The sequence below is a fragment of the Streptomyces sp. NPDC045695 genome (genome assembly GCF_056432025.1).
Genome location: NZ_JBWKJU010000001.1, coordinates 597541 through 653661, shown reverse-complemented (window position 1 = coordinate 653661; position 56121 = coordinate 597541). Strand labels below are relative to the sequence as shown.

At 72.7% G+C, this 56121-nt stretch carries 52 protein-coding genes (2 of these 52 cut by a window edge); 16 read left to right on the top strand and 36 right to left on the bottom strand.

Going from position 1 to position 56121, the window contains the following annotated elements; translation table 11 throughout:
* A protein-coding gene (locus AC07DU_RS02975; RefSeq protein ID WP_360890049.1) for a DUF4383 domain-containing protein crosses the window boundary here: on the top strand, positions 1-267 show its 3' portion. The gene continues 189 nt to the left of window position 1, outside the view; the window shows 267 of its 456 coding nt (coding positions 190-456); the start codon falls outside the window, past its left edge; the stop codon is at positions 265-267.
* A gap of 12 nt (positions 268-279) precedes the next feature.
* Here the strand turns inward: AC07DU_RS02975 and AC07DU_RS02970 are convergent, their stop codons facing one another.
* Together AC07DU_RS02970 and AC07DU_RS02965 are read right to left on the bottom strand one after the other, a co-directional pair.
* A complete protein-coding gene (locus AC07DU_RS02970) occupies positions 280-1302 on the bottom strand; it encodes a DUF6745 domain-containing protein (protein ID WP_479030537.1) in 1023 nt (340 codons plus the stop codon).
* Between the two features lie 161 nt (positions 1303-1463).
* Positions 1464-1790, bottom strand: a complete 327-nt coding sequence (locus AC07DU_RS02965) for a hypothetical protein (RefSeq protein ID WP_453372138.1) — start codon at positions 1788-1790, stop codon at positions 1464-1466.
* A gap of 203 nt (positions 1791-1993) precedes the next feature.
* Here AC07DU_RS02965 and AC07DU_RS02960 point away from each other — a divergent pair, with 203 nt between their 5' ends.
* From AC07DU_RS02960 to AC07DU_RS02940, 5 genes are read left to right on the top strand one after another with little or no spacing between them, the layout of a single operon-like run.
* On the top strand, positions 1994-2956 hold the full coding sequence (locus AC07DU_RS02960; RefSeq protein WP_479030131.1) for an STM4015 family protein: 963 nt from the start codon (positions 1994-1996) through the stop codon (positions 2954-2956).
* A 10-nt stretch (positions 2957-2966) separates the two neighbouring features.
* Positions 2967-4103 carry an STM4014 family protein gene (locus AC07DU_RS02955; protein WP_479030134.1) on the top strand — a complete coding sequence of 379 codons (1137 nt, stop codon included), beginning with the start codon at positions 2967-2969 and terminating at the stop codon, positions 4101-4103.
* 13 nt (positions 4104-4116) lie between these two features.
* On the top strand, positions 4117-4923 hold the full coding sequence (locus AC07DU_RS02950; RefSeq protein WP_479030540.1) for an STM4013/SEN3800 family hydrolase: 807 nt from the start codon (positions 4117-4119) through the stop codon (positions 4921-4923).
* Positions 4920-6302, top strand: a complete 1383-nt coding sequence (locus AC07DU_RS02945; RefSeq protein WP_479109303.1) for an STM4012 family radical SAM protein — start codon at positions 4920-4922, stop codon at positions 6300-6302. The genes AC07DU_RS02950 and AC07DU_RS02945 overlap by 4 nt, the downstream gene beginning before the upstream one ends.
* A gap of 5 nt (positions 6303-6307) precedes the next feature.
* A complete protein-coding gene (locus tag AC07DU_RS02940) occupies positions 6308-7165 on the top strand; it encodes an STM4011 family radical SAM protein (protein ID WP_479030140.1) in 858 nt (285 codons plus the stop codon).
* Here AC07DU_RS02940 and AC07DU_RS02935 read toward each other — a convergent pair.
* From AC07DU_RS02935 to AC07DU_RS02810, 26 genes are all read right to left on the bottom strand, one after another.
* Positions 7162-7956, bottom strand: a complete 795-nt coding sequence (locus AC07DU_RS02935; RefSeq protein ID WP_479109301.1) for a maleylpyruvate isomerase family mycothiol-dependent enzyme — start codon at positions 7954-7956, stop codon at positions 7162-7164. The genes AC07DU_RS02940 and AC07DU_RS02935 overlap by 4 nt on opposite strands.
* 131 nt (positions 7957-8087) lie before the next feature.
* Complete coding sequence (locus tag AC07DU_RS02930) at positions 8088-9167, bottom strand: polyprenyl synthetase family protein (protein WP_479109299.1); 1080 nt, start codon at positions 9165-9167, stop codon at positions 8088-8090.
* Complete coding sequence (locus AC07DU_RS02925; protein WP_479109297.1) at positions 9164-10537, bottom strand: cytochrome P450; 1374 nt, start codon at positions 10535-10537, stop codon at positions 9164-9166. The genes AC07DU_RS02930 and AC07DU_RS02925 overlap by 4 nt, the downstream gene beginning before the upstream one ends.
* Positions 10538-10539: 2 nt before the next feature.
* Positions 10540-11628: a terpene synthase family protein gene (locus tag AC07DU_RS02920; protein ID WP_479109295.1), complete on the bottom strand. Its 1089-nt coding sequence runs from the start codon at positions 11626-11628 to the stop codon at positions 10540-10542.
* Between the two features lie 93 nt (positions 11629-11721).
* The gene (locus AC07DU_RS02915; RefSeq protein ID WP_360890021.1) at positions 11722-12048 is read right to left on the bottom strand and encodes a branched-chain amino acid transporter permease; all 327 of its coding nucleotides are present in this window, start codon (positions 12046-12048) and stop codon (positions 11722-11724) included.
* Positions 12041-12829, bottom strand: coding sequence for an AzlC family ABC transporter permease (locus AC07DU_RS02910; protein ID WP_479109293.1), 789 nt, complete (start codon positions 12827-12829; stop codon positions 12041-12043). The genes AC07DU_RS02915 and AC07DU_RS02910 overlap by 8 nt, the downstream gene beginning before the upstream one ends.
* A complete protein-coding gene (locus AC07DU_RS02905; protein ID WP_360890016.1) occupies positions 12826-13947 on the bottom strand; it encodes an aminotransferase class I/II-fold pyridoxal phosphate-dependent enzyme in 1122 nt (373 codons plus the stop codon). Before AC07DU_RS02905 ends, AC07DU_RS02910 begins: the two co-directional genes overlap by 4 nt.
* Entirely contained in the window at positions 13947-14585 is a 639-nt protein-coding gene (locus tag AC07DU_RS02900) for a 2OG-Fe dioxygenase family protein (protein WP_360890013.1), read from the bottom strand. The genes AC07DU_RS02905 and AC07DU_RS02900 overlap by 1 nt, the downstream gene beginning before the upstream one ends.
* Positions 14586-14671: 86 nt before the next feature.
* The gene (locus tag AC07DU_RS02895; RefSeq protein ID WP_479109291.1) at positions 14672-16051 is read right to left on the bottom strand and encodes a cation:proton antiporter domain-containing protein; all 1380 of its coding nucleotides are present in this window, start codon (positions 16049-16051) and stop codon (positions 14672-14674) included.
* 157 nt (positions 16052-16208) lie between these two features.
* Positions 16209-17408: an acyl-CoA dehydrogenase family protein gene (locus AC07DU_RS02890; protein ID WP_479030165.1), complete on the bottom strand. Its 1200-nt coding sequence runs from the start codon at positions 17406-17408 to the stop codon at positions 16209-16211.
* A complete protein-coding gene (locus AC07DU_RS02885; RefSeq protein ID WP_479109289.1) occupies positions 17405-19006 on the bottom strand; it encodes an amino acid adenylation domain-containing protein in 1602 nt (533 codons plus the stop codon). The genes AC07DU_RS02890 and AC07DU_RS02885 overlap by 4 nt, the downstream gene beginning before the upstream one ends.
* The gene (locus AC07DU_RS02880; RefSeq protein ID WP_453372153.1) at positions 19003-19767 is read right to left on the bottom strand and encodes a thioesterase II family protein; all 765 of its coding nucleotides are present in this window, start codon (positions 19765-19767) and stop codon (positions 19003-19005) included. Before AC07DU_RS02880 ends, AC07DU_RS02885 begins: the two co-directional genes overlap by 4 nt.
* An 11-nt stretch (positions 19768-19778) precedes the next feature.
* Entirely contained in the window at positions 19779-20045 is a 267-nt protein-coding gene (locus AC07DU_RS02875) for a phosphopantetheine-binding protein (RefSeq protein WP_453372154.1), read from the bottom strand.
* A gap of 20 nt (positions 20046-20065) precedes the next feature.
* Positions 20066-21019: a chlorinating enzyme gene (locus AC07DU_RS02870; RefSeq protein ID WP_360889996.1), complete on the bottom strand. Its 954-nt coding sequence runs from the start codon at positions 21017-21019 to the stop codon at positions 20066-20068.
* A gap of 231 nt (positions 21020-21250) precedes the next feature.
* Positions 21251-22708, bottom strand: coding sequence for an MFS transporter (locus AC07DU_RS02865; RefSeq protein ID WP_479109286.1), 1458 nt, complete (start codon positions 22706-22708; stop codon positions 21251-21253).
* Positions 22708-24069, bottom strand: coding sequence for a UDP-glucose dehydrogenase family protein (locus tag AC07DU_RS02860; RefSeq protein ID WP_479109285.1), 1362 nt, complete (start codon positions 24067-24069; stop codon positions 22708-22710). Before AC07DU_RS02860 ends, AC07DU_RS02865 begins: the two co-directional genes overlap by 1 nt.
* Before the next feature lie 2 nt (positions 24070-24071).
* On the bottom strand, positions 24072-24632 hold the full coding sequence (locus tag AC07DU_RS02855) for a thioredoxin family protein (RefSeq protein WP_361950071.1): 561 nt from the start codon (positions 24630-24632) through the stop codon (positions 24072-24074).
* A gap of 17 nt (positions 24633-24649) precedes the next feature.
* Positions 24650-25120 carry a VOC family protein gene (locus tag AC07DU_RS02850; RefSeq protein WP_360889985.1) on the bottom strand — a complete coding sequence of 157 codons (471 nt, stop codon included), beginning with the start codon at positions 25118-25120 and terminating at the stop codon, positions 24650-24652.
* Positions 25121-25163: 43 nt separating this feature from the next.
* Complete coding sequence (locus tag AC07DU_RS02845) at positions 25164-25493, bottom strand: putative quinol monooxygenase (protein ID WP_453287118.1); 330 nt, start codon at positions 25491-25493, stop codon at positions 25164-25166.
* A complete protein-coding gene (locus AC07DU_RS02840) occupies positions 25490-26671 on the bottom strand; it encodes a hypothetical protein (RefSeq protein ID WP_453372160.1) in 1182 nt (393 codons plus the stop codon). The genes AC07DU_RS02845 and AC07DU_RS02840 overlap by 4 nt, the downstream gene beginning before the upstream one ends.
* Before the next feature lie 67 nt (positions 26672-26738).
* Positions 26739-27209, bottom strand: a complete 471-nt coding sequence (locus tag AC07DU_RS02835; RefSeq protein WP_479109282.1) for a VOC family protein — start codon at positions 27207-27209, stop codon at positions 26739-26741.
* Positions 27206-28474, bottom strand: a complete 1269-nt coding sequence (locus AC07DU_RS02830; protein WP_479030185.1) for a hypothetical protein — start codon at positions 28472-28474, stop codon at positions 27206-27208. The genes AC07DU_RS02835 and AC07DU_RS02830 overlap by 4 nt, the downstream gene beginning before the upstream one ends.
* A 5-nt stretch (positions 28475-28479) precedes the next feature.
* A complete protein-coding gene (locus AC07DU_RS02825; protein WP_360889972.1) occupies positions 28480-28857 on the bottom strand; it encodes a cupin domain-containing protein in 378 nt (125 codons plus the stop codon).
* Between the two features lie 51 nt (positions 28858-28908).
* Positions 28909-29808 (bottom strand): 4-hydroxy-tetrahydrodipicolinate synthase, encoded by a 900-nt coding sequence (gene dapA / locus AC07DU_RS02820; RefSeq protein ID WP_360889969.1) that lies wholly within the window; start codon positions 29806-29808, stop codon positions 28909-28911.
* A 247-nt stretch (positions 29809-30055) separates the two neighbouring features.
* A complete protein-coding gene (locus AC07DU_RS02815; protein ID WP_479109280.1) occupies positions 30056-31150 on the bottom strand; it encodes a pyridoxal-phosphate-dependent aminotransferase family protein in 1095 nt (364 codons plus the stop codon).
* Between the two features lie 385 nt (positions 31151-31535).
* On the bottom strand, positions 31536-32384 hold the full coding sequence (locus AC07DU_RS02810) for a helix-turn-helix transcriptional regulator (protein WP_479030192.1): 849 nt from the start codon (positions 32382-32384) through the stop codon (positions 31536-31538).
* Positions 32385-32516: 132 nt separating this feature from the next.
* On the opposite strand from AC07DU_RS02810, the gene AC07DU_RS02805 reads away from it, so the two are divergent.
* Positions 32517-33977 carry an MFS transporter gene (locus tag AC07DU_RS02805; RefSeq protein WP_479109278.1) on the top strand — a complete coding sequence of 487 codons (1461 nt, stop codon included), beginning with the start codon at positions 32517-32519 and terminating at the stop codon, positions 33975-33977.
* 16 nt (positions 33978-33993) lie between these two features.
* Here AC07DU_RS02805 and AC07DU_RS02800 read toward each other — a convergent pair whose 3' ends face one another.
* The 4 genes from AC07DU_RS02800 to AC07DU_RS02785 all read right to left on the bottom strand — a co-directional run bounded on the left by AC07DU_RS02800 (position 33994) and on the right by AC07DU_RS02785 (position 38978).
* Positions 33994-34917, bottom strand: a complete 924-nt coding sequence (locus AC07DU_RS02800) for an LLM class F420-dependent oxidoreductase (RefSeq protein WP_360889957.1) — start codon at positions 34915-34917, stop codon at positions 33994-33996.
* Between the two features lie 88 nt (positions 34918-35005).
* Positions 35006-36790, bottom strand: coding sequence for a 2-isopropylmalate synthase (gene leuA, locus AC07DU_RS02795; protein WP_479109275.1), 1785 nt, complete (start codon positions 36788-36790; stop codon positions 35006-35008).
* A gap of 197 nt (positions 36791-36987) precedes the next feature.
* The gene (locus AC07DU_RS02790; protein WP_479109273.1) at positions 36988-38376 is read right to left on the bottom strand and encodes a benzoate/H(+) symporter BenE family transporter; all 1389 of its coding nucleotides are present in this window, start codon (positions 38374-38376) and stop codon (positions 36988-36990) included.
* 83 nt (positions 38377-38459) lie between these two features.
* Complete coding sequence (locus tag AC07DU_RS02785) at positions 38460-38978, bottom strand: helix-turn-helix domain-containing protein (RefSeq protein WP_479030204.1); 519 nt, start codon at positions 38976-38978, stop codon at positions 38460-38462.
* Between the two features lie 120 nt (positions 38979-39098).
* On the opposite strand from AC07DU_RS02785, the gene AC07DU_RS02780 reads away from it, so the two are divergent.
* Complete coding sequence (locus AC07DU_RS02780; protein ID WP_453372168.1) at positions 39099-39590, top strand: YbaK/EbsC family protein; 492 nt, start codon at positions 39099-39101, stop codon at positions 39588-39590.
* A gap of 37 nt (positions 39591-39627) precedes the next feature.
* Here AC07DU_RS02780 and AC07DU_RS02775 read toward each other — a convergent pair whose 3' ends face one another.
* The gene (locus AC07DU_RS02775) at positions 39628-40800 is read right to left on the bottom strand and encodes a PP2C family protein-serine/threonine phosphatase (RefSeq protein ID WP_479109271.1); all 1173 of its coding nucleotides are present in this window, start codon (positions 40798-40800) and stop codon (positions 39628-39630) included.
* 251 nt (positions 40801-41051) lie between these two features.
* Here AC07DU_RS02775 and AC07DU_RS02770 point away from each other — a divergent pair, with 251 nt between their 5' ends.
* From AC07DU_RS02770 to AC07DU_RS02750, 5 genes are all read left to right on the top strand, one after another.
* Complete coding sequence (locus tag AC07DU_RS02770) at positions 41052-41987, top strand: cyclase family protein (protein WP_360889939.1); 936 nt, start codon at positions 41052-41054, stop codon at positions 41985-41987.
* A gap of 128 nt (positions 41988-42115) precedes the next feature.
* Positions 42116-44914 (top strand): ATP-binding SpoIIE family protein phosphatase, encoded by a 2799-nt coding sequence (locus AC07DU_RS02765; protein WP_479109269.1) that lies wholly within the window; start codon positions 42116-42118, stop codon positions 44912-44914.
* Between the two features lie 175 nt (positions 44915-45089).
* Complete coding sequence (locus tag AC07DU_RS02760; protein ID WP_479109368.1) at positions 45090-46607, top strand: sugar ABC transporter ATP-binding protein; 1518 nt, start codon at positions 45090-45092, stop codon at positions 46605-46607.
* Positions 46604-47647, top strand: a complete 1044-nt coding sequence (locus tag AC07DU_RS02755; RefSeq protein ID WP_479030217.1) for an ABC transporter permease — start codon at positions 46604-46606, stop codon at positions 47645-47647. Before AC07DU_RS02760 ends, AC07DU_RS02755 begins: the two co-directional genes overlap by 4 nt.
* A 29-nt stretch (positions 47648-47676) precedes the next feature.
* A complete protein-coding gene (locus AC07DU_RS02750) occupies positions 47677-48825 on the top strand; it encodes a substrate-binding domain-containing protein (RefSeq protein WP_479030220.1) in 1149 nt (382 codons plus the stop codon).
* Positions 48826-48865: 40 nt separating this feature from the next.
* On the opposite strand, the gene AC07DU_RS02745 is transcribed toward AC07DU_RS02750, so the two are convergent.
* Positions 48866-49384 (bottom strand): MarR family winged helix-turn-helix transcriptional regulator, encoded by a 519-nt coding sequence (locus tag AC07DU_RS02745; protein WP_479109267.1) that lies wholly within the window; start codon positions 49382-49384, stop codon positions 48866-48868.
* A gap of 40 nt (positions 49385-49424) precedes the next feature.
* Between AC07DU_RS02745 and AC07DU_RS02740 the strand changes: the two genes are divergently transcribed.
* Positions 49425-50048, top strand: coding sequence for a DsbA family protein (locus AC07DU_RS02740; protein WP_479109265.1), 624 nt, complete (start codon positions 49425-49427; stop codon positions 50046-50048).
* Entirely contained in the window at positions 50029-51285 is a 1257-nt protein-coding gene (locus AC07DU_RS02735) for an MFS transporter (protein WP_479109263.1), read from the top strand. Before AC07DU_RS02740 ends, AC07DU_RS02735 begins: the two co-directional genes overlap by 20 nt.
* A 221-nt stretch (positions 51286-51506) precedes the next feature.
* Here the strand turns inward: AC07DU_RS02735 and AC07DU_RS02730 are convergent, their stop codons facing one another.
* Positions 51507-52403, bottom strand: a complete 897-nt coding sequence (locus AC07DU_RS02730) for an NmrA/HSCARG family protein (RefSeq protein ID WP_479109261.1) — start codon at positions 52401-52403, stop codon at positions 51507-51509.
* 418 nt (positions 52404-52821) lie between these two features.
* Here AC07DU_RS02730 and helR point away from each other — a divergent pair, with 418 nt between their 5' ends.
* Positions 52822-54990, top strand: a complete 2169-nt coding sequence (helR, locus tag AC07DU_RS02725) for an RNA polymerase recycling motor ATPase HelR (protein ID WP_479109259.1) — start codon at positions 52822-52824, stop codon at positions 54988-54990.
* 57 nt (positions 54991-55047) lie between these two features.
* Here helR and rox read toward each other — a convergent pair whose 3' ends face one another.
* Positions 55048-56121, bottom strand: partial view of a rifampin monooxygenase gene (gene rox / locus AC07DU_RS02720; protein ID WP_479109257.1) — the 3' portion only. 357 nt of this gene lie beyond the right edge of the window; 1074 of the gene's 1431 nt are visible here — the last part of the coding sequence; its start codon lies beyond the right edge, outside the window; it ends in the stop codon at positions 55048-55050.

The following is a 56121-nucleotide window of genomic DNA, read 5'->3' as shown; positions in this document are numbered from 1 at the left end:
GTCCTGCACAACATCGTGCACCTGCTCTTCGGCCTCGCCGGCATCGCGATGTCGCGCGCCCCGGGCCCGGCGCGCGCTTACCTGATCGGCGGCGGAGTCGTCTACCTGGTGCTGTGGCTGTACGGGCTCCTCGTCGACCGTGGCACGGACGCGAACTTCATCCCCGTCAACACCCCTGACAACTGGCTGCACTTCGGCCTGGGCCTGGCCATGGTCGTCCTCGGTCTGCTCCTCGGACGGAACACGCCGATCCCGCGCCGGAGGTGAGGGGCGCTCGCGTCAGGTCTCCAGGACGGGCGCGTACGCCTGCGCGCCGAGGCCGAAGGTCCATGCCACCCCCTCCCGCGCGGTCCGCGTCTGCGGCGGCACCCGCAGCCAGTACGTGCGGCTCGTACCGTCCGGCTCCGGCGTGGAGTTGACCACCTCCACCATGACGACGTCCTCATCGTCCGGCAGCGGTATCCGCCACAGCACGCCGGTCCCGTCCCGGTGCACCGGCTCGGCACCCGACGCGGTGAGGTAGCGCTCGTAGCCGTAGTGCTCCAGCATCACCCGGCGCAGCTCCGCGTTCTCCTCTTCCCGGATGCGCTCGGGCGTCAGGCCCTCCAGTGCGGCCAGGAAATCCGCCGGCACCGGCATCCCGCGCCACGCGTGCAGCGCGAAGCCGTCCGGGAACGCGAGGGCCGGGCCGTCACCGCGGTCCAGCCGGCCCGCCTCGTCCCGGTGCAGCTCCACCGGGCGCTCGCACACCACGGCCAGCCGCTCGTACGGCCACCACCAGCCCGCCGAGCGGGCCACCGCGGCGAGCCCCGCCAGCGGCGCCCGCTCCCCTGTGTCGAACGCGCACAGCCACGGCGCGTCGTGCTGGCCCAGTACGGCGTCCAGGAGCAGCAGCCGGACCTCGGCCTCCTGCGCGGTGTCCTGCGCCAGCTGCTCCACGAGCCCGGTACGGATACGACCGGCCAGCCGCTCGGTGTTCTCCCAGAGCCGGGCACCCGTCAGGGCCCATCTGCGGCCCCAGCCCTGGGGACCCAGCCGCTCGTGCGAGCGGGCACGCTCGGCCGCCCACGGCGCGCTGCGGACCTCCGCCCGCACGCTGCGGCCCCGCACGTGCGTCCCCCACGGGCCGTCCGGATCCCCCAGCAGGCCCACTGCTGCCCGCGGCGAGTCCGCCCACACGATGCGGTCGGGTACGGCCAGCCCCGCTGCGCGGTAGGCCAGACGCACGCCCGCCTCCGCCGCCTCCCGGTCCGCGGGTCCGGTCGCCGCCGCCACCGCCCGCCACCCGTCGACCCCGTGCACCGCGTCCGCCGCATGCGCCGCGTTCGCCACATGCCCCGCGTCCAGCGCTTCCGTCTCCTGCATCGCTTCCCGTACTTCCGTCACTTCCAGCACTTCCCTCACCTCCGGCCTCCGCATCCCGCTCCCCCTCCTCCGGCCCTGTCACCAGGCGCCCGCCTCGCTCAGTCCGCCACGATCCGCACCGAGCCCGGCACGTACTCCCGCTGGCGCACCACCCGGTACCAGCCCTTGGGGAGGGGTATCGCGGCATGCTCCTCGTGCACCACCCGTCCCCCGTCGGGCAGGTGCAACAGCAGGGGCGCCAACGGTCCCGCCTCACGGACCAGTCGGCCCGGTCCGAGCACGGCGTGCGCGTGCCCGGTCACCTCGCCCAGCGCCAGGACCAACCGCCCGCGCCCGTCCCGCGGTTCCGACGGCGCGTCCACCGCATGGCACGGCACCGCCGATTCCTCGAGCGGCACGATGAGCACGTCCCCCTGCCGGTACATGTGTGTCCCCTTCCCCCGCGCCGCCCGGTGCGCCGCGTCCCTTCCGACGTTACGGCCGGGCTCTGACAACGGCCCTCCACCCGCCCCTGCCTCGTGCGTTGTCAGTGCCGCTTGCTACAACTTGCAGGCACATCGGACGCGGCACATCGACGCGGCACTCCGGACAGAGCACCGGACGAGACAGGCGAGAGACGGCGGGGACCATGAGTTACGCGAGCCATCTGCGGGAGTCGTACGGACTGCCCGTCTTCGACTTTCCGGCGGCCGACGACGCCAAGGGGCTGGAAGGCCTGCCCGAGGCGGACGCCGTCGCGTGGCGGATCTCCAGCGACACCTATGACGCGGAGGAGGCCTGGCCCGCGGCGTTCGCCCGTTTCACCGCGGCCGTCGACACCACCCGCGTCCGCGCCATAGTCGTCGGTGCCTGGGAGGACGCGTACGACAGGGGCCCCCAGGAGATCATCGCCGCGATCCTCGACGCCCGCCCCCGGCTGCCGGCCCTGCGGGCCCTGTTCCTCGGGGACATGGAGTCCGAGGAGTGCGAGATCTCCTGGATCACCCAGGGCGACGTCGGCCCGCTCCTCGACGGCTTCCCCGACCTGGAGGAGTTCGGCGTCCGCGGCGGCAGCGGTCTCGTCATCCCGCCGTTCAGCCACCGGCGGCTGCGCTCCCTCGTCGTCCAGACCGGCGGCATGCCCGCCCGAGCCGTGCGCAACGTCGCCGCCAGCGACCTGCCCGCCCTGCACCACCTCGACCTCTGGCTCGGCACCGCCGAATACGGCGGGGACTGCGCGCTGACCGACGTGGAACCGATCCTCGCCGGCGACCGCCTGCCGAGCCTGCGTCACCTGGGCCTGCGCAACAGCGACATCCAGGACGAGATCGCCGCCGCCGTGGCCGCCGCACCCGTCGTGGCCCGGCTGGAGACCCTCGACCTGTCCATGGGCGTCCTCACGGACGAGGGCGGCTCCGCCCTCCTCGGCGGCCAGCCCCTCACCCACCTCGCCGCCCTGGACCTGCACCACAACTACCTCAGCGATCCGCTCAGGCAGCGCTTCCAGGACACCCTGGAGAGCGCAGGCGTACGGCTGGACCTCGACCCGGGCCACGCCGACGAGGACGAGTGGGACGGCCGCGTCTGGCGTTTCGTCGCCGTCGGCGAATAGCGCGGCGGCCGTGACCGAGCACCCGCCCCCGCGCTGGGCCGTCGTCGGCAACCCGGAGAACCGCCGCGTCGCCCTGTTCACCCGGGCCGTCCGCGGCGCCGGCCTGCCCGCGCCCCGCGTCGTGCCCTGGACCTCGGTCCTGCGCGAGGGCGGTGCGGCGTTCGCCCCCGACGAGCTCGTACGCCTCGACTCGCCCGGCGAGAACACCGAGGTGGACCGGGCCCTGCGCGGCCTGGAGGACGCGACCCGCGTGGAGGGCGGCGCCCGCTGGTACGCGCGGTTCACCGCGGCGGTACGGAGCCTGACCGGCGGCGTGCGTCTCGACGACCCCGACGAGCTGGCGGTCCTCTTCGACAAACGGCACTGCCACCGGACGCTGGACACCGCCGGAGTCCCGGTACCCCGTTCCCCGACCTCCGGCGGCGGCACACCGGTGCGCGGCTGGGAGGACGTACGCGCCCTGATGGACGCGCACGGCATGCCCCGCGCGTTCGTGAAGCTCGCGCACGGCTCCTCCGCGTCCGGCGTCGTCGCCGTCGAGACGGCAGGGCGGGGCCGCATCCGGGCCGTCACCTCGGTCGAGACGTCCGAGGACGGACGTCTGTACAACTCCCTGCGGGTGCGCCGCCTCACGAGCGAGCGGGAGACCGCCGCGCTGGTCGACGCACTCGCCCCGGACGGACTGCACGTCGAACGCTGGTGGCCCAAGGCCTCCTTGGCGGGCCGCGCGGCGGACCTGCGCGTGGTCGTCGTGGCCGGGAGGGCCACCCACGCCGTGGTCCGCACCAGCCGCTCGCCCATGACCAATCTCCACCTCGGCGGGCAGCGCGGCGACCTGTCGGCCGTGGTCGAGGCCGCGGGGCCCCGCTGGGCCGAGGCCCTGGACGTCTGCGAACGGGCCGCGGCCTGCTTCCCCGGCACCCTCTGCGTCGGCGTCGACCTGCTGCCCGCCGTCGGCTGGCGGCGGTTCGCCGTCGCCGAGGTCAACGCCTTCGGGGACCTGCTGCCGGGCCTGACCGGCCTGCCGGGCGGCGGAGCCGAGGGCCTCGACACCTACGCGGCCCAAGTCGCCGCCGCGCTCCCCTACGTACGCCGCCGCACACACGAGCACCACCACCCGAGGAACCACCACCGTGCACCAGCCTGAGACCGGGCCCGACATGAACGAGGTCGTCGGCCGCGACGACCTGCTCCTGCTCACCCTGGACACCCTGCGCCACGACGTCGCCGCCGAGCTGGCCGCCGCCGGACGCATCCCGCACCTCGCCCGGCACCTGCCCGGTGGCGCCTGGGAGAAGCGGCACGCCCCCGGCAGTTTCACCTACGCCTCGCACCAGGCGATGTTCGCCGGGTTCCTGCCCACGCCGGCGGGGCCCGGTCCGCACCCGAGGCTGTTCGCCGCGCGCTTCGCGGGCAGCGAGAGCACGGCCGGCCGCACCTACGTCTTCGACACCCCCGACCTCGTCTCGGCTCTGGCCTCGGCCGGGTACCGCACGGTGTGCGTCGGCGGCGTCGGCTTCTTCAACAAGCAGGGCGCGCTGGGAGACGTACTCCCTTCGATGTTCCAGGAGAGCCACTGGGAGCCCGAGTTCGGCGTGGCGTCCCCCACCTCCTTCGAGGCGCAGGTCGACCGGGCCGAGCGGGTCATCGGGTCCCTCCCCGCGGAGCAGCGGCTGTTCCTCTTCCTCAACGTGTCCGCGCTGCACCAGCCCAACTGGTTCCACCTGCCCGGCGCCACCCGGGAGGCCGGGGACGGCCTCGCCACCCACGCCGCCGCCCTGGAGTACGTCGACCGCCACATCGGCCGCCTCTTCGCCGCGATGAGCTCGCGCCGCCGCTGCTTCGCCGTCGTCTGCTCCGACCACGGCACGACCTACGGCGACGACGGCTACACCGGCCACCGCCTCGCCCACGAGGCCGTGTGGACCGTCCCCTATGCCCACTTCTTCCTGGAGCCGTCCGCATGAGCGCTACCACCACCGCGGACACGACCGGCGTCGCCGCCGCGGCCGCCGGTCTCGACGTCCGCCCGTACCAGAGCTACGTCTACGCCTACCCCCACAAGACCGCGTACCGCCCGCTGCCCGCCCGGCCCGCCCTGCGCGACCTGTGGCGCGGCGAGGACAAGAGCGCGCTCTCCCTCTACCTCCACATACCCTTCTGCGAGGTCCGCTGCGGCTTCTGCAACCTCTTCACCCGCATCGGCGCGCCCGACGGCCTCACCGGCCGCTACCTCGACGCCCTGGAGCGCCAGGCGGACGCCGTCCGCGAGGCCCTCGGCGACGACGGTCCGGTGCGCTTCGCCAATGCCGCGTTCGGCGGCGGTACACCGACCTTCCTCACCGCCGACGAGCTGACCCGGCTCTGCGACGTCGCCGAGCGGCGCATGGGCGCGGACCTGCGCTCCGTGCCCCTCTCCGTCGAGACCTCGCCGTCCACCGCGACCGCCGACCGGCTCGCGGTCCTCGCCGAGCGCGGCGCCACCCGCCTCAGCATCGGCGTGCAGAGCTTCGTCGACGCGGAGGCACGGGCCGCGGTGCGCCCGCAGCGCCGCTCCGACGTCGAGGCCGCGCTCGGCCGGATCCGCGCGGCCCGCATCCCGGTCCTCAACATCGACCTCATCTACGGCATCGACGGCCAGACCCCCGCCACCTGGCGCACCTCCCTGGACGCCGCCCTCGCCTGGGAGCCCGAGGAGCTGTACCTCTACCCGCTGTACAAGCGCCCGCTCACCGGCCTCGCCCGGCGACGCACGGCGCACACAGCCACCGAGTGGGACGAGCAGCGCCTGGACCTCTACCGCCGGGGCCGCGACCACCTCCTCGCCCACGGCTACGAGCAGGTGTCGATGCGCATGTTCCGCCGGGCCGGCACCGCCCCGCAGGGGCCCGAGGACCACGCCTGCCAGACGGACGGCATGATCGGCCTCGGCTGCGGCGCCCGCTCCTACACCTCCGCCCTGCACTACTCCTTCGACTACGCGGTCGACATGGGCGAGATCCGGACGATCATCGACGACTACACGGCCACCGAGGACTTCGGCCGCGCCGACCGCGGCTGGGAGATGGACGGCGGCGAGGCGCGCCGCCGCCACCTCCTCCAGTCCCTCCTCCAGGCCCGGGGCATGCCGCTCGCCGAGTACCGCGAACGCTTCGGCGCAGGCCCGTACGAGGACTTCCCCGTCGAGCTCGCCGACTTCGCCGCCCGCGGCTGGCTCGAAGGAGCCGGGACGCGGGGCGAGTGGCTGCGTCTGAGCCCGGAGGGCCTCGCCCACTCCGACGCCCTCGGCCCGGCGCTCTTCTCACCCGCCGTCCGGGCCGCCATGGCCGCCTACGCCCCGAAGTAGCCGCCGTGGACCTGACGATCCTGTACCGCGGACCGCTCGCCTCCTGCGACTACGACTGCCCCTACTGCCCCTTCGCCAAGCGCCGCGACACTCCCGCCCAGCTGCGCGCCGACCGCGCTGCCCTGGACCGGTTCACGGCCTGGGCGGCGGCGCAGACCGGTGACCGGCTCTCCCTGCTCTTCACCCCGTGGGGCGAGGGCCTGGTCCGCTCCTGGTACCGCCGCGCGCTGGTGGACCTCTCGCACCAGCCACACGTCGCGCGCGTCGCCATCCAGACCAACCTCAGCTGCCGGACCGACTGGCTCGCGGCGGCAGACGCGGACACCCTGGCCCTGTGGTGCACCTACCACCCCGGCCAGACCCCCTACGCACGCTTCCTCTCGAAGCTCGGGGAGCTGGCCGACCGGGGCATCCGCCACAGCGTGGGCATCGTGGGCCTGCCCGAGAACCTGCCGCACGCGCGCCGGCTGCGCGCGGACCTGCCCGGCCACGTCTACCTCTGGGCCAACGCCGCCGAGGGCCACACCTACACCGATGCCGAGGCGGACGCGTGGTCGGCCGTGGACCCGCTCTTCGCGTACAGCCGCCGCCCGCACCGCTCGGCCGGGCTGCCGTGCCGCACGGGCGAGTCGGTCATCTCCGTGGACGGCGAGGGCACGGTCCGCCGCTGCCACTTCGTCCGCACGGAGCTCGGCAACCTCTACGACGGCTCCTACCGCGCGGCGCTGGCCCCCCGCCCCTGTCCCCTGGCCGTCTGCGACTGCCACATCGGCTACGTCCACCTGGAGACCCTCCCCCTCTACGACGTCTTCGCGGGCGGAGTCCTCGAACGCGTTCCCGCGCCCCCGGTGGTCCGCCCCTAGAAGGCCGAGTGGGCGAACCAGTGGTCGAGCAGGTCCATGTCGCCGTGCCGGTCGAAGGCGTCGCTGTGGCGCTCGCGCCGGCCGTAGAGGAGCAGCAGGAGGTCCGCAGCCGTTCCCCGGACCGTGGCGTCCGCCGTACGGGCCCCGGCGCGGTCGGCTTCCAGGGCGAAGCCGTCGGGCCGCAAGCGGACCAGCCAGTCGCCGCCGCCGCGGCCCCCGAGCCCATCCCCGTCCCCGTCCCCGTCCGTGCAGCTGAAGCGGATCGTCCGGTCGGGAGCGCGCAGTTGGGCGGTCAGCGGTGCGAAGGGCGTCGCGAACGGCAGGTTCGTGAGGAACTCGTCGATGCCGTCGAGGGCCAGCGCGCGGTCGACGTGCGGCGAGAGCCCGAGCGCGAGCTGGGCGTCTACCCGGTGGACGAGGGTCTCGCAGAGCATGCGCCGGACCCAGAACCGGGCGTGCTGGTCGACCCCCCAGGCCCACATCGGTGCGTCCAGATCGGTGGCGGCGAACACCTCGGCCGCCTCCGCCGCGCCCGCGGCCAGCCAGTCCGGGAGGCCGCCGGGGTGCTCGGGCAGGCGCAGGTCCACCTCACGGGCGGCCGGGGGCTGCTGGACGCGCCGGCGCAGCAGCTCGCTGAACCAGCGGTGCACGCTGCCGACGTGCTGCGTGAGGTCGGCCAGGGTCCAGCCGGGGCAGGTCGGCACCGGGGTGGCGAGGTCTGCCGCCGAGACCGTGGCGTGGAAGCGGGCGGCCTCGGCCGCGACGGCCGCTGCGTGCTGGGCGGGGGTCATGCGGTGGCCCTTCCTGACGGGGGCGCCGCCCCGGGCGGCGCGGATGCTTGAGGGAATGGATGTTTCATGCCCTCAAGCACATGGGAAGGTAGTGCGCGGGCGCCGACGGTGTCAACTTCACTCCTCGCAGGTCAGCTCGAGCGGTACGCCGCCGCCCGGGCGGCGGCGCGCAGTTCGGCCCGCCACCGCGGGGACAGCTCCGCCGCGGTGAGGGCGGCGTCGGCCCGGGCGACGAGGTGGGCGATGCGCGCCTCGACGTCGGCGTGGACGGCGCTGCCGGAGAGGCGTTCGCGCAGCATTCCGCTCTCGCCGCGTTCGACCAGGGTCCGGATCGCGGGGTCCGACCTCATGGCCAGGGAGAGCAGCAGCGTCATCTTGCCGTGCCCGAAGTCCTGGCCCGCCGGCTTGCCGCTGGCGCGGCCGTCACCGAAGGCGTCGATGAGGTCGTCGCGCAGCTGGAAGGCCTCCCCCAGTGCCTCACCGTACTGTTCGAAGGCACCGGTGAGGTCGGTGCGGCCGGCCAGCAGGGCGCCGAGCACCAGGGGGCGGTGGATGGTGTAGCGGCCGGACTTCACCACCGCGATGTACCGGGCCAGTTCGGCATCGGGCAGCAGCTCGGCCGCCGCGGCCACGTCCAGGGCCTGGCCCTCGATCAGTTCGGCCTTGAGCTCGAACCAGTGCGCGGCCACCGCCGCGGGCAGTCCCGCCATCAGGTGGTCGGCGTACGCCCAGGCGAGGTCCCCGGCGAGGATCGCCACCGATTCGCCGTAGCGGCGGGACTCACCGAACCAGCCGTTCGCGCGGTGGACGTCCGCGTGCCGCGCGTGGACGGTCGGCCGCGAGCGGCGGCGGTCCGCGTCGTCCATGACGTCGTCGTGGATGAGGGCCGCGGCGTGCAGCAGTTCCAGTGCCATGGCGGCCCGGACCGGATCCCGGCCGGGTTCGCCGCCGGCGGCCAGGTATCCGCTGAGCAGGAACCGGGGCCGCAGCCGCTTGCCGCCGGCGCCGACGAGCTCCGCGACGGCCTCGGCCGGTCCGGCGCCCTTGAGCCGGCCGCCCGGCCTGCGGTGGGCCTGGCCCGCGAGAAAGGCGCGCAGGCCCTCCTCCACCTCCGCCAGCATGAGCGACAGGGCAGCCGGTGCGGCCGGTGTCGTGGGGGCGGCCGGGCCACCGGCGGGCGGCGACGCGGTCTGCGCCGCAGCCGTCGTCATGGCGCCGTCCTCTGCGGGCGGCGGGCTTCCAGGCGCATGCGGGACTCCTGCGGCCGCAGGGTGGAACGCGCCACGGCACGCGTCGGGCCGTCGGTGACGGACCGCAGCCGCCACCGCCCGGCCAGGGCGGCGAAGGCGATCGTGATCTCGGCGTAGGCGAGCGACTCGCCGATGCACTTGCGTACGCCCGCCCCGAACGGCAGGTAGGCGTGGCGCGGGATGGACCGGGCGCGCTCGGGGAGCCAGCGGTCCGGGTCGAACCGGTCGGGCTCGGGGAAGAGCTCGGGGTCGCGGTGCAGGGCGTACGGGCTGAAGAACACGTCCGCGCCCTCGGGTACGCGGTACCCGCCGAGGTCCACCTCGGCGGTGGCGCGGCGGGTGAGGATCCAGCCGGTCGGGTACATCCGAAGGAGTTCCTGGATGACCCGGCCCATGTAGGGCAGCCGCGGCAGGTCGGCGTAGGTCACCGGCCGGCCCTCCAGTACCTCGTCCAGCTCGGCGTGGACCCGGCGCTCGACGTCGGGCCGGGTGGAGAGCACCTGGAAGGCCCACAGCAGCAGCGTGGCCGAGGTCTCCGTCCCGGCGACCATCATGGAACGGATCTCGTCGTGGATCTGCTGGGTGCTCATCCCCTCGCCGGTCTGCTCGTCGCGGGCCAGCATCAGCATCGAGAGCAGGTCGTCCTGGTCCAGGTCGCCGGCCCGGTAGTCGGCGATGATGCGGTCCACCACCTCGTAGAGCCTCCGCAGGTCGGCCGCCTCGCGCCGGTTCACGGGCAGGGGGAGGCGGTGGACGAAGTCGACCGGCAGGAAGGCCCGGCGTCCGACGCCGGCGACCAACGCCGGCAGGGTGGCCCGGATCTCGGCGGCCGCCTCGGGGGTGAGGCGGGAGAAGAGCGTCCGGGCGAGGATCTCCATGGTCATGCCGTTGAGTTCGCGGCCCACGTCGCGCACCTGGCCGTCGCGCCAGGACGCGGAGACGGCCTCGACCGACTCGATCGCCGCGCGGGCGTAGATGCTCATCCGGCCGTGGTGGAAGGCGGGCTGCGACAAACGGCGCTGGCGCAGGTGCAATTCGCCGTTGGAGGCCGCCAGTCCGTTGCCGAGCAGCTTGGTGGCCTGGTCGAAGAGGGTGCCGCCCTTTTCGAACTTGCTCTGGTGAGTGATGAGGATGTCCTTGAGGAGTTCCCCGGTGCTGACCATGTAGGCGGGCCGGGTGCCGATCCGGAAGACGACGACCGGTCCGTGGTCGCGCAGTTCCTCCACGAACCCCAGGGGCCGGCGGACCAGATGCAGCGCGTGGCCCAGGAGCGGGACGCCGCCCGGCAGTCTGCGGGCGGGGACGGGGCTGGGGGCGAGGGTGTCGGCCATGGTCAGTGCGTCTCTCCGGTCCGGTCCGGCAGCAGGGCGCCGAGCGGGGCGGCGGCGCTGTGGGCGAGGTACTCCGGCCGACGGCCGCTGCGGGCCTGGTCGGCGTAGCGTCGGGTGGCGAGGGACCAGTCGTAGGTCACCCGCAGCTGGCGGGTCATGGCCCTGAGGTGGCGTTCGGTGCTCAGGCGCTCGTACGGGTCGCAGGACAGACGGTCGCAGAGGGCGGGTATCCCCGCGGCGAGGCGCTGGAACTCCTGCGCGAGCCCGCCGACCCTGCCGCGTATCTCCTCGATCACCCGCGCGCGGCCGTGGCCGCCGGCGGCCTCCAGGACGAGGACGAGGTTGTGGGTGTCCCCGCGCGCCTCCTCGTGCTCGACGGAGTGGACGTCGTTGCAGTGGGCGAGGATGTCGATTTCGAGTTCCGCCAGCCGGCGCACCGTCGGATCGGCGAGGACCCGCTCCGGCACCTCGTAGCGGCCGGTGCGTTCCGTGGCGTCGAGGTACACGTACATCGCCATGGTCTCCCGGCGCAGGGCGAGGTAGTCGCGCAGGGCGGGGACGGTGCCGGAGCGGCGGGCGGCGGCCTCGGCGAGGAAGGAGCGCAGGAAGCGGGCCCAGTTGCGGGCGGCCCGCTCGCGCCACCGCTCGGTCATGGGCGCCTGCAGCCGGTGCCACAGGTCCGCTGTGGCACCGGCCAGGCCCTCGGCGCCGGCGGGGACGGGCGGTGGGGCGGCGGCCGGGTGCGCTCCCGCCTCTCCGTAGGGCGCGGTCGTCGAGAGCAGGGCCCGGACGACGTCGGCGGCGAAGACGGGGTCGTCCCCGGCCGGTCCGTCGAAGAAGTCGTCGCAGACCGCGGTCCAGGTGATGACGTCGGTCATCACGTCCAGGTCGGGCCCGCCCGCCTTGGGGCAGAAGCCCGTCGCCACATCGGCCAGCCGCATGGCCATGAAGTACCCGATGGCGGCGTCCGTGGGCTGGAGCAGGCCGTGCCCGACGGCCCAGTCCACGCCCCGGCGCTGGGCTTGCTCGACCGCGTCGGGCGTCGGTCGCGGCGCGGTGAAGGGCAGGGGGAAGTCCACGTCAGTGGGCATGTGGTCCGGTGCTTCCTTTCGCTTGTATGAGGTGCCCGGCCTAGGTCGCCTCTTTCGGATCTTGTTGGCCCGGCAAGATCCGGAAGAGACGGCCTAAACCATGAGGTGGTTCAGCGCCATGTACGTGCCGGTGCCGAGCACGATCGCGAGGAGGGGGCTGCCGCGCCACTGGTAGAGCCCGGCGCAGACGGCGATGGCCGCGAGGGCGGGGACGCCGTACGGGAAGCGGCCGAAGTCGACGCCGCGCACGGTGTAGACGACGAGGATGACCATGATCCCGGGCGGCAGCGCGGTGCTGAGGTAGCCGAGCAGCGGCGCCTGGGAGGCGTTCTTGAGCAGGAGGAACGGCGCGGCGCGCAGGGCGTAGGTCACCGCTGACATGACCAGGACGGCGCCGAGGACGTACGTGGTGTCAGGCACGGGAGCGCCCCCTCAGCGAGAAGTCGAGCGCCAGCACGGCGAGGAAGACGACGACGGCGACGGTGAGGAACTGGTCGCCCCCCACCGCCCAGGCGACGGCGGCGGCCAGCAGGCCGTAGGCCACCGGGCGGCCGTTCACCCGCTTGCGCGCGTGGTCCCAGGCGAGGACGACGAACAGGGCGGTGAGGGCGAACTCCACGCCCTCGACCTTGTCCGGCAGGGCCGTCGAGGCGAGCGCCCCGGCGAGGCTGCCGAGCACCCAGTAGCCGTGGCTGAGGAGCTGGATCAGGGTGATGCGGCGGCCGTTGGAGCCCGCCTCGGGCGAGCTGGTGAGCAGCGAGTACGTCTCGTCGGTGAGTGCGAAGACGCCGTACGCGCGCTGGGCCCGGCCGGTCAGCAGGTGCAGCGGGAACGACAGACCGTAGAAGACGTGCCGGAAGTTGACCAGGAGGGTGGTCAACGCGACGGCTGCCAGGCCGAGGCCCGAAGTGATCATGCTGACGGCGAGGAACTCCAGCGATCCGGCGAACACCACCAGCGCGGTGGTGGGCGCCCAGTACCAGGGCAGGCCGTGGCTCACCAGGAGGAGCCCGAAGGCGGCCCCGAGCGGGAGGTAGCCCATCGCCACCGGCACGGTGTACCGGGCGGCGGCCGCGAGATCGGTGCGCAGGGCAACGCCCCGCGGGGCCGGGCCGCCCCGCGACGGGGCCGAAGGGGCAGCGTCGCTGGGGGCCGTGGTCGTCTCGCCCGCGGGTCGCGGGCGGGAGGCCTGCTCGTTCACCCCAGGTCTCCGAGCTCGGCCGACAGCCGGCGCAGGCCCTCCACCAGTACCTCGTCGGGGCGGGCGAAGCTGATCCGCAGGCCTTGCCGGGCGCCGAAGACCTCGGCGGGCATGACGAGCATCCGCCGGCGCTCCAGCAGCCGTTCGGCGAACTCAGCAGAGGTGATCGAGGAGTTGAGGTGGAACCAGGCGAAGGGGGTACCGTGCGGCTCGACCAGTTCCACCACGTCCCGGTGCGCGTCGGCGAACTGCCGCAGCTGTGCCAGGCCGGGCTCCACGAGCCCGTGGTAGCGGGACAGGTGCCGCTGGCGGTCGGCGAGCACCAGGGTGGCCGCCCGTTCCCACGCCAGGGAGTTGGACACCGTGGTGTAGCGCTTGTAGTTGACCATCCCCTCGATGAGCTCGGCGGGGGCCACGGCCCAGCCGATGCGCAGGGCGGGCAGCCCGTAGACCTTGGACAGGCCGGAGACGGAGACGGACCGCTCGTAGCGGTGGACGATCGAGGCGGAGAAGTCGAGGAGGTACTCCTCGTCGTTGACCACCCACAGGCCGTGGTCCCGGGCCACGCGGAGCACGCCCTCCCACTCCTGCTCGGTCAGCGAGCAACCGGAGGGGTTCCCGGGGCTGTTGAGGATGAGGATGCGCGTCTCGGGGCGGATCGCGCGGGCCAGTGCCTCCGTGTCGAAGGGCGTGCCGGGGCGCCGGTCGAGGACGCTGACCTCGCAGCCGATGTGCGCGGGCACCTCCCATGCCTGCTGCCAGCCGGGGGCCGTCGCCACCACGTGGTCACCCGGCGAGAGCAGGGAGCGGTACAGGAGGTACAGGGCCTCCTGGGCGCCGTGCGCGATCATCACGTCCCGGTCCCCGTGGGCGGCATCGTCCGTGAGGCCGTACAGGGCGGTGACCTGCGCCCGCAGCTCGGGGGTCCCCCGGTCGAGGCTGTAGTCCAGCTCCCACGCGCCGTCCAGGGGGAGGTCGCGGAGGTGCTGGAACTGTACGCCGCTCTCGGCCAGGTCCAGGTCGTAGCGGCCCTGGGCGTGGTCGAAGAGCCATTCCTGGATGGTGTAGGTGGCGATCCGGCCGGCCGGGGCGGCGGCGACGGGGCTGGTTGCGGGCATCAGTGCTCTCCCCCGAGGCTGAAGGTGATGACGACGACGTCGCGGTGGGCGGGCTGCCCGGGGATCTTCGGGGTGATGGGGCTGACGTAGTGCACGACCTCCCGGTCGGCGAGGAACAGCACCTCGCCCGGGGCCATGGTGCGTTCGACGACGACCTCCTCCCCGTCCTTGTCCCGGACGAGGGAGATGCCGCCGCTGACGTTCTCGGTGGCGACGCAGGTGACCGCGACCAGGTCGTAGCCGTCCTGGTGGAAGCCCTCCGGGGCGGGCAGGCCGGTGTGCTCGTCGTCGGCGGTGATACGGATCTGGTGGCACCCGATGCGGAACTCCTCGTCCGCGACCAGTGCGCGGGCGGCCGGGGAGTTCACCAGCGCCTCGGCGAAGGCACGGGCGGCGTCGGGCAGGGGCGCGAACCGCCGCTCCACACCACCGGCGTAGCCGTTGATCCGCTCGCTCTGGAAGAAGGAGGCGGAGTCCTCGCCCCACAGGAAGGTCTCGCCCTTGACCCTGGCCTCACCGAAGGCACGGAAGCGGAAGCAGCGGTCGTGCCGCAGGTAGGTGTCCGCCGGCAAGGTCGCGTAACTGGCCAGCAGGCCGTCCGAGACCTGGCCGAGGGCGGAGGCGAAGACGTATCTCACTACTACTCCTGGAACGTGGTGTGCGGTGCCGGGGTGCCGGCACGTCTGGGCAGAAGGAAGGGGGGCGGCGGGCCGCCGCTCGCGGCTCACCCGCGGGGCGCGAGCTCCCCGGGCGGCGGTGCGGCGAGGACCGGCTCGGCGCCGTCGCGGCGGCCTGGTCCGGTGGCCTTGAGCAGGCGCAGCAGGGGGCTCGTCATCACGGTGGTGCCGAGCGCCACGAGGGTGAGGATGGCGAGCATCCGGGCGTCGATGATCCCCGCGTCGTAGCCGATCTGGATGACGATGAGCTCGGTCAGGCCACGGGCGTTGAGCAGGACGCCGAGAACCAGCGCCGGCCGCCCTCGCATTCCGGTGAGCCGGGCGCACAGGCCGGGGCCGGCGATCTTGCCGACGGCCGCCAGGGTGAGGAGGGCGAGGAGGACCAGGACCGTCGCGCCGTCCCAGTGCAGTGCGCTCAGGTCGGCCGTCAGCCCGAAGCCGAAGAAGAAGAACGGCAGCAGGACGGTCTTGGCCGTACTCGTCAGCCGCTCCGCGACCGCGGCCCCGCGGGCCGGCCAGGCCAGGCCGACCAGCAGGGCGCCGATCAGCTGGTGCACGCCGATGGCGGCCGTGAGGGTGGCGGCCGCGGTGACGGCGCCGACGAGGAGCACGCCGGACGCGGCCCCGCCGCGCTCGCGTGCGGCCCAGTGGGACAGCAGCCGCTTGACGGGGCCCAGGAACACCGCGGCCATCGCGACGGCCACCAGGCCGTTGAGCAGCAGCACGGTGGGGTCGGAGCCGTGCGCCACGGCCAGGATCGCCGCGAGGACCAGCCAGCCGACGCCGTCTCCGACCGCCGCCGCGAACAGGCTGAGCCGTCCCGGTTCGGTGCGCGAGATCCCGAGGTCGGCCAGGATGCGGGCGAGGACGGGGAAGGCGGTGATGCTCAGGGCGCAGCCGATGAACAGGACGAAGGCGACGCCGCTGCCGTTCGGTCCCGCGTACCGCTCGCAGAGCGGTACGGCGACGACCGCGCCGAGCGCGAACGGCACCAGTACCGAGGCCTGGCTCACCAGCAGGGCCCGCGTGGCGGCGCCGCGCAGGCGCATGCCGGCGAGCTCTTGGCCCACGCCGAACATGAAGAGGATCAGGCCCAGTTGGGCCAGTCCCTCCATGGGGCCGCGGCTGCTCGCGGGGAACAGCCAGGCCATGGACGCGGGAGCCAGATGGCCGAACAGGGACGGTCCCAGGGCGAGGCCGGCCAGGATCTCGCCGATCACGCCGGGCTGGCCGAGCCGCCGGGCGAGCGCTCCGCCGAGGTGGGCCGCTGCCAGGACCACGACGACCGCGAGGAAGAAGTGGCCGGTGGCGCCGAGCTTCGCCTCGCTGCCGCTGCCCGCCGCCGTTCCCGAACCGGGCAGGCCCGCGACGGTGGCGACGATGACGGCGGCCGGGAGGACGGCGGTCACCGCGAGGGCCACGGCCACGCCCCGGCGTCGTGCCGGTCCCGGGGCGCCGCCGCCGTGCGGCGGCTCCGGCGTCGGCGACGGCGACGGCGACGGCACGGGGGCTGCGGTGGCGGTGACGGACCCGGCGGACGCACCGGGTATGGCGGATGCGGGCGCGGTGCTTTCCCGGGCCATCTCAGCTCGCCTCGAAGATCATGTCGCGCATCAGCTCGCTGGCCCCCGCCGCGATCGTGCCGGCCGTCGCGTCGCGGTGCAGCCGCGCCACGGTGGACCCCTCCAGATATCCCTGCGCCCCGTGGTACTGGGCGCACGCCTGAGCCGCCGACAGGGCCAGTTCGGTGGAGCGCAGCTTCAGCACTGACGCCGTACGAGTGTCGAGGCGGCCCCTCGCGTGCAGCCAGGCCGCGTGGTGGGCGTAACGGCGCACCATGTCGAACTCCCCGTACAGCTCGCCGAGGCGGTGCCGTACCGACTGGTGCGAGGCCAGGGGTACGCCCTTGACCCGGCGGGCGCGGACATGGCCGTCGAGCAGGCCCAGGGTGTGCCGTACGCCGCCCACCGCCAACAGCCCCGCCACCAGCCGTTCGAAGTCCAGGGCGCGCATCAGCTGCATCAGGGCGCGGTCCCGCCGGCCGAGCAGGGCGTCGGCCGGGACCTCGACCCCCTCGAAGGTGATCTCGGCGATGTCGGCGGCGCGCCAGCCCACCATCGGCTGCGGGCGCCGCGTGATGCCCGGGCTGTCCGCGTCGACGAGCAGCATGCTCGCTCCGGTCAGCCCCCGCTGTGCCCCGGCGTCCGGGGCGGGCGGGCGCGTGCGGGCCAGTACGACCAGCAGACCCGCACCGGTGCCGTTGGCCACGTAGCTCTTGTGTCCGTCGAGCACGAAGCCGGCGGTGGCACCGGGGCCGCGGGGCACCGCGCGGGTCGCGAGGTCGCGCAGGTCCGATCCCGCGTCGGGCTCGCTGATGGCGAGGGCGGTGACGCGCTCGCCGCGGTGGGCGGGGGGCACGTGGGCCGCCTGCTGCTCGGGGCTGCCGAACATCAGGACGTAGGAGAGGGCCATGTACGCGTGGACGCCGATGGAGGCGCGGATGCCGGCGTAGCCGGTCGCGCCCAGTTCCTCCAGCAGGACGGCGCTGCGCAAGAAGTCCTCGCCCGTGTGGCCGACGTCCAGGAGCCCGGCCGCGCCGAGCTCCTTCCAGGCGTCGGCCGCGATGGCGCCCCGCTCCTCCCAGGCCTCGGCCCGGGGCAGCACGCTGGCGGCGAGCCGCTCCCGTACCCGGGCGCGGAAGGCGTCGTGATCGGGACCGAAGAAGGGGAACTCCAGGGCCAGTTCGCGGTCGGCCGGTTGCCGACCGGTGAGGGGGGTGCTCATGACGAGGCTCCTGCGGGGAGGGAGAGGGGGTCCTGCGTGGCGAGCAGGGCGCGCCGGTCCACCTTGCCCGTGCCGGTCAGGGGCAGTTCGGCGCGCAGCCGGATGACGGGCGGCACCATGTAGGCGGGCAGGATGCCGCGCAGGTGCGCGCGGATCTCCTCGGGGTCGCGGTCCGCCGCGTCGGGTACCGCGAAGGCGATGAGCTCCTGTCCGCCCTGCGCGTTCGGCCGGGTGGTGACGAAGCTCTGGCGTACGGCGGGATGCGCGTCCAAGTGGTAGGCGATCTCGCCCAGTTCGATGCGGAAGCCGTTGATCTTGACCTGGTCGTCCAGTCGGCCCTGGAAGACGAGATGGCCCCGCTCCGAGAGGCGGGCGCGGTCGCCGGTGCGGTAGAGCCGTTCGCGGACCCCGTCGATGTCGGCCTCGACGAACTGGCGGGCGTTGGTCTGCGGCAGCCCGAGGTAGCCCGGGGAGAGTCCGGGTCCGGCGAGCAGGACCTCGCCGGTCTCCCCCGGTTCGCACAGCCTGCCCTCGTGGACCACGTAGGCGCGGGTGTTCTGGATGGGCCGCCCGATGGGGAGGCTGGACTCGTCCGGGTGGAGGGTGCGGACCGGGTGGTAGGTGGCGAAGGTGGTGCACTCGGTGGGCCCGTAGACGCTGACGATCCGGTCGGGGCCGAAGACGCGCAGGGCGGTGGCCATGTGGGTCAGGGAGTGGGCCTCGCCGCCGGTCAGGATCGTGGTGACGGTGTCGAGGGTGTCGGGGGCCTCGTCGACGATGGTGTTGAAGAGCGCGGTGGTGAGGAAGAGGACGCTCACCCGGTGCTCGGTCAGGACGCGGCGCAGCCGGCCGAGGCGGATGAAGGAGTCCGGGTACAGCACGCAGGTGCCGCCGGCCAGCAGGGCGCCCCAGATCTCGAAGGTCGCCGCGTCGAAGGAGGCCGGTGCGAGCTGGAGCAGGACGGTGTCCTCGTCCAGCCGCGCGTAGCGGGCGTCGTGGACGAGGCGGACGATGCCCCGGTTCCGTACGGGGACGCCCTTGGGGGTGCCGGTGGAGCCGGAGGTGAAGTTGATGTAGGCGATGTCGTCGGCGGAGCCCCGGTACGACGGCGACTCCCGCCGCGGTGCCAACAGGTCCAGCTCGACCGGGACGACGGTGTGGCCGGGCAGCCGGGCGCCGACGGCGGCGGTGTCGGCGGCGCGGGTGAGGACGCGGGTGGCACCGGTGCGGGCCAGCAGGGTGCTCAGCCGGTCGTCCGGCCAGGACGCGTCGGCGGGGAGGTAGGCGGCGCCGCACTTGGCCGCGGCCAGCAGGGCGATGATCAGCTCGGCCGAGCGGGCGATGAGGACCATGACGGTGTCGCCGGGGCGGACACCGGCGTCTTCCATCTTCGCGGCGAGGTCGTTGGCGAGCCCGTCCAGTGCCCGGTAGGAGAGGCGGCCGCCGGGGTGGACGAGGGCGGTGGCGGCGGGGCGCCGGGCCGCCTGGGCCTCGAACAGTTCCTTGACGGAGCGTTCGGGGTAGGACGTGGTGGCGCCCTCGTTGAGGGCCCGGTGGGCCGCCAGGGCGGCGGCCGTCGGGCGGTGCAGTGTGGTCATGAGGGTCCCCCCAGCCTCGCGTTGATCGTTTCCAGCAGGCGTTCCCGGTGCGTGTCCAGGAAGAAGTGGCCGCCCGGCATCTCCACCAGTTCGCAGTCGCGGCTGGTGTAGCGCTCCCAGTCGCGCATGCCGGCGTGTCCGTCGACGGGGTCGTCGCGTCCGTAGAGCGCGGTGACGGGGACGTCCACACCGGGTGCGCCGTGGCGGTCGTCCCACAGCTCCGCCAGCCGCATGTCGGCCCGCATCGTGGGCATGAACAGGCGCATCATGGCCTGGTCGTCCAGGATCTCGGCGGGTGTGCCGCCCATCGCGCGGACCGCGTCGAGGTAGGCCTCGTGCGGCAGTTCGTGCAGATAGGGGCGGGCCTGCGGGGTGTTGGGGCTGCGGCTGCCCGAGACGAACAGTCTGCGGGTGGCTCCGGGGTGCGTCCGCGCGGCCAGGCGGGTCATCTCGTAGGCGATGCGGCCCCCGAAGCTGTGTCCGTAGAAGGCGTGCGGAGCGCTGAGGAGGCCGCCCGAGTGCAGTGCGCCGAAGGTGTCCGCGATCAGGGTCTCCCAGTCCGCGTACATCGCCTCGCGCAGCCGGGGACCCCGGCCGGGCAGCCTGACAGCGACCAGTTCCACTCCGTCGTCCAGGCCGCCCGCCCAGCTCCTGAAGAGGTCGGGGCCGCCTCCCGCGTACGGGAAGCAGATCAACCGGATCCGGGGGCTTCCCACCGCGGGCCGGAGCACCGGCGCCCACCTGTCGCTGTCGGGCCGCACGGCCGGCTCCCTCACTCCTGGGTGTTCTGGAGGATCGACGCGGCGATGTCCCGGACGGCGCTGCGGGCGAAGAGGTCGTCCGGGGTCAGGACGTCCTCGCCGAAGGTCTCGTCCGCCTGGGAGATCAGGCGGATGGCGGTCAGGGAGTTCCCCCCGGCCTCGAAGAAGTCGTCGTCGGCCTTCTCCACGGTGAGACCGAGGTCCCGGCAGGTGGTGACGACCCACTGCTCCAGCTCTTCCTGGGTCGCGGGACGCGTGCTCTGGGCGTTGTTCGACACCGTGATCGTCCTTTCTGTTCTCAGTTGGTGCGGAACGGGTGGCCGTTGACCGTGCTGTCCACGAACCGGTTGTGCCCGTAGGTGTCGCGGCCCGAGGTCAGGACGTTGCCGAAGCGGGCGAGGCTGGCCTGGCCGCCGAACTCCTCCAGCTCGGTGGAGTACGGGTAGACCTTGACGGAGGTCGGCAGGTAGCGGCCGGCGAAGCCCAGCCGCATCTGGTCGGTGAGGCCGCTGTGCGGGTGCGAGGCGTGCATCAGCGTCGACCAGAAGACGATGAACTGGCCCTGGCGCATGACCTGGGAGACGGCCTTCGACTCGTCCGGGCTCCAGTCGGGGTCCTTCTGGAGCTGGCGGTAGTCGTGGCCGAAGAAGCCGCGGCGGATGCCGTTCTTCTCCGTGCTGTTGATGGCGTCCGGGTTGTAGTCCATGGTCTTGGACTCGTCGTAGTTCATCGTCTTGTGGGAGCCCGGGATGAACTGGAGGCAGCCGTTCTCGACGCTGGCGTCGGTGAAGGCGGTCCAGACGGTGATGGTCCCGCCGAAGTCCGCGTCCTCGGGCCAGACGATCTGCGGGTGCTTGGACCCGGCGACGTTGGAGAAGTTGTCGGCCTGGTGCCAGTCGGTGCCCTCGTCGCCCGGGTACTTCGGGAAGAACTCGGAGCGCCAGCACAGGGTGTCCGGCCCCAGGATGCTGGAGACGCGGTCGACGATCTCGGGCCGCGTGATGTGGTCCGCGAGGAAGTCGACGTCCAGGTGCCGGTCGTAGTTCGCCAGGTTGGTGTTGCCGGACACCGCCTTTCCGCCGCCGTAGATGGCCTTCTTGGTGTTCAGCAGCTTCGGACGCAGAGCCTGGAGGTTCGCCTCCATCTCGTCCTTCTCGTAGAGGTCGAACGGGCCGATGTATCCGTCCCGGTGGAACTTCTCCAGCTCTTCGGCGGTGAGGGAGAATTTCTTGGTCTCGCTGATCTGGTCCATGTCTCGGCTTTCTCGAGAGGAGTCGTACGGGAACGTTCGCGAGCGGCGGCCATTCGCACGGTTGCTCAACGCACGGGAATTAAAAGGCTCATGGGTGCACACGGAGCGCTGCACGGGGAAAGGGAGCCTGAAAGGAATCCTCGGGGGGCGATGCCCTCCCGGTATCCCCGAGTTCATCATGTGTCTTTGGTCGCGTCAACCGAATTCCTGCCCGATTTCGTCAGGCGGCCTCTATTTCACCGGAATCGGGCCGTCACTGTTCTTGGATTCCGGCGTGTACGGGTCCGCGCCGGCGCCCGGGCGGGCGTCGGCGAGGGACTCGTTGACGTCTTCCAGGGCCCGCCCGGTCGTCGCGGGGCCCAGCAGCCCGATGTCGAGCGCGATGATGCCGAGCGTCACGGCGACCAGGGCGAAGAGCACCCCCGATCCGAAGTCGTCCAGCACCGGCACGAGGAGGAAGGGCATCGCGGCCGTGGTGATCCGGGACAGGGAGTACGTCCAGCTCACCGCGGTGACGCGCAACGCGGTCGGGAAGATCTCGGCCTGGTAGACGTGGTAGGAGTTCGAGAAGACGTTGCTGACGGCCGTGTAGCACAGGCCGGCCAGCACGATGGTGACCTCGCTGTCGGCGCTGCCGAACAGGAGCCCGGACGCCGCCATCGACAGCGCCGCGCCCACGATGAGGTACTTGCGCTCCACCCGCTCGATGAGCGGCAGCGAGAGCAGCGAGCCGAGCGGGTACCCGAGGAACGTCACCGCGCTGAACAGCAGCGAGTGGACGATGGAGTAGCCCTTGGCGGACAGCACGAGGGGGGCCATCGTGCCGAACCCGTAGCCGCCGAAGGCCTGCATGAGGTGGAAGACCGTCATCATGCCCACGCGGCGCCGGTACACGGGGCTCCGCATCAGGGCCCGCAGGGCCTCGCGCGTGGTCGGCGCCCGTCCGGGGCCGGCGCCCTCGTGGTCCGCGGACCCGGCCGCAGGGCCTGCCGTAGGGCCGGTGCTCGCACCGGAGGTGTCGCCCAACTGCCCGAGGGTCGCCTCGGCTTCGTCCAACCGGCCCACCGAGGCGAGCCAGCGGGGCGACTCGACCAGGGTGCGGCGCAGCGCCAGGACGACGAGCCCGCCCGCCGAGCCGATGAGGAAGAGCCAGCGCCACCCGTCGAGGCCCAGCGGGCTGAGCGGCACCACCCAGCGGGCCAGCAGGCCCACGGCGGGCACCCCCATGAACCCGATGGTGTAGGCCCAGGCGGTGTATCTGCCCCGGTGTCGGGCCGGGAGAAGGTCACTGAGGTAGGAGTCGGCCAGGGGCAGCACCGGGCCGATGCCGAGCCCGGCCAGGAAGCGGGCGCCGATGACCATCGACACGTCGGGGCTGACCGCGCCCACCGCCGAGAAGACGGTGTAGACGGCGATGGCGCCCAGCATGACCCGGCGCCGTCCGTACCGGTCCGCGAGCCGTCCCGTGACCAGTACGCCGATGAACATGCCGACGAAGACGGACGCCAGCACCGCGGAGGTCTGGGTGCGGCTGAGGTCGAACCGGCTGCTGAGCACGGCGCCCAGCACGCCCGACATGAAGATCTCGAACATGTCGAAGAACAGGGCGAGTCCGACCGTGCCGACGATGACCCGGTGGCGCAGCGTGGGGGCCAGGCCGTTCATGCGGTCGGCGATCGAAGCGGACATCAGGCGGCTTCGGGTGCGTCGAACGGGATCTGTCCGGCCAGCGGCACCCGCCCGGGTGCCCGCACGCTCCAGCCCGCCGCCGCCCACGCCTGGTGGTCCAGCGCGTTGCGGCCGTCGACCAGCCGGGGGGCGCGCACCAGCGTGGCGAGCCGGCGCGGATCGGCGAGGCGGAACTCCTCCCACTCGGTGAGCAGCATCACCAGGTCGGCGCCGGTGACGGCGGCCTCCAGCGAGGAGGCGAAGTTCAGCTCGGGACGGGCCGCGGCGCCCGCCCCGGCCGCCATCGGGTCGTACACGACCACCTCGGCTCCCGCGCGGGCCGCCCGCGCGGCGACTTCGAGGGCCGGCGAGTCGCGCACGTCGTCCGTGTCCGGTTTGAAGGCGGCGCCCAGGACGGCGATCCGCCGGCCGGCCAGCTCGCCGCCGAGGCTGTCGCGGGCCATGTCCAGCACCCTGTCGCGGGCCCGGAGGTTTATGGCGTCCACCTGTGACAGCAGGGCGGCCGCCCCCTCGCCCCCCAGTTGGCGGGCCCTGGCCCGGAAGGCTCTGACGTCCTTGGGCAGGCAGCCGCCGCCGAAGCCGACGCCGGCGTTCAGGAAGCGGTGCCCGATCCGGGCGTCGTGGCCGATCGCCCGGGCCAGGGTGGTGACGTCGGCTCCCGTGGCCTCGCAGAGCTCCGCCATCGCGTTGATGAAGGAGATCTTCGTGGCGAGGAAGGAGTTGGCGGCGGTCTTGACCAGTTCCGCCGTGGCGAGGTCGGTGACGAGGAACGGGGTGCCCCGCTCCACGATGCCCGCGTACACCTCCCGCAGCAGCTTCTCCGCGACGTCGGAGCGCACGCCCACGACGATGCGGTCCGGGCGCAGCGTGTCGTCCACCGCGTGCCCCTCGCGCAGGAACTCCGGGTTCCAGGCGAGGTCGACGGTGCCCCCGGCCGGCGCGAGGGACACCAGCCGGTCCACGAGCCGGGCGGCCGTGCCGACCGGGACCGTGGACTTGCCCACGACCAGGCAGGGCCGGGTCAGGTGGGGGGCCAGCGCGTCGATCGCGGCGTCGACGTACCGCAGGTCGGCGGCCCCGTCATCGGCGGACTGCGGGGTTCCGACGGCCAGGAAGTGGATGTCGGCGAAGGCCGCCGCCTGTGCGTAGTCCGTCGTGAAGCGCAGCCGGCCCGAGGCCGTGTGGGTCCGCATGAGCGCGCCGAGGCCGGGTTCGTGGAAGGGGACCTCGCCGCGGGCCAGCGTCGCGATCTTTTCGGCGTCCACGTCCAGGCCGATGACCTCGAAGCCCATCTCGGCGAGCCCGGCGGCGTGGGTGGCACCGAGGTAGCCGGTGCCGAGCACGGAAATCTTCGGCTTCATGGTCAGGACGGCTCGTTTCCGGGCGTCCACTTCACGGAGCAGCCCATGCTGGGGTGGTGCGGCTCGGGTACGGGCCGCCCGGCCAGCGTGTCGGTGACGGCTGCCCGCAGCCGCTCTCCCGTCACCGGCCGGCCGTTGCCCGGGGTCGAGTCGTCGAACGACCCGCGGTAGACGAGGGTGCCGTCGGGGCCGTACAGGAAGAAGTCCGGGGTGCAGGCCGCGCGGTAGGCCCGCGCCACCGACTGGTCGGCGTCGATCAGGTACGGGAAGGTCCAGCCGGTACGGGCGACCTGCTCGCGCAGTCCCTGCGGTCCGTCGTCGGGGGCGACGGAGGTGTCGTTGCTGCACACGGCGACGACGGCGAGCTGCGGGAACTCCTCGGCGAAGGCGCCGAGCGCCTTCTCCAGGTGCTTCACGAACGGGCAGTGGTTGGAGACGAAGGCCACGAGCAGGGCGGGCGCCCCGGCGTGGTCGGCCAGGCTCACCGTGCCCCCGTCGAGCGCGGGCAGCGAGAAGTCCGGGGCGGGGGTGCCGAGCGGCACCATGAAGGAGGAGACGGCCATGTCGGGTGGTCCTTTCGTTACTTCTGCACGTCGGAGAGCAGGAGCGGCGCGCTCGGGTCCAGGCCGCGGGAGTCGTTGACGAACTCCAGGTACATGCCGTCCGGGTCGATGACGAAGAAGTAGTCGACGAGGGTGCGGCCCGTGGCGATCTGCGTGACCTCGCCGATGCCGGCGGCGATGATCTCCTCACGGGCCGCCGCCAGGTCGGGGACGCTGAAGCCGAGGTGCTTCACGCCCACCTCCGGCAGGTTGTTGCCGACCGTGAAGGACGGGCGGGGCGCGGCCGCGTTGTCGGCGTAGTGGAAGAGTTCGAGCACGTAGCCGCTGCCCTCCTGCTGGAGGTGGGTGATGGTCAGCGACTTGTCCTGCTTGGTCCACTCGAGGATGAGGGAGAAGCCGAAGTAGCCGTAGAAGGCCTTGGACGCGTCGAGGTCGGCCACGCTGAAGGCCGTGTGGTGCGGCTGGTAGACGGTGGTGCGGGCGGTCATGGCTTCCTCCGAAGGGGTGCGGGGGCCGGCGGGCGGTGACGGCTCAGGGGCGGGGGGCGAGCCCGTTCGCGCTCAGGAGCACGTTCATGAACTCGATGCGGGGCGGCCCCTGGACGAAGGGCACGTGGCGCCGGCCGAACTCGGCCGTCTGCTCCGTGGCCCGGTGCTCCCTGAACGCGGCCTCGTCGCGGTAGATCTCGTAGAAGACGCGGGCCAGCGGCTCGCCGTCGATGCGGTGCACCGCGTAGCCGACGAGCCCCGGCTCGTTGGCGGCGGCCTGCGCGATCCGCCACTGGGCGAGGGCGTCGAAGGCCTCGACCCCGTCCGGCTTCAGGTCGAAGCGGGCGACGACCGCGTACTGGGCCCCGCTCACCGCTCGGCCCGCGCGGCGGCCAGCAGGGGGAAGCCGCCCTCGTAGCTGATGCCCCGGGCGAGCTCGTCCTCGTTGGCGGCGATGCAGTCGGCCAGCGCCGCGACCCACTCGGCGGTGATCTCGCGGCGCCGGGCGGTGGCGAGGATCTGGCGCAGCGGGTTGATGTGCGCCTCGGCGAGGCCGCGCAGGCTGCGGATCTGCTCGGGCGTCACGTCGTGCGGGAAGGACGGCGGCAGCGGGCTGTCGCTGACCTTGAAGTTGAGGATGGTGCGGATGCACTTCTCGCACTGGCAGCAGTTGCGGTCCTTCTGCTCGCCCTGCCAGCACACCCGCAGGTTGTCCGCGCCCTCGGGCCACAGCCTGGCGAGGCCGGCCACCTTGTCGCTGCGCTCGATGCCGGTCGCGTCGTGGTGCATGCGCATCCGGCCGCCGGACAGCATCCAGTCGGTCATGGGGTTGGAGCCCCAGGGCAGCACGAGGGAACCGTAGGGTTCCGAACTGGCGATCACGCCGTGCTCGAAACGGCCGCTGAACAGGGTCAGTACGGAGGTCATGCCCGTGGCGAAGGCGTCCTCCCAGTGGGAGAGGTCGCTGTGCCACAGCTTGCGGAAGTTCGTGGTGACCGGCAGCAGTTCGACGCCGACCCCCTCCAGCAGCGGCACGCTGCGGGCGTACAGCGCGTCGTAGGCGTCCCGTTCCTCCAGCGGGATGTCGTAGCCGTGCACCATGACGGCGCCGGTCAGGTCGAGCGAGCCGCGGCCGGCCGCCTTCTTGACGTGGCGGATCGTCGTGAAGGCGCTGTCGACGCCGCCGGAGAAGGTCTGCAGGGCGCTGCGGGTGTCGGGGCCGGCGCGGTCCGGGACCTCCCGGTCGGCGGAGAGCTCGACGACGCTGTAGCGCTCGGGGCGCCACTGCACCCAGGCCGCCTGGAACTCCTCCAGGTTCTCCAGGAGTGTCTGCGACACCGGGCCGTCGACGTGCAGGTTCTCACCCTTGCGCATGGCCACGAACAGCGTGGCCAGCAGGAAGGGGTCCATGAGGTCGGTCAGGTAGGGGGCGTGGCGCAGGTCGACGCGGTACCAGAGGCGGTCGGTCGCGGCGCCGTCCTGGTGGGACACCTCGACGGAGAGCTCCAGGCGGCCGTCTGTCTCGGTGCGCTGGACGGGGGCGATCCACATGCTCGGTTGTTCCTTCTCGTCAGTCGGGATGGGACGCGATGGGTACGGATACGGGCGCGGGCCCCGGTCAGGCGCCTGGCGCCAGGGGCGGTTCGATCAGCTCGACGAGGTTGCCGTCGGGGTCGCGGAAGTAGAGGAACTTCACGCCGCGGGCGGCGGCCGGAGCGTCCACCTCGACGGGGCCGCCGACCACCTCCAGCCGCCGCTCGCGCAGTTCGGCCTCGGCGGCGGCGATGTCGGCGACGGCCAGGGCGAGGTGGCGCAGGCCGGTCGTGTTCGACGGTGCCCGGGTGTCCCCTGGACGCACGTGACGGTCGTACTGGGTGAGTTCCAGGACGGTCTGCGCTCCGGGGATGCGCAGGTGGACGGTGGTGGCGGTGGCGCCGGGCACGCCGACTCCCTCGGCGAAGCGGGGGGTGGTCAGCTCCAGCCGCTTGGCCACCTCCGCGCCCGTGAGGCCGACGTAGAAGTCGGTGAGCCGGTCGATGTCCTCGGTCACCATCGCCACGTGGAGCAGCCCTTGGACCTTGATCGTCATGGGACGAGCACCTCTCGTGTCAGCCGCTCCCGCCCGGTGGCCGGGGGCCGGAGCGCGGTGGGGGCCGGGGTCGCGGTGTGGAAGGCCGGGTCGAGGGCGGGCAGCACGCCGGCGAGCCGGGCCCGCTGGCGCTGTTCCAGGAAGGCCAGGAAGGCCTGCCCGACGCCCGCTTCGAGCCCGAGCTTGAAGGAGTCGGCGACCCATCCCTGGAGGACGTCGCCGCGGGCCGAACCGAGGGCCGGCCGCGGGCCGGCCGGTTCGTCCACGGCCGAGCGGATGAGGGCGGAGTTGCGCAGGACCTCGTCCAGGTCGACGGGGGCCGGGGCGTCGGACGACAGTCGGGTGAAGGCGTGCGAGACCATCCCCAGCATGTTGTCGTCGGAGGTGAAGAGCTTCTTGCTGATGACCGTGGAGCCCCGGCACAGCATGACGCCGGCCTTGATGTCGGCCAGTTCCTCGCAGATGGGGGCGTAGGTGGCGTGGATCGACAGGCCGTCGCGGCTGAAGAGGTCCAGGCTCCGCACGATGGTCGGATAGTGCAGGTTGGAGTAGTGCACGAAGGCCGCGCCACGGGCCGCGCGGCCCACGATGACGCCTTCACCGAGCCGCAGCGGGGTCCCGTCGGGCGCGGTCATCGGGTCGAGGTCCTCGGCGTACTCCACCTGGGCGGGTTCTCCGAGCAGGTCGGTGCCGATGTAGAGCTGGTGCGGCATCTCGACCTCGAAGACCGTCGGCGACGCCGTGCCCGAGGCGCCCCGGCCGCGCAGGTTGTCCGCCCGCCGGTCCTTGGAGAAGTTGGTGACGCACAGGACCGGGTCGAGGTCGTACAGGCCGATCAGGTCCCGGACCGCGGCGTGCACCTGGGAGTGCAGGTAGTTGCGCACCAGGACGGCCTGAGAGGTCTCCAGGACGCGGCGGACGTCGTCGACGAGTTCCGGCGGGACCGTGAAGGGCTTCTCGATGACGAACTTGCGGTAGCCGGCACGCCACCACTCCAGCAGTGCCGGGGCCAGCGTGCGGCTCGGCAGGCAGAGGTCGACGATGGTCGACTCCGGCGCCGTGGGCGTCAGTTCCGCCCGCCCCGCCACCACCTTCTCGGCCACCCCGTCGCGCCGCAGCAGCGCGGCGAGCTCGGGCCCCGCCCTGCGGGTCGGGTCGACGAACTGGATGCGGTCGCGGTCCAGGCGGCCGGAGCGGGCGAGGTGCGAGTAGGCCCGGTAGTGGAGCGATCCCGCCTTTCCCGCTCCGGCGATCACGAGGTCCACGAGGGTCAGCCCGCCTTGACGTGCTCGACCGCGCCGCCGAAGTCGGCGTCGCCGATGTGGAAGGCGAGGTAGCGCAGCGTCTGCGTGCCGGTGTTGGAGATCCGGTGCTTCGTGCCGCGCGGGATGCGGACGCAGGAGCTCGGGGCGAGCTGGTACAGCTCACCGTCGAATTCCAGTTCGGCGTTGCCGGAGATGATGAAGTACGTCTCGTCGGTCTTGGGGTGGTGGTGCACCTGGCCGCCCTTACCGGGCTCCGCACTGGCCACGGCCACGCGCACGACACGGCTGCCCGGGTTGTCGGCGGCGGCGTAGAGCAGCGACCGTACGACGTCGCCGCCGTACACGCCCTCGGTCATGGCGGCCACATCGAGCAACGGGTTCATCTTGTTCTTCCTCTCGGGGTTCGGCTGACTGCGGAGGCGGTGTGCGCCGGCTCAGAGGAGTTCGCAGTCCTTCATGATCGTTTCGAGCTCGCCGATACGGTCCTGGGGCAGCGGGGTGAGCGGCAGACGCGGATCGCCGACCTCGAAGTGGGCGAGGGAGAACGCCGTCTTGAGCGCGATCGGGTTCGTCGCGAAGTAGATGCCGCGGTAGAACTCGGCGAACTTGAGGTACAGGTCGCGCGCGGTGGCGAAGTCGCCCGCGAGTGCCGCCTCGACGATCGAGCGGCTCTGGCGGGGCATGACGTTGGCCGCCACCGAGATGTGCCCGTGCCCGCCGAGGAGCAGGGTGGGCAGCGCGGTGAAGTCATTGCCGGCGAGCACCACGAAATCGGCGTCGCGCACCAGGTGGAGCACCCGGCGCAGGCGCACGATGTCCTGGTTGCCCTCCTTCATCCCGATGATGTTCGGGTGGCTCGCGAGTTCGGCCACCTGGTTCGGCGAGATGTCGACGGTCGTGCGGCCCGGCAGGTTGTGCATCATCAACGGGATCCGGACGGAGTCGGCGACCTTGCGGAAGTACGCCACCAGACCGCGTTCGGTGGGCGGGTCCAGGTAGGGGGTGAAGGCGAGGACGGCGTCGGCGCCCAGCTTCTCGGCCTCCTTCGCCAGCTCCAGGGTGCGGGTCAGGTTCTCCGTGCCGATGTCGGGGATGACCATGGCGCGCCCGGCTGCCTGGTCCACGCAGATCCGGGTGATGCGCAGCTTCTCCTCGTCGGTGAGGGCTGCCGCCTCGCCGGTGACGCCGTTGGGACACAGCCGGGTGACGCCGTTGTCGATCTGGAAGTCGACCAGGCGGCGCAGGGCCTCCTCGTCGAGGGCGCCGGAGGGGTCGAACGGCGTGAGAAGGGTGGTGTACGCGCCGACGTAGCGACGCGTCTCGGTGCTCAGCACAAGGTCTCCAAAGGGGGTTGGTCGGGGCCCGGCGGCGGGCGACGGCAGGTCGAGCCGTCCCGCGGCCGGGCTGACGTCCGGCTGCGCGCGCTTCGGGGCACGCCGAGGATCGCGGGCACGCCCGGCCGCGGCCGGAGCGATCGCGCGAGGAAAGGGAAAGGGAGGGAAGGGAAAACGGAAAAGGGAAGGGAAAGGAAGACCAGCAAGTGCGCTCAAGGGGCGCGGGACAGCCGCAGAACGGCTGGTGTCAGGCGGCGCGCCGTCCTTGTTGCCTCCACAGCACGTCCGCCATGGCGGCCGACGCACGGCCCGGCTGGCTCACGACACCGCGTTCCAGGAGGAGCATCTCCAGAGCGGTGAGCACCGGCAGGAGGTCGAGCGGGGAGACCGAGCCGATGTGACCGATCCTGATGATCCTGCCCTTGAGGCTGCCCTGGCCTCCGGCGACCCGGATGCCGAAGCGTTCGTGCAAGGCCTCCACCAGGCCGTCGGCGCGGCCGTCAGCGGGCAGCACCGCCGCGGTGAGCGAATGCGAGGCTCTGCCCTGCGGCAGCATCGGCAGGCCGAGCGCCGCGAGACCCGCCCGGCACACGGCGGCGCTGTGCGCGTGCCGTTCCCAGACGTTCTCCAGCCCTTCGGCCTCGATACGGTCGAGCCCGGCCGCGACGGCGAACAGTGTCGCGTTCGGCGGGGTGTTGGGGACGGTGCTCTCCAGAGCGGCGGCGCGCAGCAGGTGGAAGTTCCAGTACGAGTACCCCTGGGACGGACGTACCACGTCCCAGCCTCGTTCACCGACGGCGACGAAGGCGGCGCCCGGCGGGCTCATCAGGCCCTTGTGCGAGGCGGTGAGGGCGAAGTCCACGCCCCACTCGTCCATGTGGAACGGTTCGACACCGATCGAGGTCATGGTGTCCGCCACGACCGTGGCGCCGTAGCGCCGGCCCAGTTCCGCGAGGCGCTGCACGTCGTGCACGGCCCCGGTCGAGGTCTCGCAGTGCGTGAGGAGCAGGTGGCGCGGCCTCAGGGCCGCCAGCTCGCGCTCCACGGCGCGAAGATCGAAGGTCTCGCCGTCGGGCACCTGGTGCAGCCGGACGTCGGCCTGATAGGTCCGGCAGAGCTCCGCCCAGCGGAGGCCGTACTTGCCTGCGGCGAGGACCAGGACGGTGTCACCGGCTGCCACGACGTTGGCGACGACGGATTCCATCGCGCCGGTACCGGACGCGGGAAGCATGAGAATCTGCCCGCTGGTGCGGAAGAGGTTCTGCAGTCCGGCGTGAATACGTTCGTAGAGTTTCTTGAAATCAGCGGTCCGATGGTGCGTCAGCTGTGCGATCGACGCCATTCTGATAGCCAGCGGAACATGGGTCGGTCCCGGCGTGAACATATCTAAGTCCTGCATCACACTCCCCCGTTGCACTGCGAGTCACGACATCCGGTGCGGGGTTCTGCACCCAGTGAAGAGGAGGCTGAGGGTGGGCCTCCGAATAGCGGCCTGAACGAGTTCGGTCACTCAAGGACAGGCACGTCCGTGGTGGATGCATTTACACTCCCATCTTCGGCTGACCAGATCAAGAAGTCTCCGCCCGGAACGTTCGGAATCTCGGATTTCAGCTGGTCAAAGCGGTTCTGACGGGCAGTCGGATTGTCCAAGGAGTGGACGGTATACAGGCGGCCATGTGAACACGTACAAGAAAGCCGAGCGGTTCAGGTGAAATCTGTGACCATGCTCACTCCGTTCGCCCCGAAAGAAGCCACGCCAGTTTCTCGGAAGTATCCGTTCCGGTCAGCGGGTTGTAGAACATCACGGTGAGGTCCGGACGGGCGGGAAGCCGAAGCTGGCTGCTCTCGAAGCTGAGCGCGCCCACCACCGGATGATCCACCTCGTTGACGATCACTCCGAGTTCCCGGACGTCCTGACGGGCCCACAGTTCGGCGAACTCGGGGCTCGTACGGAGCAGTTCCGTGATCACCTCCCGGAAGCCCTCGTCGTCGGGCCGCTCCGCGGCCGAGGCACGGAAGGCGGCGACCACGGCCGGTGCGATCTGCTTCCACGACCGGGCTCGGCCGCCGCCCGGCTGGAACCCCTGGTGACGGAAGAAACCCACGAGGCAGTTGCGGTCCGCGCCCGGTAACCCGAGCGCGAGCCGCGCCGACTCGTTCCACGCGACGTGGTTCCAGTGGCGGTCGAGCATGGTGGCGGGCCGGGGTTCCCATGCCTCGATGAGCCGTTGCAGCCCTTCGCAGTACGCGGTTCCGGGCGCCGCGTCGGGCAGGGGCGGGTTCACCCCCGCCAGGGCGTAGAGGTGGCGCCGCTCCGTGTCGTCCAGCCGCAGGACGCGCGCCACCGAGTCCAGGACCTGCGGCGATACCGCGATGTCCCGCCCCTGTTCGAGCCACTGGTACCAGGACGGCCCCACTCCCGCGAGCACGGCCACCTCCTCCCGGCGCAAACCGGGGGTACGCCGCCGGCCGCTCGACGGCAGCCCCGCCTGCTCCGGTGTGATCCGGCCCCGCCGGTTGCGCAGGAAATCGCTCAGCTCGGGCCGGTGCACCACCGGCCGGACAGTCGATGTCACTTACTGGCTCCCCTCGTTGCCACCACCGGGCATCGTTTCGGGCGCCGGTGGTCTCGGTGTGGTGGCTGGTGGTGGCACCACCAGCACAAGCAGCCACTTCCACCCGCCGCCGGGTACGTGGAATCTGTGATCATGACAAGCACTCCGACCGAAGCGGAGGCGGCGGACAGGGCCACTGCCGCCCCCGGCGACCACGACCGACTGACCGCCCGGGCGACCGTGACGCTCCTGCTCCTGTGCGCGGCGCAGTTCATCATCGCGCTGGACTTCTCCATCCTGAACGTGGCCCTTCCCGTGCTCGGCGAGGACCTCGGCATGGGACAGGCCGACCTCCAGTGGGCCGTCACCGCCTTCGCCCTGCCGTCGGGCGGATTCCTCCTGCTCTTCGGCCGCGTCTCGGACCTCTTCGGCCGTCGGCGGTTGTTCATCGCTGGCCTCGTCCTGTTCACCTTGGCCTCCGTACTCGCCGCGGCCGCCTGGAATCCCGCCCTGTTCCTCGCCGCCCGCGCCCTGCAGGGTTTCGGCGCCGCGGCCGTCGTACCGGCGGGCATGTCCCTGCTCACCACGACCTTCCCGGAGGGCCCCCAGCGCAACAGGGCGCTGGCCGTCAACGGCACGGTCCTGTCACTGGGCTTCACCGTCGGCATGCTCCTGGGCGGTGTGATGACCGACCGGCTGGGCTGGCGGTCCACCATGTCCCTGCTCGCGGGCGCCGGCGCGCTGCTCGCGATCGCCGCCCCCGTGCTGCTCGCCGAGAGCCGGCCCGCCAGGCGGCCCCAGCTCGACGTCCCCGGAGCGGTCACCGTCACGGGCGGTCTGCTGAGCATCATCTACGCCTTGTCCACCGCTGCCGAACAGGGCTTCGGCGAGACCGAGGTGATCATCGCCCTGGTCCTGGGCGTCCTGCTGCTGGTGGCCTTCGCGGCCGTGGAGTTCCGGGCCGCCGAACCGCTGATCTCGCTCCAGATGCTGCGCCGCCCCAGCGTCGCGCTCGGCAATCTCGGCGGGCTGGCCACCTTCTCGATGATGAGCTCGGTGATCTTCCTGCTCACGCTCTACCTCCAGCAGGTGCTCGGCCTTTCCGGCTTCGAGACCAGCCTCGTCTTCGGCGGCCAGGGCGTGGTCCTCGCGCTCACCGGCATGGCCGCCTCCCGGATCGTCGCCGTCCTGGGGGCCCGGACCACGCTGGTCGCGGGGCTCGCGCTGCAGTCGGCGGGTACGGCGGCCCTGGTGTTCCTGCCGGGTCACGGCGGTGTCCCCCTGGCCCTCACCGCACTGCTCCTCGCGTCCGTGGGACACATGTCCGCGGTGGTCTCGTACGGCATCAACGCCACGTCCAGCGTGAGCGACCACGAACAGGGCCTGGCCACGGGGCTCGTCACCAGTGCGCAGCAGATCGGGATCACCATCGGCATCCCGGTGCTGAGCGCGGTCGCGGCCGACAGGGCCGCTGCTCTGGAACGCGCCGGCGAATCCGTGGGGTCGGCCCTCCTGGGCGGTACCCGGCTGGGTGTCGGCGTGGACGCCGCGCTGGTCATGGCCGCCGCGGCGGCCATCGCGGTCGGCCTTCCCCGAGCCCGGCCGAAGGGCTGAGACATCCGCCGGGGGCTCACGGCAGCCGGGCGGCCACCCGGTCGGCGATCAGCTCCAGCTGAGCGAGATCGGACAGGTCCAGGAGCTGGAGGTAGATCCTCGACGCACCGGCCGCCCGGTACCGCTCCAGGGTGCTGATCACCTCGTCAGGGGTCCCCGCGAGTCCCGTCTCCCGCAGCTCCCGCGGGTCCCGGCCGATCGCACCGGCCCGCCGCGTGACCTCGGCCTCGTCGCGCCCGACGCACACGGTGAGCGCGGCCGAGTACACCAGCCCGTCCGGGTCGCGGCCGGCCTCCTCGGCCGCTTCCCGCACGCGCCGGAACTGGGCGCGGGTGTCGTCCGGCGTGGCGAAGGGCACGTTGAACTCGTCGGCGAACCGGGCGGCCAGGGCCGGGGTCCGTACGGCTCCGCGGCCGCCGATCAGTACGGGCACCCGCCCCCGCACCGGCTTGGGCAGCGCCGGGCAGTCCACCAGCCGGTAGTGGCGCCCCTCGTGGTGGAAGGTCTTGCCCACGGGGGTGTCCCACATCCCGGTGAGGATCTCCAGCTGCTCCTCCAGCCGGCCGAAGCGCGCAGCCGGGAAGGGGATGCCGTACGCCAGGTGCTCGCGCTCGAACCAGCCGGCACCCAGGCCGAGTTCGATCCGGCCGCCCGACATCTGGTCCACCTGCGCGACCTGTACGGCGAGGACTCCGGGCAGCCGGAAGGTGCTCGCCGTCATCATGGTGCCCAGGGTGATCCGGCTCGTCTCGCGGGCGAGTCCGGCCAGGGTGATCCAGGCGTCGGTGGGACCGGGCAGGGCGTCGCCGGGGGCCACCTTCACGTAGTGGTCCGAGCGGAAGAACCCGTCGTAGCCGAGGTCCTCGGCCCGGCGGGCGACGCGCAGCAGGGTCGGATAGTCGGCCCCCCGCTGCGGCTCGGTGAGCACGCGCAGATCCATCTGTCCTCCTCCGTACTTCCCTCTCCGCCTCATGAGGCGGTCATGGCGCGGGGCCGTCCCGGCGGAACGGCCCCGCGGTGGTCACACCTCAGGCGCGGTCGCGAAAGCCCCGGTTGACCGCCGAGACGACCGCCTTCAAGGAGGCCGTCACGATGCTCGAGTCGAGGCCCACCCCCCAGAAGGTCCGGCCTTCGACCGAGGCCTCCACATACGCGGCGGCGCGGGCGTCACCACCCGTGGACATCGCGTGCTCCTGGAAGTCCCCGACCCGGACCTCGATGCCCAGGGCGCCGAGCGCGGAGACGAAGGCGTCGATGGGGCCGTTGCCGACCCCGTCCAGGGTCTTCTTCTCCCCGTCGAGCAGCACCTCCACCGAGAAGGAGTTCTTCTCGTCGATGACGGCGGCCGACTGGTGGGACAGCAGCGACATCCGGCCCCACGGCGCCACCGCGCCGCCCACGGCGCCCGCCTCCGGGGAGTCGACCGGCAGGTACTCCTCGACGAAGGCCTCCCACATCTGCGCGGGCGAGACCTCCCCGCCCTGGTCGTCCGTACGGTTCTGGACGGCCTGCGAGAACTCGATCTGCAGACCGCGCGGCAGGTTCAGCTTGTGCTCGGTCTTCATGACGTGGGCGATGCCGCCCTTGCCCGACTGGGAGTTGACCCGGATGACGGCCTCGTAGCTGCGGCCGACGTCCTTGGGGTCGATGGGCAGGTACGGTACCGCCCAGCCGAAGCCCTCCACGGGGGTGTCCGCGGCGGCGGCCGATCGCTCCAGCGCCTCCAGGCCCTTCTTGATGGCGTCCTGGTGGGATCCGGAGAAGGCCGTGTAGACCATGTCGCCGCCGTACGGGTGGCGCGGGTGCACGGGAAGCTGGTTGCAGAATTCGACCGTGCGGCGGATCTCGTCGATGTCGGAGAAGTCGATCATCGGGTCGATGCCCTGACTGAAGAGGTTCAGGCCCAGGGTGACCAGACAGACGTTGCCGGTCCGCTCCCCGTTGCCGAACAGGCAGCCCTCGATGCGGTCGGCGCCGGCCAGGTAGCCCAGCTCGGCGGCGGCCACGGCCGTGCCGCGGTCGTTGTGCGGGTGCACCGACAGCACGACCGCGTCGCGCCGGTCCAGGTGACGGTGCATCCACTCGATGGAATCGGCGTACACGTTGGGCGTGGCCATCTCCACGGTGGCCGGGAGGTTGACGATGACCTTGCGGTCCGTCGTCGGCTGCCACACGCCGATGACCGCGTTGCAGATCTCGGCGGCGTACTCCAGCTCGGTGCCGGTGTACGACTCCGGCGAGTACTGGAAGCCGATCCCGGTGTCCGTCATCCGCCCGGCGAGATCGGCGCACAGCTGCGCCCCGCGCACGGCCAGGGCGGTGACCTGGTCGCGGTCCATGCCGAACACGACGCGGCGCTGGAGGGTCGACGTGGAGTTGTAGAGGTGGATGATGGCGTGCCGGGCGCCGCGCACCGCCTCGAAGGTGCGCTCGATGAGGTGGGCGCGGGTGGGTACCAGGACCTGGATGGCGACGTCGTCGGGGATCCGGTCCTCTTCGATGAGCTGCCGGATGAAGTCGAAGTCGGTCTGGCTCGCCGAGGGGAAGCCGACCTCGATCTCCTTGTAGCCCATCGAGACGAGCAGTTCGAACATGCGCAGCTTGCGGTCCGCGCCCATGGGGTCGATCAGGGCCTGGTTGCCGTCGCGCAGGTCGACCGCGCACCACTGGGGCGCCTTGGTGAGGGTCTTGCCGGGCCAGGTGCGGTCGGGCAGGTCGATGGCCCGGAAGGGCTGGTACCGCTCGAACGGCATACCGGAGGGCGCCTGGACCGGGAAGCCGGGGGCACGCTGAACGGAGGGGGTGGAGTTCATGGGGAGATGTCCTCTGTGGATCGTCGCGGCTGCGGGCCGACTGTGTGGCGCATGGCCGGACCCCGCGCCGAGGAGGTCGAGCCCTAGAGGCCCTCGGCGCGGCGGATAAGAAGGAGGGGAATGCCGTGTATGTCGCGCATGTCAGTTCACCTTACAAGTGCGTTGCCCGGTCCGGTCCAGTCCTTTCGAAGGCCATCTCACCGTGTGGGACGGGGAGTTGAGGCCTGCGCGTGGGCGAGGACGGAGGGCGCGGGTGGTGCGGCGGGAAACTCGGGTGCGCCGGCCTGCGTGGTGCCGGGCGGGCTGGCGTCGGCCGGCCCGGTGCCGAACGGCCTGACCTCGGCCTGCCCGGTGCGGGACGGCGCGGGCAGCCGGCCGCGGCGGTGCGCTCCCGTCCTGCGCGGTGTGCGGCGCCAGCGCGTCACCGCGAGGGTCAGCGCCCCGGCGAGCAGTCCCCAGAACGCGGAGCCCACGCCGAGCAGCGTCACCCCGGACGCGGTCGCCAGGAAGGTGACGACCGCGGCCTCCCGCGCAGCCTCGTCCGACAGCGCCGAGGTCAGCGAGTTCCCTATGGTGCCCAGCAGTCCGAGCCCGGCGATTCCGAGGATGAGGGCGGTGGGCAGGGCGGTCAGCAGGGAGCCGACCGTTCCGCCGAAGACGCCCACGGCCAGGTAGAACAGCCCCGCCCAGACTCCGGCCAGGTAGCGTCGCTCCGGGTCCTCGTGTGCTTCGCGGCCCGTGCAGATGGCCGCCGTGATGGCCGCGAGGTTCAGCCCGAAGCATCCGAACGGCGCGAGCAGCAGGTTGGTGACGCCGGTCCAGGTGATCAGCGGCGACACCGGCACCCGGTCGTAGCCGTCGCCGCGCAGGACCGCGACGCCCGGCAGGTTCTGGGAGGCCATCGTCACGACGAACAGCGGCAGCGCGACGCTGACGATCACCTGCAGGGAGAACGCGGGGGCGGTGAAGACCGGTTCGGCGAAGGCGAAGCGGATCCGGCCCGGCTGCAGCGAGCCCTGCACGGCCGCGACCGCGACGCCTGCGGCGAGCGCCGCGATGATCGCGTAGCGGGGCAGCAGCCGCCGGCCGAGGAGATAGACCGCGAACATGGAGAACACGACGGCGAAGTGGCCGTCCATGCGGGCGAACAGTCCGGTGCCGAACTGTACGAGCACCCCGGCGAGCAGACCCGACGCGAGCGGCACGGGGATGCGTCCCATCACGCGCTCGAACCAGCCCGTGAGCCCGCTGAGCACGATCAGCGCGGCGGAGACCAGGAAGGCGCCGACGGCCTGAGCCATCGTCACCCCGTCGAGCCCGGACACCAGGAGCGCGGCCCCGGGAGTGGACCAGGCGGTGACGACCGGGGCCTTGTACCGCAGGGACAGACCGATACAGGTGACCCCCATGCCGACCCCGAGGGCCAGCATCCAGGAGGTGAGCTCCCGCGGCCCGGCACCGGCCGCCTGGGCGGCGGTGAAGACGATCGCCGCGGAACTGGTGACCCCCACCAGCACCGCGATCAGGCCCGCCAGAACGGCGGGGGCCGAGGTTGCTCTGCGTAACTTCTGATCTATCTCGCTCACCCGGCCGATTGTTGCCACCCCTTCTCGCGACGGGCAACCGGTATCCCACGATCCGAGATCTGCCCGCCGCAGCCCGGTCTTCGTCACTGTGGGTAGCGCACGATCAGGAGGGCCTCGACGTCTCCGGAGGGCGCCTCGTACAGGTGCGGGACGTCGGCCGGCCAACTTCCGTGCATGCCGGGGCGGATCAGGACGGGCGCGGACAGCGCGCCGGCGCGTGCGGTGCCGGCGAGGACGACGAGGTGCTCCGTCGTGCCGGCGGTGTGCGCGGCGGACTCCTGCCTCGTCCCCCCGCGGATGCGGACCCGGTAGGTCTCCGAGACCGCGTCGTCGGCCTCGAACCGCTCGATGAGGACGGCGTCCACGGCGTCACCGGAGATCGTGGCGGGGGACGCGAGGTCGAGCAGCGCAGCGCTCAGAGGCACCCCGAGCGCCGTCGTCAGGGCGTAGAGCGTCTCCAGAGTGGGGTTGCGCCGACCGCCTTCCAGCTCGGAGAGCGTCCCCTTGCCGATGCTGGACCTGCGAGCCAGTTCGGACAGGGACATCCCCTGCACTTCGCGCAACTCCCGCACGCGCAAGCCGACGCGGGCGGCCAGATCCATGGTGTTCCTTCTCCTCGCCGGGGGCGGTTGCTCGCACGCCCCGAGGGGATCTATCGTTCCACAAACAGAACGTTCCGTCTATGGAACGCACACTGGTGCCACTTTGCACGAAGGAGTCACATGGCGCCCCAGGAAGGCACGGCACTGCCCGCTCGCAGCATGGAGGTAGCGCGCGCCCTCGCCGCGGCCGGCATCACGGGCGAGGTACGCGAACTCACGGAGTCGACGCGCACGGCCGCCGAGGCCGCCGCGGCCCTGGGATGCGAGGTGGGCGCGATCGCCAACAGCCTCGTGTTCCTCTCCGACGACGAGCCCGTCCTGGTCCTGACCAGCGGCCGGCACAAGGTGGACGCGACGGCGCTCGCCGCCCGGTGGGGCCGCGGCAGGCTCCGGCGCGCCACCCCGGAACAGGTGCGCGAGGCCACCGGGCAGGCGATCGGCGGCGTGTCCCCCGTCGGCCACCCCCGGCCGCTTCCCACGGTGGTCGACGCGGCCCTGACGGAATACCCCCGCCTCTGGGCCGCCGCCGGAACTCCCCGCACCGTCTTTCCCACCACCGCCGATGAACTGCTGCGCCTGACGGGAGGGACCCTGCTCCCCGTCGGCCCTTGACGGAGGCCCGGTCGGGTCGGAGGCCCGGGTCCGGTCGTCAGCGCGGCGCCTCGTCCTGCGTCCGGTCGACGACGATGACCGCCACGTCGTCCGCCAGGGCGCCCTGCGTGTGGCGGACGAGCTCTTGGCGCAGACCGTCGAGGAACGCCTGCCGGGTGTGCCCGCGCAGGGTCGCCATGGCCGTGGGCAGGTCGAAGAACCGGTGGTCGCCGTCGCGGGCCTCGATGACGCCGTCGGTGTGCAGCAGCAGCCGGTCCCCCGGGGCGAAGGGATAGGTGTCCGTCCACCCGGGGCGGCCGCTGATGAACTCCTCCAGACCGAGCGGCGGCAGCGGAGAGGTGGGCGCCAGGGCCCGGACGGTGCCGTCGCGCAGCAGCAGCGGCGGGGGATGGCCCCGGTTGATCACCTCGATCTCGTGGCCGTCCGGGATCTGGGCGACGAGTGCGGTGACGAAGCCCTCCAGGAGGGCGTTCTCGCCGCCCGCCAAGTCCGCGTCGGCGCCCGCGACCACACTCTCCCGCGCGACGGCGGCGTCCCGCCGCAGGGCCGCACCGCAGTGGTTCACGACCTCCACCAGGTCCTCCTCGTAGTGCACGGACTCCCGGAACGCGCCGAGCACGACCGCGGCGGCCCGTACGGCGGGCAGCCCCTTGCCCCGGACGTCCCCGACGATCACCCGGACCCCGTACCGGGTCTGGACCGCGTCGTACAGGTCACCGCCGATCTGCGCGCCCGTCTCGGCCGCCAGGTACATGCTGGCCGCCCGTACGGGACCGAGCCGGTCCGGCACGGGCCGCAGCAGGACCTCCTGGGCCGCCGCGGCGATCCGGCGGACCTGGTTGAGCTCGTTCTCCCGGCGCGTGCGGACGGTGCGGCTCGTCACGAAGCTCGCCGCCGAGACCAGGAAGAGGGCGAGGAAGTTCGTGTAGACCTGCTGTCCGCCCCAGGCCTCGTTATGGGTGGCGGTGACCACGCTGACCGCGACGGCCACCCCGGCCGCCGCGAGGGTGCCCCGGGGCCCCATCGTCACTGCCGCCAGCGCGGGTGTGGCGACCAGCAGCGGGCCGGTGTACACGAAGTGGACGGGCGTGAGCTCGATGAGGAGTACCAGCAGCGCGATCGCGAAGGGCACGCACTCCGCGAGGGCGAAGAGGACCTTGTGGTGGCCGCCGGCTCCCGGTCCCGGGGGCGAGCGCACGGGCGCTCTCATGGGTCAAGCCTGCATCGCCCGGGCGTACGGCCGCCACTCATCGGCGCATCGGCCGACGAGGAGCGTCCTGCCTCGGGCCGGACCGGGTAGGCATGCGGAAGGCGGCGGGACACCCCGCCCCGCACCACCGCACACCACCATCCCACCGCGCCACCGTCCCCACCGCACCACCGTCCCCACCGCACCACCGCACCACCGCCCCACCGCCCCACCGCCCCACCGCCCTCGAGTCGTCCGGAGCGCCGCCCACCATGAGTACCGACCCCCCGCAGGCTCCCCGGGTCTCCCGCGAGGAGTTCGACGCCCTCTTCGCCTCGGTCCGTACGTGGGGCCGCTGGCCCGCCGCCGACCGGGGCGCCTGGAACCGGGTCACCCCGGACCACGTGCGCCGGGCCGCGGCCCTGGTCAGGGACGGCACGGTGGTGCCCCTGGGGCTGCCGTGGAACACCCTGCCCGGCCCCGACAACACCAAGCCGGCCCTCCACTACATGTCCGACCTCGGCGATGTGGAGCCGTCGGAACCGGCCACGCACAAGGACTTCCTCGCCGTCGACTACCACGGCAAGGCCGTCAGCCACCTCGACGCGCTCTCCCACGTCGCCTACCGGGGGCAGCTGTACGAGGGGCACCCGGCCCGCGAGGTCATCGGGGCCGGCGGCGCCCGCTTCGGCTCGGTGGCGGCCCTCGGACCGCTCGTCACCAAGGGCGTGCTCCTCGACCTGCCCGCCGTTCTCGGGGCCGACTGGCTGGAACCGGGCCACGCGGTCCGCGCCCGTGACGTCATCGACGCGGAGCGCTCGCTCGGCGTCGGGATCGACGACGGGTGCGCGGTGCTCGTGCGCTCCGGCCGGTTCCGGCGCCGCCGCGAGCGGGGGCCGTGGGACGTCGACGCCGCCAGCGCGGGCCTCCACGTCGACGCGCTGCCGCTGCTGGCCGCGCGGGGGATCAGCCTGCTCGGCGCCGACGGGGACAGCGACGTCCGGCCCTCCCCGGTGGAGGGCCTGCACTCCCCCGTGCACGCCCTCGCCGTCACGGCGATGGGGGTGCCCCTGCTGGACAACCTGGACCTGGAGGCGCTGTCCGCCGCGTGCGCGCAGGCGGGACGCTACGAGTTCATGATCGTGGTGACGCCCCTCAACGTTCCCGGCGGAACGGGATCGCCGGTCAATCCGGCCGCTCTCCTGTGAAGCGGCAAATAGCCAGGAATATACTCAAAAGGCGCCGTTTCAACTTTTGGCGCACGGCCCCGGAACCACTCGGCCCGGAGCGATCATCCGGTACGCCCGACGGCGCACCGGCAAGGGAAGTGATGCAGATGGGGGTCACGGGAGAGCAGATCGGCCCCGCACGCTCCCGTGAGCGGTTCCTGGGGGGCGAGGCGGCCGGGAACGGGGTACGGGGTCCCATCCTGGACTCCTGGCAGCGCTGCCGGCTGCTGGGCCTGTCCCCGGACCAGACCGAGCTGCCCTACCGGGACGACTTCGATCCGGACAGCCGGCTCGTGCGGGCCGCCCGGCCCGTCCTCGACCAGTTGCAGTCCCGGTTCTCCGGCAGCCAGATGAACATCTCGGTGGCCGACGCGACCGGCATGGTGCTCCAACGCCGCTTCGGCGAGCCCTCCCTGGCCCGCACCCTGGCCCCCATCCAGAGCGTGCCCGGCTTCGTCTTCGCCGAGCGGTTCGCCGGGACCAACGGCATCGGTCTCGCGCTGGCCGAACGGGGCCCCATCCGGGTCTTCGGCGCGGAACACTTCGCCGAACGCGCCCAGCGCAACGCCTGCTGCGCCGTCCCCATCCGCGACCAGCTCAGCGGGCACATCGTGGGCGTGCTCTGCTTCGGGTACCCGCACGCCTACGAGCGGCCGGCCCTGTCCGTCCTGCTGCGCCGGGCGGCCCGGACCATCGAGCGGCGGCTGGTGGAGGAGAGCTCGGCGCGCGAGCGCGGACTGCTGCGCACGTACCTCGATGCCGAACGGCGTGCCCGCGCGGGCGACGGTGGGCTGGACGGACACCACCACGGGGCGGCCGGGCCGGACGAGCTGGACGAGCTGATCGACCTGGAGCTGGACCCGTACGAGCAGACGATCCTCAAGGAGACGGCGACCGCGTTGATCTCCGCGTCCCGGCGGGCAGCCGTCGGCGTGGCCCTCCCGCACGGCCGGGAGGCCGTCTTGCTGAGCCGCCCGGTCACGAGCCGGTCCGGTGTGCGGGGCATGGTCGTCGAAGCCGTCCTCAGCGGCGACACCCCGCCGGTCCACCACCTCTCCGTAGCGCCACGGCCCGGGCCCGCGCACTCCGGACGTTCCCACCCCGCCCCCACCGCCGCCGCCGGGCCCGCCCCCGCGGGGCCGCCGCCCGCCGGACCCGCGCCCGACGCCCGGCCCGCGCCCGGCACGTACCGCGGCCTGGTGCTGCTGGGCGAGCCGGAGGTCGGGAAGTACGCCATCGCGGCGCGACGCCGCCTGGAGCTGCTGGCCGAGGCCAGCACCCGCATCGGCACCACCCTGGACGTCACCCGTACCGCCCGGGAGCTCGCCGAGACGGCCGTGCCTGCCCTGGCCGACTACGTCACCGTCGACCTGCCCGAAGCCGTCCTGCGCGGCGACGAGCCCGCCGATCCCGGAACCGGGCTGCACCGCACGGTGGTCCACGGCGTCCGGGACGACGGCCCCCTCCACCCGGCCGGACACCCCGTGGAGCTTCGTCCCGGGACCCCGCAGGAGCGCTGCCTGACCGGCGGGCAGGCCGTCCTGGAACCCGAACTGGCCTCCGCGGCGGGCTGGACGGCGCAAGACCCCGAGCAGGCCCAGCGGCTCCTCGCGCACGGCCTGCACTCCGTCATCGCCGTCCCGCTGCTCGCGCGCGGCGTCCTGTTGGGCATCGCGAGCTTCTACCGCTCGCAGGATCCCACCCCCTACGGGGACGACGACTGCCGCCTGGCCCAGGAGCTCGCGACCCGCGCCGCCCTGTGCATCGACAACGCCCGCCGCTACACCCGCGAGCACACCCTGGCCCTGACCCTTCAGCGCAGCCTGCTGCCGCGCGGCCTGCCCGAGCAGGGGGCCGTGGAGGTCGCCCACCGCTACCTGCCCGCCGAGACCGGGGTGGGCGGCGACTGGTTCGACGTCATCCCGCTGTCCGGCGCCCGGGTCGCCCTCCTCGTCGGCGACGTGGTCGGCCACGGCCTGCACGCAGCCGCCACCATGGGACGGCTGCGGACCGCCGCGCGGAACTTCGCCGAACTGGACCTCGCCCCGGACGAGCTCCTCACCCACCTCGACAACCTCCTGGTGCGCCTGGACCGGGAGGAGGGCGACGACCCCGCCACGGGCAGCACCGGCATCGCCGGTGCCACCTGCCTCTGCGTCATCTACGACCCCACCACGCGGCGGTGCACCATGGCCCGGGCCGGCCACGTGCCCCCCGCCGTGGTCCGGCCCGACGGCACCGTGAGCTTCGCGGATCTGCCCGCCGGGCCCCCGCTGGGCCTGGGCGGCCTGCCCTTCGGGACGGCCGAGATCGAGCTCCCCGAGGACAGCACGCTCGTCCTCTTCACCGACGGGCTCGTCGAGGACCGCCACCGCGACATCGACGTCGCCCTCGACCGGCTGCGCGGCGCCCTGGCCCACGCCGGCCGCAGCGCCGAGGACACGTGCCGGGCGGTCATGGACGCCATGGCGCCCGAGCACCCCCGCGACGACGTCGCCCTGCTCGTCGCCCGCACCCGCAGCCTGCCCGCCGACCGAATCGCCGCATGGGACCTGCCCGCCGATCCCGCCCGGGTCTGCGACATCCGCGCCGCCGTCACCCGGCAGTTGACCCGATGGGGGCTGGAGGAGCTCTCCTTCGCCGCCGAGCTGCTGCTCAGCGAGCTGGTCACCAACGCCGTCCGCTACGGCGCCGAGCCGATCCAGGTGCGCCTGATCCACGACCGCGCCCTGATCTGCGAGGTCTCCGACGGCAGCAGCACCGCCCCGCACCTGCGGCGGGCCGCCACCACGGACGAGGGCGGCCGGGGCCTGTTCCTCGTCGCCCAGCTGGCCCAGGCCTGGGGCACCCGCTACACCCCCCGCGGAAAGGTGATCTGGGCCGAATGCGCCCTGGACGCGGCGTAAGCACCGCTCTAACCGTGTTTGCCCCCTGGCTGCCAGTAGCATCCTCCCTGTCCCGCCCTCCCGAGAGGGGGAACCGAGGTCGGCCCCGGAGACGTCCGTGCATGACGCCCATGACCCTTCCGACACCTCGACGAGCCGCCCGCCCCGGAGCCGCGGCGGGGAACCGCTCGTGCGGATGCGCGGTCTCGGCAAGCGGTTCGGCGGCACCGTCGCGCTGGACGCGGTCAGCCTCGACGTCCACCGCGGCAGCGTGCTCGCCCTCCTCGGCCCCAACGGCGCCGGGAAGTCCACGCTCGTCAAGGTGCTCGCCGGGGTGCTCCCGGCCGACGAGGGCGAGGTGACGGTCGCCGGCCACCCGCTCGGATCCGAAGCCGCCCGCGGGAAGATGTCCTTCATCCACCAGGACCTCGGCCTGGTCGAGTGGATGACGGTCGCCGAGAACATCGCCCTGGGGACGGGCTACCCGCGCCGCCACGGCCTGATCTCCTGGCGGCAGACCCGCGAACGCTGCGCCGAGGCCCTGCGGATCGTCGCCGGACACCTGGAGCCCGCCGCCCGGATCACGGACCTCGCGCCCGCCGAGCGTTCCCTGGTGGCCATCGCCCGGGCACTCGCACGCCGGGCGGAACTGTTCGTACTCGACGAGCCCACCGCCACGCTCCCCGCCGCGGACTGCGCCCGGCTCTTCGGCGTGCTGCACGCGCTGCGCGACCGCGGGCACGGCATCGTCTACGTCAGCCACCGGCTCGACGAGGTGTACCGGGTCGCCGACGCGTTCGCGGTCCTGCGCGACGGCCGCCTGGTCAGCGGCGGCCCGCTCGCCGGGTACGGACCCGACCGCCTGGTCCGCGACATCGCGGGCGGCGTACCGGCCCGCCACGGGCCCGCCACCGCCGTACCCGCGGGCCGTCCGCCCGTACTGAGGCTCGACGCCGTGACGACGCGGCGCACCGGGCCCGTCAGCCTGGACCTGGCGCCCGGGGAGATCCTCGGCATGGTCGGGCTGACCGGCGCCGGCCACATGCACCTGGGCCGCGCCCTCGCCGGCGCGCTGCCGCCGCTCGGCGGGCGGGCCCTGCTCGGCGGGCTGCCGTACCACCCGCGCAGCGTGGCCGCCGCCCTCGGCCGGGGAGTCGGCTTCGTGCCCGCCAACCGTCAGGAGGAGGGCTGCGCCCCCGATCTGACGGTCCGGGAGAACCTGCTGGCCAACCCGCGGGCGGCCGGCGTGCCCCCCTGGCGCTGGCTCGGTCCGCGGCGCGAACGGCGGGAGGCCGCCGCCCTGATCGAGCGGTTCTCGGTGCGCCCCCGCGACGGCGAGGTGCCCCTGGCCACCCTGTCGGGGGGACATCAGCAGAAGGTCCTCCTCGGCCGCGCGCTCCGCGGGCGGCTGCGCCTGCTGATCCTCGAAGAGCCGACGGCGAGCGTGGACGTCGGCGCCAAGGCGGCGATCCACCGGCTGATCGACGACGCGGCCGCGGAGGGCCTCGCGGTGCTGCTCGTGTCCACCGACTTCGACGAGGTCGCGGACCTCTGCCATCGCGCGCTGGTCTTCGTACGGGGAGCGGTGACGGCCGAGCCGGCGGGCGCCGCCCTGACGCCCGCCGGGCTCACCCGCGCCGCCTCGGCCATGCCCGCGATCACCGGAAACACGACCAACGGCAGCACGGCTACCGGAAGCGCGAGGGGCCGGTGAGCGCCCGGTTCCCGCGCGGGCACGTCATCGGGGTCTACGGGCTGCCGGTGCTGACCGGGCTGCTCTTCCTGGTCTTCTCCGTCGCCCTCCCTGACACCTTCCCCACCCGGGACAACGTGTCCTCGATCCTGTCCAACCAGTCGATCCCCGCCCTGCTCGCCCTCGGTGCGACGATCCCCGTCGTCACCGGCAAGTTCGACCTATCCATCGGCTACGGGCTGGGCCTGGCGCACGTCCTGGTGATGCACTTCGTCGCGGGCGAGGGGACGCCCTGGCCGCTCGTCTGCCTCGCCGTCGTCCTCGGCGGGGCGCTGGTCGGCGCCCTGAACGGCGTCGTCGTCGAGTTCGCCCGGATCGACTCCTTCATCGCGACGCTCGGCACCGGCAGCATCATGTACGCCTTCACGGGATGGCTGACCGACGGCAGCCGGATCGTGCCGGGCCCCGGTGGCCTGCCAGCCTCCTTCACCGCCCTCTACGACGGCCGGTTCCTCGGCCTGCCGGTGCCCGCGTTCTACGTCCTCGCCGTCGTCGTCGTCCTGTGGGTGATGCTGGAGCGGCTGCCGTTCGGCCGCTACCTGTACGTCGTCGGCTCCAACCCCCGCGCGGCCGGCATCATCGGCATCCCCACCCGCCGGTACACGGTGTACGCCTTCGCCGGATCGGGCCTGGTCGTGGGCATCGCGGGGGTGCTGCTCGCCGCGCAGCAGCAGGTGGGCAACCCCAGTGTCGGCCTGGACTACCTGCTGCCCGCCTTCGTCGGCGCGCTGCTCGGCTCCACCACGATCAGGCCCGGGCGCGCCAACGCGCTCGGGACCCTCGTGGCCGTCAGCGTGCTCGCCGTCGGTCTCGCCGGGATCGGCCAGCTCGGCGCCCGGTTCTGGGCCACTCCGCTGTTCAACGGGGGCACGTTGCTGCTGGCGGTCGGCCTGGCCGGGTACGCGGCCAGGCGGCGCCTGCGTACACGGTCGACGGCCGACCGCCGCCCGCCCGACGAACCGCCCGGGCCGTCGGTGGCGTCCGCGGCCGAAGCCCGATAGACCGCCAGCGCACTTCGGTCAGGAGCACCGTGTACCCGAACCGCACCAGCGTCCTCGCCGCCGCGGCCCTGTGGGCGGCCGCCTGCACCCTCCTCGCGGGCTGCGGAGGCGGCTCGTCGCGCACCTCCACCGCGGCCTCACCCTCGGCCGCCGGCTGCCCGGCCGTCCTCGCGCGGGCGAAGGCGGCCGTCGAGGCGGCCGAGCGCACGGACCTCTCCTGGAACGGCCCCACGACCGGCCCCGAGGCCGTCGCCGGCAAGACGATCGTGTACGTCGCCCAGACGATGACCAACCCCGGGGTCGCCGGGGTCGCCGAGGGCGTCCGGGACGCCGCGGCGGCCATCGGCTGGCGGGTCCGGGTGATCGACGGCGAGGGCACCCCGGCGGGCATCCAGGCCGCCCTCAGCCAGGCGGTCACCCTGAGGCCCTCCGGCATCGTCGTCGGCGGCTTCGATCCCCTGCTCACGGCGCGGCAGACGGCGCGGGCGCAGGCCGCGGGCATCCCCCTGATCGGCTGGCACGCGGTCGGTTCCCCCGGTCCGAGCACGAGTCCGCGGCTCTTCACCAACGTCACCACGAGGGTGGAGGAGGTCGCGGGGGTCAGCGCGGACTGGGTCGTCGCCGGGTCCGACGGCCACGCCGGGGTCGTCGTCTTCACCGACGACTCCATCCCGTTCGCCCGCGACAAGGCCGCGCTGATCAAGCGGCGGCTCGCGGCCTGCCCCGCGGTGACGGTGCTGGCGACCGAGAACATCCCCATCCCGGACGCCAGTCAGCGCACCCCGCAGCGGGTCTCCGCCCTGGTGTCCCGCTTCCGGGACCGGTGGACCCACTCCGTGGCGATCAACGACCTCTACTTCGCCGACGCCGCCCCGTCGTTGCGCGCCGCGGGGCGCCCCGGCGGGGGACCGCCCTTCAACATCGGTGCGGGCGACGGTGATCCCTCCGCCTTCCAGCGCATCAACAGCCGTGGTTTCCAAGCCGCCACCGTCCCCGAACCCCTGACCCAGCAGGGCTGGCAGATCGTCGACGAGTTCAACCGGGCCTTCGCCGGCCGCCCCGCCAGCGGTTACGTCGCGCCCGTTCACGTGGTGACGGCCGCGAACAGCGGCGGTGCCACGTCCTGGGACCCGCGGGGCTACCAGGAGGCCTACCGCAGGATCTGGCGCGGTGAGTGACCCGGCGCGCGGGACGTCCGCCCGGTGTGCCGCGGGTCGCTCACCAGGACTCCTCCTCGTCGCCCTCGGCCAGGGTCGCGGCCAGTCGCGCGAGCAGGTGCGCCAGTTGCGTCCGCTCGTCGTCGCCGAGCCCGGCGAGGAGCCTGCGCTGGTTGCCCAGGTGGACGGCGATGAGTTCGTCGGTCAGTGCGACGCCCTCGGGGGTGAGGGTGATGACGCGTCCGCGTGAGTCGGTGTCATCGACGGCCTTGGCGACCAGGCCGCGGGCCCGGAGCCGGTCGACCCGCTTGGTGACCGCGCCGGTGGTGACGAGCACGGTGCGGCTGAGTTCGCCCGCGGAGAGCGTGTAGGGCGCTCCGGCGCGGCGCAGCGCGGCGAGCACGTCGAAGTCGCCGTTGCCCAGTCCGGCGGCGGCGAACGGCGGGCGCAGGCGCCGGTCGAGCGTGTCCGTGAGCCTGAAGAGGCGGCCGATGACGAGCATCGGTGTCGCATCGAGGTCGGGGCGCTCGTGTTCCCACTGTGCGGCGATGGCGGCGATCTCATCGTGTTCGGGTTCCATGGCTTCCATTCTATCTTCCACGGAAGATAGAATGCCTTCCATGGAAGATAACCGTGCTGCCCAGCAGCCGCCGCGAGTCGACTGCTTCTTCGACCCCGCCTGCCCCTACGCCTGGACCACCTCCCGGTGGCTGCTGGAGGTCGAACGACTCCAGACGATCGATCTGCGTTTCCGGATCATGAGCCTGTCCATGCTCAACGAGTACCGCGAAGTCGAGCCCTGGTACCGCGAGTTCAACGACCGCGCCTGGGGCCCCGCACGGGTGTGCGCGGCCGCCGAAGCGCTCCACGGCAACGCGGTCCTGCGCGACCTCTACACCGCACTCGGCACCCGCATCCACGGCGAGCGGAACAAGGACTACGACGCGGTCATCACCCGGGCCCTCGACGAGGTGGGCCTGCCGGCGTCCCTGGCCAAAGCCGCGTGCGGCGACGAGTTCGACGCCGCCTTGCGTGCGAGCCACCTGGCTGCGCAGGAAGCGGTCGGCGAGGAGGCGGGCACGCCCGTCGTCACCGTGGACGGCGCCGCCTTCTTCGGCCCGGTCCTCACCGCCATCCCCCGCGGCCGGGACGCGGTCCGGCTGTTCCAGGCCCTGCGGACCTTGGCGGGGACGGACGCGTTCGCGGAGCTGAAGCGAGGACGCGGTGCGCTCGACCTCGGCTGAGACCCTCGTACGCACCCGGCGGCGCTTCATCACCGCCAGCCTGGTCGACTCGGTGGGCGACGGCATCTACGTGCCCTTGACCCTGCTGTTCCTCCACTCGCTCACCGGGCTGTCGCTGACCTCGGTCGGGGCGGGCCTGACGGCCGCCGGGCTCTGCGCGCTGGCGTTCATGCCCGTGACGGGCGTCCTCATCGACCGGTTCGGCGGCCGGCGCGTGTTCATCGGCGCGCTGGCGCTGCGGGCCGCCGGGTTCGCCGCGTACCCCTTCGCCGACTCCTACCCCGCGTTCCTCGCGGTCGCGCTGGTGGTCGCGGTGGGGATGTGGGCCTCCTCCCCGAGCCAGCAGGCTCTGATCGGCGACATCGCCGAAGGCACCGAACGCGACCGGCTGCTGGCCTGGAACCGCAGTCTGCGCAATGCCGGCATGGGACTGGGCAGCCTGGCGGCGGGCGGCATGCTCGCCTTCAGCGGCAGTACCGGCTTCATCGCCGTCTCGGCGGCCCTGGCCTCGGTCTTCGCCGTCGCCGCGGTCCTGGTCGGCCGGGTCCCGGCGCACCGCAGGAGCGCGATCGCGCCGGAGGGGGGCGGGGACGGCTTCCGGACGGTGCTCGCCGACCGCCCCTACCTGCTCATCACCGCCGCCAATTTCCTCATCGCCTTCGGCTACACCGCCCAGGCCATGGCCCTGCCCGTCTTCCTCACCCGCGAGGTCGGCATCCCCGACGTCCTCGCCGGGGCCGTGTTCGCGGTCAACACCGCGCTCGTCGCCGCGCTCGGCGTGCCGGTCGCCCGCCTGACCCTGCGCGGAAGGCGTACGCGCGGCGCCGCGCTCGGCGCGGTCGTCTTCGCCCTCTCCTTCGCCGCCTTCGCCGTCCTTCCCGGGCTCACCAGCGGTTCCACCGCCTTCGTCGCCGTCCTGGCCGTCGCGGTGCTCTACACCGCCGGGGAGCTCGTCCACTCCGGCCCCGCGCAGAGCCTGTCGGTCCAGGCCGCACCCGACCACCTGCGGGGCCGGTACCTGTCGGTCTACCAGCTGTCCTGGTCACTGTGCCGTACCGTCGCGCCGCTCCTGCTGGGCTTCCTGCTGGAGGCCGGGCCCTGGCAGCTGTGGACGGTCCTGGCCGTGCTGGTCCTGGCAGGCGCGTCCGTCCTGCTGCTCGCCGAGCGCTCCCTGCCAGTGCACGTACGCGGTGGCCGCGAGGCCGCCACCGCCACTCCCGCGCAGGTCACGACCTGACGGCCAAGGCCGTGCCGCGCCGTGCGGCGGGGCCTGCGGATGCACGGGACTGTAGGAGTGTCAGGCTTTTCTTGGCGCTCCTTTCCACGCCCGCGTTCACGCACTTGGCCCCGGAACCCTCAGCGGAGAGCAGCCATGAGCGATTTCCTCAACCGCCCGGCGCCGGCCCTCCCCCCTGCCGGGCGGGCGCTTCCTACTCGGCTGGGTGGAGAAGAGCGCCGTCACCTTCGCCATGGGACGTCGTGCTGCGCGGCGGCAGCGGGCAGGAGGGCCGGCCAGTCCTGGCGGTTCGCCCAGTCGGCGAAGCTCTGCCAGCCGACCTCGGGGTACTCGCGGTGCAGTGCCGCGACGTCGACGTCGAGGCCGGAGCTGGTGAAGTACGCGAACATGGCGGCCAGATCGGTGGACCGGGTGCGTACGAAGGCGAGCGGCACCTCCTCGCAGGAGACGGGACGGCCCATGGCGGCGGCGAGGATGTCGGCCATCTCGCCGGGAGTGCGCTCGTCGGAAGCGATGTCGAGGCGGTGCCCGGCGAAGTCGTCGCGACGCTGGAGGACGAGTGCGGCGAATGCGCCGATGTCCTCGGCGGGTATGAGGGTGAGCGGGCAGCCGGCCGGCATGGGCCAGGCGAACGTACCGTCGCGCAGCCCGTCGAGGGTCCAGCCACTGGTGTAGTTGTCCATGAACGCCGCCGGTGCGATCACGGTCCACGGCACGCCGCAGGCGCGGAGGTGCCGTTCGATCAGGCGCTTGCTCTCGTAGTGCGGCACGCCGGTGTCGCGGTCGGCGTGAGCGGCAGAGGTGAAGACGACGTGCCCGAGGCCTGCGGCCACCGCGGCGTCGACGAGGTCCTTGCCGTGCCGGGTCTCGGTTGCGGTGCCGGTATCGAATGTGGTGACGGCGAAGAGGGAGTCGGCGCCGGTGAGTGCGGCGTCGAGGGACGCGCGGTCGTCGAAGTCGGCGTAGTGCACGTCGGCGCCGAGCTCGCGCAGGGTGGCGGCGGCGGGCGAGCCGAGGTGGCGAGTGAGGGCGCGCACGCGGTGCCCGGCGGCGAGCAGGCTGCGGGTGGTGGCTCCACCCTGGGCTCCGGTGGCCCCGGTGACGGCGACGGTGAGCATGGGTCTCCTCCGAGTCGTTGACTGCGTTGCGCATTTACTGCGTTGTGCAGTTACTGCGTTACGCAGAAGACTACACGAGATCACTGCGTCGCGCAGCAAAAAAGGAGATGTGTGATACGGAGGGCAGAGTCGCGCTACGGAGGGCGGTGACGCCTCGACAGGGATGCCCGTACACACCGGGCCAGAAGGGCAAGCGGGGAAACGTCACCCCTTGCCACTTTCAACTTATAGCGCACAGGGGGGCTTGCGGCAAGGCCCCGGCCGTACCGCAGAATCGCTCGTCCAGGCCGGAGACTGCGAAGCGGGGGATGCACAACATGCGTGTGCGGGTGAGGACTTACGGACCGTGCGAGGACGTCGAGCCGGTGTGCGTGCCGACCGACTGCGAGAAGCTGACCCAGGAGCTGAACTGACCGACATGAACTCCCTCACCACCAGCGCGTTCGACCTTCCCGACCACCTCTCCCCCAAGGCCGACCCCGCACTGGTCGACGACGACGAGCGGCACTTCGCGGCCATCGCGGAGAGCCTTGAGCAAGCCATCGCCGAGGTCTCCGAGCGCCTCGACGCCACCCGCAGGGCGCCCGGCGGCATCGGCCGGGAGGCGATGGACCGGGACACGGAGATCCACCGGCTGACCGGTCGGCTGCGCGCCTTGCGCCGCTTCGGTCTGGACCTGTGTCTCGGGCGCATCGTCAGCGCCCAGGACCCCGAGCCCGTCTACATCGGACGGCTCGGTCTCACCGACAGCTCGGGACGCCGCCTGCTGCTGGACTGGCGCTCCCCCGCGGCCGAGCCGTTCTTCGCGGCGACCCACGCCCACCCGATGGGGCTGGCGAGCCGCCGCCGGTACCGCTGGACCCGCGGCCGGATCACCGACTACTGGGACGAGGTGTTCACCGCCGACGGGCTCGAAGGGCATGCCACGCTCGACGACCAGTCGGCCTTCATCGCCAGCCTGGGCGGCGACCGGTCGTCCCGGATGCGCGACGTGCTCGGCACCATCCAGGCCGATCAGGACGCGATCATCCGGGCGGGGTCGCGCGGCGCCCTCGTGGTCGACGGCGGCCCCGGTACGGGCAAGACCGTCGTCGCCCTGCACCGCACCGCCCACCTCCTCTACTCCGATCCCCGCCTCGGTCACCGTCGGGGCGGCGTGCTCTTCGTCGGTCCGCACCGGCCCTACCTGGACTACGTCGCCGACGTCCTGCCGAGCCTCGGAGAGGAGGGGGTGCGGACGTGCACCGTGCGGGACCTCGTCGCCGAAGGAGCCGCGGCGGCGGTCGAGGCCGATCCGGAGGTGGCCCGCCTGAAGTCGTCCGCGGACATGGTGAAGGCCATCGAGCCGGCCGTCGGCATCTACGAGGAGCCGCCCACGCGGGGGATGACGGTCGAGACGCCCTGGTCAGACATCTGGCTGAGCGCCGACGACTGGGCCGCGGCGTTCAGAGCACCGGAGCCGGGCACGGCCCACAACGAGGCGCGCGAGCAGATCTGGGAGGAGCTGGTCGCGATCCTGTTGGACAAGCACGACGGTGACGAGGAGGTCCCGCCGGAACTGCTGCGCAGGTCGCTGCGGCGGAACAGGGAGCTGGTCACGGCCCTCGACCGCGCGTGGCCGATGCTCGAACCGACCGACCTCGTAGGAGATCTCTGGTCGGTACCCGCATACCTGCGCAGATGCGCCCCCTGGCTCAGCCGCGACGAGGTGCGCAGGCTCCAGCGCGCGGACGCCCAGGCCTGGACGGTGTCCGACCTGCCGCTCCTGGACGCGGCACGCCAGCGCCTCGGCGACCCGGAGGCATCCGCGCGCAAGCGCCGGCGCGACGCCTCGCTCGCCGCCGAACGCGAGCGCATGGCGGGCGTCATCGACAGCGTGCTCGCGGCCGACGCCGACGGCGAGGGCGCCGTGACGATGCTGCGGGGCAGGGACCTGCAGGACAGCCTGATCGACGAGAGCGCGCTTCCCAGCACCGAACGGGACCCGCTCGCCGGCCCGTTCGCGCACATCGTCGTGGACGAGGCCCAGGAACTCACCGACGCCGAGTGGCAGATGCTCCTGCTCCGCTGCCCGTCGAAGAGCTTCACCCTGGTCGGTGACCGCGCCCAGGCCCGGCACGGTTTCACCGAGTCGTGGCAGGAACGGCTCCAGCGGGTCGGGTTCGACCGGATCAGCCAGGCCTCCCTGAGCATCAACTACCGCACGCCACAAGAGGTCATGGCGCAGGCCGAGCCGGTCATCCGGGCCGTGCTCCCGGACGCCAACGTGCCGGCCTCCATCCGTAGCAGCGGCATCCCCGTCGTCCACGGATCCGTCGCGGACCTGGACTCGGTCCTCGACACCTGGCTCGCCGAGCACGCCGAGGGGATCGCCTGCGTCATCGCCGCGGGCGGCCTCGACGACGCCACGTTCGCCGCGCGGCCCCGCGTACGGTCACTGACCCCCGGGCTGTCGAAGGGGCTCGAGTTCGACCTGGTCGTCCTGATCGACCCCGAGTCGTTCGGCGAGGGCGTCGAAGGAGCCGTCGACCGCTACGTCGCGATGACCCGGGCGACCCAGCGGCTCGTCGTCCTGACGAGCGCGTAGCGGCCACCCGCGTGTCCTGCCCGGCCGAGACCGGCCGGGCAGGACACGGCGGCCGTCTCAGCGGCCGGTGGACGCGCCGAACCACGTCGGCAGGTGGCCGAGCAGGTCCTGCTGGTCCTCACCGGCCCACGCCACGTGGCCGTCCGGCCGCAGCAGCACGGCGGGCACGTCCAGTTCCTCGCTGACGTCGACGACGTGGTCGACGCGGTCCGCCCAGCCCTCCACCGACAGCCGGCCGGTCTGGTCGAGCAGCAGCCCGCGGCCGCCGTGCATGCGCTCGTAGAGACGGCCCTGCTTCAACTGCACGTCCCGCATCCGCCGGCCGAGGAGTTCGTGGCCCTCGCCGAAGTCGTAGCGGACCTCGACCGCGGTGATCATCCCGGTCACGTACCGGTTCACCTCTTCGAAGTCCATCAGCTTCGAGAACAGCTCCCGCAGCGCAGCCGCGCCCGGGTCGGTCCCCAACAGGGTGATCTGCGCGCGGGTGTTGTCCAGTACGCGGGCCCCCACCGGGTGCCGTTCGGCGTGGTAGCTGTCGAGCAGTCCCTCCGGAGCCCAGCCGGCCACCGCCGCGGCCAGCTTCCAGCCGAGGTTGAACGCGTCCTGCACGCCGAGGTTGAGCCCCTGCCCGCCGGTCGGCGGGTGGACGTGCGCCGCGTCGCCTGCGAGCAGCACCCGGCCGACCCGGTAGCGCTCGGCCTGCCGGGTGGCATCACCGAACCGGGACAGCCAGCGCGGCGCGTGCACGCCGAAGTCGGTGCCGGCACAGGCCCGCAGCTGCTGCTTGAACTCCTCCAGGGTCGGCGCGGTCGCACGGTCCTCGGCCACCCCGTCCGCGGGCACGACGATGCGGTACATGCCGTCACCGAGGGGCGCCAGCCCGAACCGCAGGTGGGTCTTGCGGACTTCCTCGACGGCGGCGGCGACCGTCGCCGGGTCCTCGGTCACCGCCATCTCACCCAGCAGCGTTTCGACCGTGGCGGGCTCGCCGGGGAAACCGACGCCGAGCCGCTTGCGCACCAGACTGCGGCCGCCGTCGCATCCGACGAGGTAGCGCGAGCGCAGCCGGGTCCCGTCCGCCAGCTCGACGCCCACCCCGTCCTCGTCCTGGCTCAGCCCGACCACTTCGCA

What these genes read in the sequence shown, in the direction of transcription:
- AC07DU_RS02740 (WP_479109265.1), top strand. Translation starts at nt 49,425, where the DNA reads ATGGAAGATAACCGTGCTGCCCAGCAGCCGCCGCGAGTCGACTGCTTC.
- AC07DU_RS02775 (WP_479109271.1), bottom strand. Translation starts at nt 40,800, where the DNA reads ATGAGAGCGCCCGTGCGCTCGCCCCCGGGACCGGGAGCCGGCGGCCAC.
- AC07DU_RS02890 (WP_479030165.1), bottom strand. Translation starts at nt 17,408, where the DNA reads ATGAGCACCCCCCTCACCGGTCGGCAACCGGCCGACCGCGAACTGGCC.
- AC07DU_RS02825 (WP_360889972.1), bottom strand. Translation starts at nt 28,857, where the DNA reads ATGAACCCGTTGCTCGATGTGGCCGCCATGACCGAGGGCGTGTACGGC.
- AC07DU_RS02865 (WP_479109286.1), bottom strand. Translation starts at nt 22,708, where the DNA reads ATGTCCGCTTCGATCGCCGACCGCATGAACGGCCTGGCCCCCACGCTG.
- AC07DU_RS02780 (WP_453372168.1), top strand. Translation starts at nt 39,099, where the DNA reads ATGGCGCCCCAGGAAGGCACGGCACTGCCCGCTCGCAGCATGGAGGTA.
- AC07DU_RS02945 (WP_479109303.1), top strand. Translation starts at nt 4,920, where the DNA reads ATGAGCGCTACCACCACCGCGGACACGACCGGCGTCGCCGCCGCGGCC.
- AC07DU_RS02920 (WP_479109295.1), bottom strand. Translation starts at nt 11,628, where the DNA reads ATGCCCACTGACGTGGACTTCCCCCTGCCCTTCACCGCGCCGCGACCG.
- AC07DU_RS02760 (WP_479109368.1), top strand. Translation starts at nt 45,090, where the DNA reads ATGCGCGGTCTCGGCAAGCGGTTCGGCGGCACCGTCGCGCTGGACGCG.
- AC07DU_RS02950 (WP_479030540.1), top strand. Translation starts at nt 4,117, where the DNA reads ATGAACGAGGTCGTCGGCCGCGACGACCTGCTCCTGCTCACCCTGGAC.
- AC07DU_RS02770 (WP_360889939.1), top strand. Translation starts at nt 41,052, where the DNA reads ATGAGTACCGACCCCCCGCAGGCTCCCCGGGTCTCCCGCGAGGAGTTC.
- AC07DU_RS02850 (WP_360889985.1), bottom strand. Translation starts at nt 25,120, where the DNA reads ATGACCGCCCGCACCACCGTCTACCAGCCGCACCACACGGCCTTCAGC.
- AC07DU_RS02935 (WP_479109301.1), bottom strand. Translation starts at nt 7,956, where the DNA reads ATGACCCCCGCCCAGCACGCAGCGGCCGTCGCGGCCGAGGCCGCCCGC.
- AC07DU_RS02785 (WP_479030204.1), bottom strand. Translation starts at nt 38,978, where the DNA reads ATGGATCTGGCCGCCCGCGTCGGCTTGCGCGTGCGGGAGTTGCGCGAA.
- AC07DU_RS02885 (WP_479109289.1), bottom strand. Translation starts at nt 19,006, where the DNA reads ATGACCACACTGCACCGCCCGACGGCCGCCGCCCTGGCGGCCCACCGG.
- AC07DU_RS02960 (WP_479030131.1), top strand. Translation starts at nt 1,994, where the DNA reads ATGAGTTACGCGAGCCATCTGCGGGAGTCGTACGGACTGCCCGTCTTC.
- leuA (WP_479109275.1), bottom strand. Translation starts at nt 36,790, where the DNA reads ATGAACTCCACCCCCTCCGTTCAGCGTGCCCCCGGCTTCCCGGTCCAG.
- AC07DU_RS02840 (WP_453372160.1), bottom strand. Translation starts at nt 26,671, where the DNA reads ATGTGGATCGCCCCCGTCCAGCGCACCGAGACAGACGGCCGCCTGGAG.
- helR (WP_479109259.1), top strand. Translation starts at nt 52,822, where the DNA reads ATGAACTCCCTCACCACCAGCGCGTTCGACCTTCCCGACCACCTCTCC.
- AC07DU_RS02930 (WP_479109299.1), bottom strand. Translation starts at nt 9,167, where the DNA reads ATGACGACGGCTGCGGCGCAGACCGCGTCGCCGCCCGCCGGTGGCCCG.
- AC07DU_RS02925 (WP_479109297.1), bottom strand. Translation starts at nt 10,537, where the DNA reads ATGGCCGACACCCTCGCCCCCAGCCCCGTCCCCGCCCGCAGACTGCCG.
- AC07DU_RS02835 (WP_479109282.1), bottom strand. Translation starts at nt 27,209, where the DNA reads ATGACGATCAAGGTCCAAGGGCTGCTCCACGTGGCGATGGTGACCGAG.
- AC07DU_RS02765 (WP_479109269.1), top strand. Translation starts at nt 42,116, where the DNA reads ATGGGGGTCACGGGAGAGCAGATCGGCCCCGCACGCTCCCGTGAGCGG.
- AC07DU_RS02860 (WP_479109285.1), bottom strand. Translation starts at nt 24,069, where the DNA reads ATGAAGCCGAAGATTTCCGTGCTCGGCACCGGCTACCTCGGTGCCACC.
- AC07DU_RS02730 (WP_479109261.1), bottom strand. Translation starts at nt 52,403, where the DNA reads ATGCTCACCGTCGCCGTCACCGGGGCCACCGGAGCCCAGGGTGGAGCC.
- AC07DU_RS02870 (WP_360889996.1), bottom strand. Translation starts at nt 21,019, where the DNA reads ATGGACCAGATCAGCGAGACCAAGAAATTCTCCCTCACCGCCGAAGAG.
- AC07DU_RS02805 (WP_479109278.1), top strand. Translation starts at nt 32,517, where the DNA reads ATGACAAGCACTCCGACCGAAGCGGAGGCGGCGGACAGGGCCACTGCC.
- AC07DU_RS02745 (WP_479109267.1), bottom strand. Translation starts at nt 49,384, where the DNA reads ATGGAACCCGAACACGATGAGATCGCCGCCATCGCCGCACAGTGGGAA.
- AC07DU_RS02800 (WP_360889957.1), bottom strand. Translation starts at nt 34,917, where the DNA reads ATGGATCTGCGCGTGCTCACCGAGCCGCAGCGGGGGGCCGACTATCCG.
- AC07DU_RS02905 (WP_360890016.1), bottom strand. Translation starts at nt 13,947, where the DNA reads ATGCCCGCAACCAGCCCCGTCGCCGCCGCCCCGGCCGGCCGGATCGCC.
- AC07DU_RS02965 (WP_453372138.1), bottom strand. Translation starts at nt 1,790, where the DNA reads ATGTACCGGCAGGGGGACGTGCTCATCGTGCCGCTCGAGGAATCGGCG.
- AC07DU_RS02855 (WP_361950071.1), bottom strand. Translation starts at nt 24,632, where the DNA reads ATGGCCGTCTCCTCCTTCATGGTGCCGCTCGGCACCCCCGCCCCGGAC.
- AC07DU_RS02815 (WP_479109280.1), bottom strand. Translation starts at nt 31,150, where the DNA reads ATGGCGTCGATCGCACAGCTGACGCACCATCGGACCGCTGATTTCAAG.